The organism is Erysipelatoclostridium sp. MSK.7.34 (assembly GCF_019041935.1).
GTDB lineage: Bacteria > Bacillota_I > Bacilli_A > Erysipelotrichales > Coprobacillaceae > Thomasclavelia > Thomasclavelia ramosa.
Genome location: NZ_JAHPYJ010000008.1, coordinates 1 through 57,671 on the forward strand (window position 1 = coordinate 1; position 57,671 = coordinate 57,671).

A 57,671-nucleotide genomic window follows, 5' to 3' on the forward strand; every position below is an offset into this window, starting at 1 on the left:
CAAAAGCATGAGCCTTATCATCACGCAGTTGCATTTCTGTCCGTTTCCAACTGCCGACTTCATCAAGCGTCTTATTATGTTTTAAACAGACTTCCTTATCCTTATCATAAAAGCGGTAGGATAATCCAGATTTTCCAGCACCGATATAAACAGTCTTTGCGGTGTCGAAATCGTCAAACTTGCTTTCATCAAAGTGGTAGCCCTCACTATTGGAGATAAATTCCTCTTTTTCGCATTTCTTCTTTATCTGCTCTATGGTAAAAAATGGCTTTTCGTTCCTATCATCAATGGCAATATCAAGTCTTGTGAAATGGAAGTTATCCAGTCCGTATCTTCGCTCGCAACGTCGGAACATATCCCCAAAGGTATAATTCCTACTGTCGAGAATACGGAAAATATCATCACAACCTCTGCCGGTCATAACAAGATAACAGCCTAACCCTTGTGGGTTGTCCTCTGTTTTTCTTGCGTCCCCCGATACATAAATATCTCCAATCTGCCAGCGTGCTTGATAGGTCTTGAATTTAACGCTTGCCGAATAGACATTGAAAATGTCAGTCGGTAAACCTAAAATGTGCATGATAACATCTTCTGCGGTTGCAGTATCAAATACAATGCTGATGTAATCAATCTTAACGGATAAATTTTTGTGTGTAGTTATAGTGCATTACTCCTTTCGTATGCCCCGTTTTTTTGCGGGGTAAAAATAGCGTTTTGTCCTTTATTTATCACAGTTTCTAGGTACTATGACATGTATGCGCAGGGCGGTGTTACATATACGCCCTCTGCGAACGCCGAAAGGCGTTCCTTTCTTCCTGTGCCTGTCCCGTTCTTAACGCTCACGAGCCTTGTAAGGCTCGTGGCTAAACGGAACAGCCCCAGTCAGAAACCTTATTTTCGGTCTGATAGTCCATGCCTATTCATGCTATCAAAGTGAAAATATATCTTTTCTATGCTTACTCAAGCGTGTGATTGACCCTAGCGTGCTTAATCACTCTATCTGATACGATAATAACGCCATTAGAATTACTTGTCAAGAAGTTTTTGTTGACTTTTAGATATATATTAAGTATGATATGCTTATAAATACCAAGAAAAGCAACGAAAGGAGTGATTATACTAAGTCATGGAGCATTACGAAAAGAAAATCAGTTTCTTAGGAGAGAACATACAGACCATAAGAAAGCATAGAGGAATGAAACAACAGGAACTTGCGGACAAAATCGGTATCAATATGCAGAGCCTTTCCAAGATTGAACGTGGCGTGAATTATCCTACCTTTGATACGCTGGAAAAGATAATGGACGTGCTGGGAGTAACACCCAATGAATTATTGTCGGGAGAATGGAAGTATATTGACCACACCGAGCCCTATATCATGGATATTATCAAACGGGAACAAGACTTCAATGTTTCCTTAGATTACCTGTCTGAAAATGAATTTTTCGATGATGAAAAAGAATGCACATTTTACAAGGCATATAAACTCATACAGTATATCCATAACTACATTACCAATGAGGTTACGGAGTTGGAAGAACTTATGGAAATCAAGCAGTTGATACAGCGTCAAAAACTGGAACGCATGATAAAAGTACATAAGGAAATGCGAGGGTTAGACCGATACAGAGAACAGCCCAAAGAGTATAAATACCATGACCCTTATGATGATTGGATATTTCGTCAGCTTGCGGATATAGACAACAGAAACAACATTCCCGACACTTCTCCACAAGTAGACTTCAATGAAGCAGACTATGAAGATTATCTAAAGGCGAAATGGAACAGAGGTCTTTAATTTCCTCTTGCATGGAAGATACAGCAAACAAAAAGCCCAGTAAAGAGTGCAAAGCACCACCAATGGTGGCAAGGCTCTTGACAGGGCTTTTTCTTTTCTGTTGTGGGGTAATCAAGAGGAAGAAAGAAAAAGTGTGCATTTTTGTTCCATAAATGCTAAGGGTATGCTGATTTTTATTGTGGCGGATATATGGAACTGTTATAATATGGATATGAAGAAAGCGACAAATTTGAAAGTGTTAATAATTTTCAAACAGCCTCATTGCATGGAAATAAGAAACAGACTATCCTTAAAGTAGGAGGTGGCACAAATGGCAAATGAAGATAAAAAAGATTTTAATGCTATGTTGCATGATAGTAAGGATATGCCAAAATTTCAAATTATCATAGACCAGAAAAGTATTGAGAAATATGGTGGAAACAAAATGTATTTTGCTCCCCCGATTGACTATGACAAAGTAATGAAAAAAGTTCCGTATGGTAAAGTGATTACGGTTGGAAAAATACGAGAACACTTTGCAAAATTGAGTGGTGCAGATTTTACAGAGCCGATTACAGCGGGTATATTTGTTTCTATTGTAGCGTGGGCGAGTTATCAGCGTTCCGAAGATGAAACACCCTATTGGAGAACATTAAAAGCAAACGGAGAATTAAATGCTAAATATCCAAATGGTATTGAAGCACAGAAAGAAAAATTAGAAGCAGAGGGACATACCATTATTCAAAAGGGGCGTAAAAATATACGATACTATGTAAAGGACTATGAAAATTCTCTTTTTGATTTGAAATAGGCAAATTCTATTTCACAATTTCATATCTCTATACACAAAGCAGTTAGTCTTAGGATTGACTGCTTTTTTCATACCTAAATTTCAGATTGGAGTGATGAAATGGTGTTTGTTAGAGCTGTTCAGTAAGATTATCGGTGCATAAAATTTTATTGTGGTGCAGATATGAAAATGATATAATGTGGATATGAAGAAAGCGACAAACTTGAATTTGTCGAGCTGGTTAGTTCGAGATAATTTTGAGTTTGTTAAGATGTGGTGCACTTGATGGAATCACAGGTACGACATCATATTATGGAGGATGAAATAGATGATAGGTTTGATTGTTGCGAGGTCAAAGAATAATGTTATAGGCAAGAATGGTAATATACCATGGAAAATAAAGGGAGAACAAAAGCAATTTAGAGAGTTAACAACGGGTAATGTGGTTATTATGGGGCGAAAGTCTTATGAAGAAATCGGTCATCCGTTGCCTAATAGAATGAATATTGTTGTTTCCACCACAACAGAGTATCAAGGAGATAATTTAGTTTCAGTTAAATCATTAGAAGATGCATTATTATTGGCTAAAGGACGAGATGTATACATATCTGGTGGATATGGACTATTTAAGGAAGCTTTGCAAATAGTAGATAAAATGTATATCACAGAAGTAGATTTAAATATTGAAGATGGAGATACATTCTTTCCAGAATTTGATATCAATGATTTTGAAGTTTTGATAGGGGAAACACTTGGTGAGGAAGTGAAATATACGAGAACATTTTATGTAAGGAAAAATGAATTGAGTAGATTTTGGATTTAGGGTGTTTTCATAAATATATTGCTTTTTATGCATATATAAATTGTTGTAAGACAAATTCCAGTTTGAAAAGGGGAAATGAAAAAGTGGCAATTTCAAATATAAATACAATTATTAGTAATGATATTCAAAAAGTTTGGAACATTGTTTTAGCTGTTGATAAATATAACTCATGGCGAAGTGATTTGAGCAAAACAGAAATAATAAATGACAAACAATTTATTGAATACACAAAAAATGGATATGCTACTACATTTACCGTTACCGTTGCAGAACCATATAAACGCTGGGAATTTGATATGGAGAATAGCAACATGAAAGGTCATTGGATTGGTGTTTTTATAGACAAAGGGAATGAAACACAAATAGACTTTACAGAAAATGTGATACCTAAAAAGTGGTTTATGAAACCTTTTGTAAAAACCTATTTGAAAAAACAACAAAAGCAATTTGTTCTGGACTTAAAGAAAGCATTGGAATAATAAAATTCAAGATTGGAGGGTTGGAAATGGCTTCAAGTAAAGATTATTTACAATTTGTTTTAGAACAATTATCAGAATTACAAGAAATAACATATCGTGCAATGATGGGAGAATTTATTATTTATTATCGTGGAAAAATCGTTGGCGGTATATATGATGATAGGTTACTTGTAAAACCAACAAAGTCTGCAATTTCTTATATGCCGACAGTTACTTATGAAATTCCATACGAAAACGCCAAAGAAATGTTATTGGTGGAAGAAGTTGATAATAAAGATTTTCTGACGGGGTTATTTGATGTGATGTATGATGAACTACCAACGCCAAAACCTAAAAAGAAAAAATAAACAGCTTCTAGTTTACAATTTCATATCCATATACACAAAGCAGTTAGTTTTAGGATTGACTGCTTTTTAAAAAGACACCATTTAGGTGTAATGATGTCTTTTGGGTGTTATTTTATAGGTCATATCAAGGCTCATTCAATCGTGGTAAATTCGTGGTAAAATGAGTTTTTTCTATACTTCAAAATACTTGAAAGTATAGTGTTTATGCGGATAATCGAAAATTAGATATAAAATTTATATTAAAGTCTTTAATAAATAGTAGTTTTCCTAAACGTACGTTAGCTATTTTGATTTTAGTTTTTAATTGCTCCGCTATCTCTTTTTATCATAGGAGTGATTATATTTGCCTTTAAATAGATAATTTCATGATTTTTAATAAGTAAAACGGGTAATTGATTTAATAAATTTAATTCATTGACAATAAAATTTTATTGATTTATGCTTGGATTATGAGTTACCGGTGGCTCTTATAAAAAGGAGCGAAAAATTATGTATCATTCAAGATTTAAAGGAGAACATTATCAGATTGGATTTAAGTGGGGGAGAAATTTATTAAAACATAAGCAACTGTTTTTAACTAATGTACCCTTTGAAATTACTTTAGAGCACTATGATTTTGCTTTACAATGTTTACCGATTTATCAAAAATTTTTCCCAGAGATTATTGAAGAAATAAGGGGAATTGCTGATGGACAAAAATGTTCATTTAAAAGTATTTGTGCTGTTTTGTTGAGTATGTACTGCATTGTTTCAGAAGTACATTGTTCTTGTTTTGCTTTTAGAAATGAAAATGAAATCTTATTTGGAAGAAATAGTGATTTTTTAACAAAAATTGAAAAACTGTATACTAATTGTATATATCAATTTACTAATGATTCATATGCGTTTAATGGCAACACTACAGCGTGCGTTGAGATGGAAGATGGTATCAACGAGTATGGTTTAGCAATTGGATTAACTGCTGTTTATCCGACTGTAAAACAACTGGGGCTAAATGCCGGAATGATGCTGCGGCTATTTTTGGAGAAGTGTAAAACAGTTGATGAAGTAATTCAATTGTTGAATACATTACCGATTGCTTCAAGTCAAACTTTTACACTGGTTGATACTGGTGGTGATATTGCATTGATTGAGTGCAATAGTAAACAAATTAAAATCAATAGAAATAATCAGAATGCTTTTGCAACTAACTGGTTCTTCAGTGAAGCAATGCGGGAATATAATAATCATCTTATTGATAATTGGCAAGCTCAAAAGCGCTATCAAACTATCAAAGAAGCGATTTTAACTGATAAAATCAACGATTTTAATGATGCGGCTGCTTTATTATCAGGTAGGTATGGTTATATTTGTCAGTACGATCGAAAAACAGGAAAGGATACAGTTTGGTCGGTCATATATGATGTGAAAAATAAAAGGATTTTTCGAGTTGAAGGAAATCCTTCACGAAAATCCTTTATGGAAGATAAAAGATTTAAGTTCAAGTGATTAGATGAATGCTATAACTGATTGAAAATAAACAGGTTTTTATTTTGATTTAAACAGAAAGATAAAAAAGTAGATGAAAACATGATATGATGATTCCACTAAAGTAGACACACGAAATAACCAAATGGGTATCTATGGAGGTGGGAGCATATCACTAAGTTAGCCGGGTTAAAAATTTTATTTGTTTTGTGTATCTACCTGACAGCCCTTGGATTAATTTCTATCTTACTTTTTTATTTTTGACAATTAGGACAATAATAGATACTACCACCTAGATATTGTTCTTTTTTTATTTCACAGTGACAGATTGGGCAACCACTTTTATAAGATTTAGCGCATAAGATAGTTTTGTAACCACCAGAATTTCCGTATATATCTTTTTCACTGTCTCGACCGTGGTTTTCGACCATCTTTGTTAGAGTTCTAATAATCGCATCATATAAATTTTTTATATCTTGTTCATTTAATGTCTTAATCCTTCGTTTGGGAAAGAGTTTGGCATTAAACATAATATCTTGAGCAACACCATTACCAATCCCTAAAATTCTTTGCTTAGTTGCTAAAAAGGCTTTGATACTGAGTTTTTCAGTTTCATCAGTAATTAATGTTTTAAAGTAATTAAGAGTAAATTCTTGATCTAAAGGACCAATACTGGTTAATTCTGTTTGATAATATTCATTATTTGATCCTGTTATTTGATCAAAAAGTCCAATAAAACAATACATTGATGTTGTTACATTGATGAAACTTTGATCAGCAAAAGTAATTAGTAATTTGCTTTTTTTTAATTTAGTTGGTTTTTGGTAGTAGCGAATATTAGCGCCGTCACGAAAGGTTAAACGGTAATTCTCAATTACTATTTCAACATAGTAATTTCGCTTAATAATACCTGTTACTTTTTTACCAACTAATAATTCCTTGTATGAATTAGGATTTCCTTCATAAAAAGTAAATTTATGATCAGTGTAGTTACCCCCGAGATCAATTATAGTCTTACCAAGTATTTCTTTTTCCAAGTCATCAGCAATTGCATATGCTTCAGGAAGTTCAATCATCTTTCTCACCAGCCTTATATTAATATTCTAACATAGATACTGATTTAAAAACATCATAATAAATAAAAAAGCAAAGTGTTTAGATGATATGATTCCCTCTTAAATAGATTTTGGTTATTTGCCTTGGCTATTTAAAGATAATTATATCAAATATGTCTTTGCTCTTAATTTAAGCCTTGTCGACTTTTTTTAAAATACATTAAATCGGTTGCCTGCATTCCGTTTTCAATTATCTTATTAGGATAATAGTCAATAAAGAAATTTTCAATCCGATGACTATAAACATATCCTAAACGTGTATAAAAAGTGATATTTTCAAGACTGGAATTTGCAGTACCAACTAGAAAAGTATCATATGAATTGTACGTTTCTTCAATAAATTTGATTAATGCTTTGGCATAGCCGTGACCACGATGTTCACTTAATGTAAGGAGATTTTTGATTTCAACTTCGCCATCAATTATTTCTACTGCAATGAATGAAACTGGTTCGTCTTTTAAATAAAAGCCATACAGAGCGCCATTTTCTAGGTAATCTCTAACTAAATTAATATTAGGATCACTTTCAGTTAAAAGGTGATCATAATCCATTTTATTGTTTATTTCTTTTATCATTGTTTTCACTTCCCAAGATGTATTATAACAAAGTTTTATCTAATGTAAAAGAATCTAATTATATGATATACTAATGGACAAAGGAGTGCAGCAAAGATGAAGAAAATATTAATTTGTTTGATGATGTTACTTTTAGTGGTTGGCTGCTCATCATCGAATCAAAAGAATAAAAAAGAAGAAACAGTCAAGAAAGAAGAAAAAACAGAAGAAAAAGAGCCTGTCAATACTAGTATTAAATTAAATTTTGCAGGGGATTGTACATTGGGAAATTATGCAGGACAAGCTTATGATGGATCGTTTAATCAAGAGTATGCCAAACAGGGAAATGATGCTACATATTTTTTTAAGAATGTCAAAAATGTTTTCGAAAATGATGACCTTACAATTGTTAATCTTGAAGGCCCATTGACAAGTGCGACTTCACATGTAGAAAAACAGTTTCCTTTTAGCGGACCAAAAGAATATGTTAATATTTTAACTAGCGGTAGTGTTGAGCTGGTCTCTATTGCCAATAATCATTCAGAAGATTATTATGAACAAGGGATGACGGATACTAAGCAAGTACTTGATGAAAAGGGAATTGGCTATTTTGGCTATGAAACGTCATGTGTCAAGGAAATTAAAGGAATTAAAATTGGCTTTTTGGGGTATCGTTCAATGTCTTTATCAATGAATAACGAAAAAGGGCGTGCAACAATTAAAGCAGCAATCAATGACTTGAAAAATAACCAGGGAGCTAATGCCGTAGTCGTTTTTTATCACTGGGGAATTGAGCGGGAATACTATGCGAATAGTGATCAGCGTGAGTTAGCAAAATTTTCAATAGATAGTGGTGCGGATTTAGTTATGGGTTCACATCCGCATGTTGTTCAAGGAACAGAAGAATATAATGGAAAACAAATCGTTTATTCATTAGGAAACTTTTGTTTTGGTGGAAATCGCAATCCTAGTGATACAGATTCAATGATTTACTCAATTACAATGAATTTCACTGATGGTGTTTATACTGGAGATAGTCACGAAATTATTCCTTGTTCAGTTACCTCGGTTAAAGGACGAAATAATTATCAGCCAATAATTTTAGAAGGTAATGAAAAAGAGAGAGTACTAACTAAAATACAAAAATATAGTTACTAGAAGATGGGATAAAACCATCTTTTATTATAAAATAATATATATAATATTTGTAATCTCATTATATTATCTTTATAATTAACATAGAAGGTGATAATTATGAAGCGCAAATTAGTATATTTTCTTTATAGTGGTTATATTGTTTTCTTGGTTGGCTTATTGGGAAGCCGTTTTGCTAATAGTATCAGTAAAGGTACTTTAAATATTATCTGTTTATTTATTTTTATTGGTGTTTTAGCTTTTTGTTGTGGTGGTTTTGTTGGTTATCCAACTCGTCAAATTGATACAGAACAGACCATCAAAGATAAGTTAGAAAGCCGTGATGATGCTATTTTAATCAAAGAGTTGTTTATAATGATAATTCCGTTAGTAATTATTTTTATTATCAATTATTTTTGTTGAGTTTAAAATGCGACAATTTTTTTGTAAATGCTTGAATCTTGAATCAATAAATGATATTATGCAAATAGTTATACGACTGACGGAAGTGGAATTAACCACAGGGAGTATAATCATGTAAGAGCCGACCGTCTGGGCAAGAGTCTGGACGAGTGTAGGCTCTTTTTTAATTCTTTGGTCAAATTGCTTGTTTTGAGGGCGAAAAGAGTGGTTTTAAAACAACTGTACTGGTTGAGAAAAAAGCCGAAATATGATATAAATTAGGTGTATTTTTGTTTTGATTATTGGTGACCTTAGAATGTTTATTTAAAAATTATATTTGAAAGGGTGGCGTTATGTTAACTGATGTTGAAATTGCACAAAGTGCAAAGATGAAACCAATTAGTGAGATTGCTAAAAAGGTTGGTTTAGAAGATGATGATTTAGAATTATATGGTAAGTATAAAGCCAAGATTGCACTTGAGGCGATTAATCGGCTGGAAAACAATCCTGATGGAAAATTGATCTTGGTTACTGCAATTAATCCTACTCCAGCTGGGGAAGGTAAGACGACAACGATGATCGGATTGTCTCAAGCCTTAAATAAGTTAGGAAAAAAATCAGTTGTGGCAATGAGAGAACCATCTTTAGGGCCATGTTTTGGGATCAAAGGTGGAGCTGCCGGTGGAGGATATGCACAAGTAGTTCCAATGGAAGATATTAATTTACATTTTACTGGTGATATCCATGCAATCACTGCTGCTAATAATCTTATTGCGGCAATGCTTGATAACTCTATTCATCAGGGAAATCCTCTAAATATCGATGTACGTAATATTGTTTGGAGAAGAGTTGTTGATTTAAATGATCGCGCTTTACGTAATACTATCTGTGGTCTTGGCGGAAAAGTCAATGGAATGCCTCGAGAAGACGGTTTTGATATTACTGTCGCTAGTGAAGTAATGGCAATTTTATGTTTGGCAACGAGCCTTGAAGATTTAAAAGAACGAGCAGGTAAAATGATCGTTGCTTATGACTATGCTGGAAATCCAGTCACAGTAAATGATATTGAAGCAACTGGTGCAGTTACTTTATTATTAAAAGACGCAATTAAACCAAACTTAGTACAAACATTAGATCATACGCCGGTCTTTGTTCATGGGGGACCGTTTGCTAATATTGCTCATGGATGTAACTCAGTGATGGCAACTAAATTAGCTATTAAATTAGGTGATTATGCAATTACAGAAGCAGGATTTGGTGCTGATTTAGGAGCAGAAAAATTCTTAGATATAAAATGTCGTCAAGCTAATCTTGATCCTCAAGCAGTTGTGATCGTTGCAACTGTTAGAGCGCTAAAAATGCATGGTGGTGTTGATAAAAAAGAGTTAGGCACAGAAAATCTTGAAGCTTTAGCAAAAGGAATTAAAAATTTAGAAAAACATATTGAAAATATTGCGAAATATAACCTGCCTTCGGTGGTAGCAATCAATGCTTTTCCAACTGATAGTGAAGCAGAGTTGCAATTATTAAAAGATACATGTAATAAAATGGGTGTTGATGTAGCTATTTCTAAAGTATGGGAAAAAGGTGCTGATGGGGGAATCGAGCTTGCTGAAAAACTATTAGAAATCTTAGATACTAAAGAAGCTAATTATCAACCATTATATGATTTAAATTTATCAATCAAAGAAAAAATTGAAACTATCGCGAAAGAAATCTATGGTGCTGACGGAGTAGCGTTTGATAAAAAAGTATTAACAAAGATGAAAAAGTACGAAGCACAAGGATTAGCTGATTTACCAATTTGTGTAGCTAAGACCCAATACTCTTTATCTGATCAACCGACGCTGCTTGGTCGCCCTAGGGGATTTACGATTAAGATTAATGATCTTATCCCATCTGCTGGAGCAGGATTTTTAGTAGCTATCTCTGGAAGTATTATGAGAATGCCAGGATTACCAAAACGTCCGGCAGCGGTTAATATGGACATTGATAAAGATGGTAAGATAGTAGGCTTATTCTAAAAGTGACTCATTGTCACTTTTAGTGGTTTAAAAAGAAAGGAAGAAATTATGAAAGTAGCAATTATTATGGGTTCTACAAGCGATTTAAGTAAGGTTGAACCAGCAATTGGAATTTTGAAAGACTATGGTGTTGAAGTAAATGTAAGATGTCTTTCAGCTCATCGGGCACATTTAGGATTAAGTACATTTATTAAAGAAACAGAAACTGATGGAACCGAAGTAATTATTACAGCGGCTGGAATGGCAGCAGCTTTACCTGGAGTTGTCGCTTCTCAAACAGTATTGCCAGTTATCGGGGTACCAATTAGCGGGGCTACATTAGATGGTATGGATGCGTTACTATCAATCGTTCAAATGCCTTCAGGAATTCCTGTGGCTACTGTGGCAATTAACGGGAGCAAGAACGCTGCATATTTGGCGTTACAAATCATGGCAATCAAACATGATAAGATTAAAGAAAAGTTATTAGCATATCGTAAAGATATGGAAAAGCAAGCAATGAGTGCTAATGAAGAAGTTATTGCAAAATATAAATAAAAGATAAGAGGAGAAATCAAAATGGCAGAATTATTATATGAAGGAAAAGCAAAACAAGTTTACAAAACAGATAAAGAAGATGAATATTTGATTCATTATAAAGATGACGCAACTGCTGGAAATGGTGTAAAACATGATCAGTTTGAAGGTAAGGGAGTTTTAAACAATACAATTTCTTGCATTATCTTTGATATGTTAGAAGAAGCAGGAATTAAAACTCATATGATCAAGAAATTAAATGAACGAGATATTTTAGTAAAAAAAGTTGATATCTTCCCATTAGAAGTAATTATTAGAAATATTACAACAGGGTCTTTTTGTAAAAGATTAGGAGCTCCTGAAGGAATCGTTTTAGACGAACCAATTTTTGAATTAAGTTATAAAAATGATGATTATGGTGATCCATTGATTAATGAAGATCACGCAGTTGCCTTAAAACTATGTACAAGAGAAGAATATAATTTTATTAAACAAGAAACATTAAAAATAAATGAATTATTAAAGGAATTTTTCTTAAGCTTAAATTTAAAATTAGTTGATTTTAAAATTGAATTTGGGAAAACACCTGATGGTCAAATCTTGTTAGCTGATGAAATTTCTCCAGATTCTTGTCGTTTATGGGATGTTGAAACTAATCAAAAATACGATAAAGATGTATTTAGACAAGATATTGGTGATTTAATCGAAACTTATAAAGCAGTATTAGCAAGAATGCAAAAATAATAAAGGAGATTAAAAAATGGATTACAAAAAGGCTGGAGTAGATATTGAAGCAGGATACAAATCAGTTGAATTAATGAAAAAACACGTTAAGGAAACAATGCGTCCGGAGGTTTTAGGTGGTCTTGGTGGTTTTGCAGGAGCATTTGATTTAAGTGCAATCAAAGATATGGATGAACCTGTTCTTTTATCAGGAACTGATGGATGCGGAACAAAAGTAAAACTTGCTTTTGTAATGGATAAACATGATACAATTGGTATTGATGCAGTTGCAATGTGTGTTAATGATATTGCCTGTTCAGGTGGAGAACCATTGTTCTTCCTTGATTATATTGCGTGTGGAAAAAACTATCCGGAAAAAATTGCGACGATCGTAAGTGGGGTTGCTGAAGGCTGTAAACAATCTGGTTGTGCTTTAGTTGGTGGTGAAACAGCGGAACATCCTGGATTAATGCCTGAAGACGACTATGATCTAGCTGGTTTTGCAGTCGGGGTGGTTGATAAAAAAGATATTATTAATGGTGAAAACATTAAACCAGGTGATGTTTTAGTGGGAATTGCTTCAAGTGGAGTTCATAGTAATGGATTCTCATTAGTTCGAAACGTATTTGAGATGAATAAAGAAACCTTAGATACATATTATGATGAACTTGGAAAAACATTAGGCGAAGCCCTAATTGCACCAACTAGAATTTATGTAAAAGCATTAAAAAATGTTAAAGATGCTGGGGTAAGAATAAAAGGCTGCTCTCATATAACTGGTGGTGGTTTTGATGAAAATATCCCAAGAATGTTACCCGATGGAGTAAAAGCAGTTATTAAAAAAGATAGCTATAAAGTACCCGCAATTTTTGATCTGATTGCTAAAAAAGGTGATATTGCAGAGGAAATGATGTATAACACATTTAACATGGGATTAGGTATGGTCATTGCGTTAGATCCAGCTGATATTGAAACTAGTATGGCGGCAATTAAAGCAGCAGGTGATGAATGTTATATTATTGGAAGTATTGAAGCAGGTGACAAAGGAGTGCAATTATGCTAAAAATTGCTGTCTTTGTTTCTGGGGGAGGAACAGACTTGCAATCGGTCATTGATGCTGTTAAAAATAACAGCATCAATGGTGAAATTGCAATCGTTATTTCTAATCGTAAGAATGCATATGGACTTGAACGTGCAAGACAGGCAGGAATTGAAACTGCTGTAGTGCGTAAAGATGATGAATTAATTGTTAAAATGTTAAAAGAACGCAATGTTGGTCTAGTTGTTTTAGCGGGATATTTAGCGATCCTTACGGATGTATTGATTGATGCTTATCCTAATAAAATTATTAATATTCATCCTTCATTGATTCCATCATTTTGTGGACCAGGGCATTATGGAATGCATGTTCATGAAAAAGTTTTAGCGCGAGGGGTAAAAGTGACTGGTGCAACAGTTCATTTTGTTAGTAGTGAGGTTGACGGAGGACCGATTATTCTTCAAGAGGCGTGCAATATTGATGATTTAGATAATGCTGAAGATATCCAAGCACGGGTATTAGAAATTGAACATCGCATTTTACCTAAAGCAGTTGCTTTATTTTGTGATGGTAAAATTATTGTTGAAAATGAAAGGGCTAAGGTGATTTAAAATGAAAAGAGCATTAGTTAGTGTTACTAATAAAGATGGTATCGTTGATTTTTGTAAAGGCCTAGTAGATTTAGGTTTTGAAATTGTTTCCACTGGGGGAACGATGGCTAAATTACAAGCAGAAAATGTACCATGTATTGCAATTGATGATGTAACCGGATTTCCTGAAATCTTAGATGGTCGAGTTAAAACTTTACATCCAAAAGTTCATGGTGGATTATTATTCCGTCGTGATCTTCAAGAACACGTTGACACAGTTAAAAAAATGGACATCCAACCAATTGATGTGGTTTGTGTTAATTTATATGAATTTGAAAAAGCGTTAAAAGCTGGTAAACCGATGGAAGATATGATTGAAAATATCGATATTGGGGGACCATCGATGATTCGTTCAGCAGCAAAGAATTTTAAAGATGTTTTAATCGTTACCGATCCTGCTGATTATGATAACGTCTTAACTGCAATCAAAGATAAAACTGATGATTTTGATTTTAGATTAAATCTTGCATATAAAGCATTTTCAACTACTGGCGCTTATGATGCGATGATTTCTCGTTATTTTGCAGGTGTTGTAGGGGATGATTTCCCAGATACTTTAAACATTTCCTTAAAGAAAACGGAACATTTGCGTTATGGTGAAAATTCTCAACAAAGAGCTAACGGCTATGTTGATCCATTTGTGCAAGAAACTTTATTGGATTATGAACAATTACACGGTAAAGAAATTTCTTTCAACAATGTTAATGATTTATATGGTGCTATTGCCGTAGTACGTGAATTTAAAGATCAAATTGTTACAGCTGCGATTAAACATTCAACTCCTTGTGGGGTAGCGATTGGCAAAGATGGTTATGATTCTTATATGAAAGCTTATGAGGCTGATCCTCAAAGTATTTTTGGCGGAATTGTAGCAGTAAATTATAAAATCGATAAAAAAACGGCTGAAGAAATGCATAAGATCTTCTTAGAAATCGTAGCTGCACCTGACTTTGATGATGATGCTTTAGAAGTATTGAAGAAAAAGAAAAATTTACGAATCTTAAAACTTAAAAATCTATATGCGCGTGAAGCTAAATATGATATTAAATATTTAGAGGGTAAAGTTTTAGTTCAAGATATCAATACTGAAATGATTAAAGAAATGAATTGTGTAACAACTGCCAAACCTACAGAAGCTCAACTTAAAGATATGGAATTTGGTATGCGGGTCGTTAAATTTGTAAAGTCAAATGCTATTTGTATCGTTAAAGATGGTGTTACATTGGCTGTTGGTGGTGGACAAACATCAAGAATCTGGGCTTTAGAAAATGCGATTATCAATAATAAAGATAAAGATTTTAAAGGTGCAGTTCTTGCTAGTGATGCCTTTTTCCCATTTAGCGATTGTGCTGAGGTAGCATATAAAGCTGGAATTGGAGCAATCGTCCAACCAGGGGGATCGGTTCGAGATCAAGATTCAATTGATTTCTGTAATGAGAAAGGTATCCCAATGGTATTTACTGGATACAGACATTTTAGACATTAATAGAAAGGCCTAGAATATATGAAAGTACTTGTAATTGGTAGTGGTGGTCGTGAACACGCCATTGCGTATAAATTGAATCAAAGCAGTAAGGTAGATAAAATCTATGCGATTCCAGGGAATCCGGGAATTGCTAAAATTGGTGAGTGTATTGATGGTAAGGTTGAAGATAATGAAATGATCGTTAATTTTGCTAAAGAACATCAAATTGATTTAACTGTTATAGGACCAGAGGTACCACTTTGTAATGGTCTAGCAAATGATTTAGAGGCAGCCGGGTTAATGGCTTTTGGGCCAACTAAACATGCAGCTACATTGGAAGGTAGTAAAGCTTTTTCAAAAGACTTTATGATTAGACACAGTATTCCAACTGCTAAATATAAAGAAGTTAATAGTTATGATGAAGCCGTTAAAGCAATTAGCGAATTTGATTATCCGTTAGTTATTAAGGCTGATGGTTTAGCAGCAGGAAAAGGAGTCGTTATTGTTGACAACCATGAAGATGCTACTGTAACTTTAAAAGAAATGATGATTGACGGAAGTCTTGATGGAGCAGGAAGTAAAGTTGTTTTAGAAGAATTTTTAACCGGATTTGAATGTTCACTTCTTTGTTTTACAGATGGAGAAACAATTGTTCCAATGGTAAGTGCTAAAGATCATAAACAAATTTTTGATGGGAATAAGGGTCCTAATACTGGTGGTATGGGAACTGTTTCACCAAATCCATTTATGCCAGAAGGTATGGATGAGGTAATTAAAAGAGATATTCTTGATCCTTTTATGCAAGGATTAAAAGATGATAATATGGACTATCGCGGTGTTGTATTTATTGGTTTAATGATTGAAGATGGTAAAGCGAAAGTATTAGAATTTAATGTTCGTTTTGGTGATCCTGAAACACAATCAATTATGCTTCGCTTAGATAGTGATCTATATGATATCATGGTTGGTTGTGCTACAAAAACTTTAAAAGATGTTGAAGTTAAATGGAATGATCAACACGTTGCTTGTTTAGTTCTTTCAAGTGGAGGATATCCAGGTAATTATCAAAAAGGAATTGAAATAGAGAATATTGATGACTGTGATGACTGTGTTGTTTTCCATGCGGGGACAGCAATCAAAGATGGAAAATTAGTTACTAATGGTGGTCGGGTCTTAAATATTTGTGCTACAGGAGTTTCATTAGATGAGGTTCGTGAAAAAGTTTATGCGGTAGCAAAAAAGATTGATTTTGAAGGCAAATATTACCGAAGTGATATCGGACTTAGATAGGGGGATGAAAATGAGTGATGTAAAGCGTATTTACGTTGAAAAAAGAACAGCGTATGCAACAGAAGCAAACGAAATTAAACATAATTTAATTGAACAATTAGGGTTAGAAATTGATACCTTAAGAATTATCAACCGTTATGATGTTCAAGGAGTTAGTGATGGCATTTTAAAACAAGGAATCAACACTATCTTGGCTGAACCAATGGTCGACGATGTTTATCAAGAAGAATTTCCTACTAATAATCAAGAAGTAGTTTTTGCAATCGAATTTTTACCTGGTCAATATGATCAAAGAGCAGATTCATGTGAACAATGCTTTGCTATTTTAACAGGGAATAGTAGTGCTAAAGTTAAATGTGCACGGGTATTTGCCATTACTTTTAAAGGCGATAAAGATGAAATTTTGACGAAGATTCAAAGCTTCTTGATTAATCCTGTTGATCAGCGTCTTGCTAGTTTAGAAAAACCAGCTGATTTAAATGATGTTGCTCCAGAAATTAAACCGGTGCCTACAATTAATGGGTTTAATGAATTAGATAAAACCGATCTTGAAAAGTTCTTAACTGACAATGGTATGGCTATGAACTATGAAGATTTAAAAGTAACTCAAGATTATTTTAAAAATGAAGAAAAAAGAGATCCTACTGAAGCTGAATTAAAAGTATTAGATACTTATTGGTCTGATCACTGCCGGCATACAACATTTGCAACAGTTATTACAGATTTAGATATTGAAAATGGAGCTTTTAAAGAGATCTTAGAAAAGGATATTGAGGATTATAAAACTAGTCGTCATTTAGTTTATGGTATTGATACAAAACGACCTTTAACATTGATGGATTTAGCCACAATCTCAATGAAAGAGTTACGTAAAACTGGTTATTTAGATGATTTGGAAGTATCTGAAGAAATTAATGCCTGCTCAGTTGAGATTACGGTACATACAACTGATGGTGATGAGCAATGGTTATTAATGTTTAAAAATGAAACACATAACCATCCAACTGAAATTGAGCCATTTGGTGGAGCTGCTACTTGTTTAGGTGGAGCAATCCGGGATCCGTTATCTGGTCGCGCTTATGTATATCAAAGTATGCGGATTACAGGGGCTGGAGATCCTCGTAAATCATTAGCAGAAACAATGGCTGGTAAGTTACCTCAACGTAAATTGTGTCAAGAATCTGCCCATGGTTTTTCTTCTTATGGTAACCAAATTGGGTTAACTACAGGTTATGTTCATGAAATTTATGATGACGGATATGTAGCTAAAAGAATGGAATTAGGAGCAGTTGTTGCAGCGGCACCAAAAGAACAAGTAAAACGTCTAGAACCTTTAAAAGATCATATAGTTTTATTGATTGGTGGTCGTACTGGACGTGATGGTATTGGAGGAGCGACAGGTTCTTCTAAATCTCACGATGTTAAATCAATTGAAACAGCTGGGGCTGAAGTTCAAAAAGGAAACCCGGTTGAAGAAAGAAAAATTCAACGTTTATTTAGAAATAAAGAAGTTAGTGAAAAAGTGGTTCGTTGTAATGACTTTGGAGCTGGTGGTGTTTGTGTTGCCGTTGGTGAATTAGCTCCAGGATTAGTAATCGATTTAGATGCAGTCTTGAAAAAATATGAAGGGTTAACAGGAACAGAGTTAGCTATTTCTGAATCACAAGAACGAATGGCTATTGTAATTGATGAAAAAGATGCGGATTTCATTAAAGCTGAGTGTGCTAAAGAAAACCTAGAAGTAGTTCAAGTTGCAGTGGTTACTGATCAAAACAGATTAGTAATGAAACATATGGGTGAAGATATTGTTAATATTTCTCGTGATTTTCTTGATGCTGCAGGCGCTAAACGTTATCAAAATGTTAAGATCACTTTACCAGATTTTGAAAAGACACCTTTTGATAAACAGTCACAAACTAGTTTTGTTGAAACTGTGAAAGAAACTTTATCAAAATTAAGTGTTGCTTCACAAAAAGGGTTAATTGAAAGATTTGACTCTTCAATTGGTAATGGAACAGTATTATCACCATTTGGTGGAATTAAATATCATACTGAAACTGAAGGAATGGCAGCATTGATTCCAGTGTTAGGAAAAGAGACAACAACAGCTTCAGTTATGACTTATGGTTATAATCCATTGATTTCAAAATGGTCACCATATCACGGAGCAATGTATGCAATTGTTGAATCGGTAGCGAAGATTGTGGCTATGGGTGGAAATTATCATACAATTAGATTTTCATTCCAGGAATACTTTGAGAAACTTCTAGACAACCCAATTACTTGGGGAAAACCAACGGCTGCTTTATTAGGGGCATACCGTGTTCAAAGTGCGTTAAAATTAGCTTCAATTGGTGGAAAAGACAGTATGTCAGGATCTTTTGAAGATTTACATGTACCACCAACTCTAGTTTCTTTTGCTATTACAAGTGGAGATGTTAATGATATCATGACACCTGAAATTAAAGAAACTGGTCATGTTTTAGCTGAAATTATTATTAATAAAGATCAATATCATATATTTGATTTTAATCATCTTCAAAAACAATACGATGCGATTATGGAATTAATGAAAGATAAGAAAATCTATAGTGCTTATACTGTTAAAGATGGTGGTGTTATTGAAGCCGTTAGTAAAATGGCTTTTGGTAATGGTGTTGGAGTAGCTTTTAATAATGAAAATAGTCTTGAAAGCTACATAGTGCGTGATTATGGTAATATTATTATTGAGGTTAAATCTGAAAAAGATTTAAGTATCTTTGATAATTATCGTATTGTTGGAACTACTAATGATAGTGAATTATTATCTTATGGTGGTGAAACAATTTCATTAGATGAAGCTTATGCAATTAATAAAGCGCCTCTAGAAAAAGTATATCCAACAAGAGAAAAAGCACCTACTAGTAAAATCAAAGTGGCAGCTTGTAAAACAAGATCAGATCTTAAACCAAAAGTAACAGTAGAAACACCTCTAGTTGTTATTCCAGTATTCCCAGGAACTAACTGCGAATATGATTCAAAACGTGCTTTTGAAAAAGCGGGAGCTAAAGTTCAATTAGTTTTAATTAGAAATAAGACTGAACAAATGCTTAAAGATTCAATTGATGAATTAGAAGTTGCCATTAAACAAGCTAATATTGTAATGTTACCAGGTGGTTTTAGTGCTGGCGATGAACCTGAAGGTTCTGGTAAATTTATTGCCACAGTATTGAAGAATCCACGTTTAAAAGCAGCAATTACGGATTTATTAGATAATCGTGATGGTTTAATGATCGGAATTTGTAATGGATTCCAAGCATTAGTTAAATTAGGATTATTACCATATGGTAAAATTCAAGAAATGTCTAAAGATGATCCAACATTAACATTCAATACAATTGGTCGCCATGTTTCTCAGATGGTTGATACGCGTATTGGAAGTGTTAAATCACCATGGTTAAAATATGTCAATGTTGATGATATTCATACAATTCCAGTAAGTCATGGAGAAGGGCGTTTTGTAGCTCCTGAGGAAGTGATTGAAGAATTGTTTGAAAATGGACAAGTGTTCTCACAATATGTTGATCCTAATCGTAAGGTAACAATGCAAACACCATACAACCCTAATGGTTCAATGTATGCGATTGAAGGAATTGTTTCTCTAGATGGACGTGTTATTGGTAAGATGGGACATAGTGAGCGTCAAGGTGAAAACCGCTTTAAAAATGTTTATGGTGAAATGGACCAAAAATTATTCGAAGCTGGTGTAGATTATTTTAAAGGTGGAAAATAGAATGGAAAAACAAGAATTTGAATGTCTAACCCTGTGTCCATTAGATGGTCGCTATTCAGGTGTTAAAGATGCTTTAGGAGAATATTTCTCTGAATATGCATTAGTTAAATATAGAGTTTTCGTTGAGATTCAATGGCTAAAGTTCTTAATTGAAAATGTTGAAAGTGACGTTTTAGCTAAATTTGATTTACAAGATATGGATAAACTTACTACTATTTCAAGTGAGTTTAATTACGACTCTTTTGCTCGAATTAAAGAAATTGAAAATACAACACGCCATGATGTTAAAGCAGTGGAGTATTTTATTGATGAAAAAGTTGATGCTTTAGGATTTGGATATTTACAAAGCTTTGTTCACATTGGTTGTACATCTGAAGATATTAATAATACTTCATATGCTTGCATGCTAAAATATGGATTAAAAGATGTATGGTTACCAAAAGCTAAAGAATTTGCAGCTATCATTGATAAATGGGCTGAAGAACATAGTAATGATGCTATGTTGGCGCATACTCATGGACAACCTGCAACACCAACAACAATTGGTAAAGAATTTAAAGTTTATGCTTATCGTTTTTTGTCTAGTATTGAAAATGTTGAAGCAGTTAAAATCAAAGCTAAGTTCAATGGTGCAACAGGTAACTATAGTGCTATTTTAACGGCTTTCCCTAATGAAGATTGGCAAGTTTTAGCAAAAAAATTTGTTGAAGAGTACTTAGGTTTAACATTTAACCCATTGACTACTCAAATTGAAAGTCATGATTATACTTGTCATATTTTGGATGGTATTCGTCATTTCAATAATGTATTAGTCGATTTTGATGTTGATATGTGGCTGTATATTTCAATGGAATACTTTAAACAAATTCCAGTTAAAGGTGAAGTTGGAAGCAGTACTATGCCACATAAAGTAAATCCTATTCGCTTTGAAAACAGTGAAGCTAATATTGATATGTCTAATAATATCTGTATTGCTTTATCTAATAAACTTCCTAAGTCAAGAATGCAAAGAGACTTATCAGACTCTTCAAGTCAAAGAAATTTAGGTTTAGCATTTGGGTATTCTTTACAAGCCATCAATGAAACGATGAATGGGTTGGCTAAGTGTGTAGTTAATAAAGACAAACTAGCTAGTGACTTAAATGAAAAATGGGAAGTATTAGCAGAACCAATTCAAACAATGTTAAGAAAGTATGGAGTACCTGATGCTTATGATACTTTAAAAGCTTTAACAAGAGGTAAAAGTATTTCTAAAGAGGATATTCTAAAATTTGCTGAAAGTCTGGATATCTTATCAGATCAAGATCGTCAAACTTTAGTTGATATGACACCGGCTTCTTATATTGGTTTAGCTAAAGAACTTGCTAAAATCGAATTAAATAAATAGTAGAAAATGACTGGTTTCCAGTCATTTTTTCATTTTATGAAATAATCTACAATCTTTTTATAAACAATATATACTAAGTTATATAAAGATACGTCACATTATAACGAAAGATGGAAAGGATGTAAATATGAATGTAAAATTAATAGCAGTAGATATGGATGGAACTTTTTTAACAAATAATAATGAATATGATCAAGAACGATTTACGAGGCAATACGAATTTATGAAGGAAAAGGGAATTCATTTTGTAGTTGCTAGTGGGAATCAATATTATCAACTAAGATCTTTTTTTCCAGATATTCATAACGAGTTGGCTTTCATTGCTGAAAACGGAGCTTATATCGTTGATCAAGGAAAAGATGTTTTTGTTGCAAAACTTGCAAAAGAGGATATTCAGACAGTTTTAAAGGTAGTTAATCAATATCCTGAAGTAGAAAAAATTGTCTGTGGTCGAAAAAGTGCTTATATTAGTAAATACATAGATGAAGATTTTTATAATACAATGAACTTTTACTATCATCGTCTTGCTAAAGTAGATAACTTTGATGATTTTGATGATACTATTTTTAAGATATATCTGCATTGTTCAAAAGATAATTTTGAAACGATTTTAACAGAATTGAAAGAGAAGATCGGACATATTATGACACCAGTTGATTGTGGACATTTTGGAATTGATTTGATTATCCCTGGGATTAATAAAGCACATGGAATTAACCTGTTAATGGAACGTTGGAAAATTAGTGATGCCGAAACAATGGCATTTGGGGATAGTGGTAATGATTTAGAGATGCTTGAGCAGGCTACATATGGTTTTGCCATGGCAAATGCAAAAGAAGCAATTAAGAAAATTGCGGATTACACAATTTCCTCTAATGAGGAACATGGTGTATTAGAGGTAGTTGACTGGTATATAAGTAAAAAAAAGATGTTTGAATAAAGAAGATGTAAAGATAAATTACTTCTTCTTTTTGTTTGTTTATTTTTCGTAAAAAATCCAATAATATATATGATTTATTTAATAATATGAGATGTATATGTTATTATTTTATATTAGATTATTGAGATTAAGGAGATTATTATAGATGAATAAAAGAGAAATAAATCAAAAATTAATCGTTAATTACAAAAATCATCTAATTGATGAAGAAAAAAGTTTAGCAACAATAACTAAATATATACGGGATATTGAAAAATTTTATCAATATGCGGATAAAAAGGAAGTTACTAAGGAATTAGTTAAATTATATAAAGAAGAATTAATGAAATCATATAAGCCTACTAGCATAAATAGTATGCTTGCAGCATTAAATCAGTTTTTTGAATATAATGGTTGGCTAGAATGTAAAATCAAAGAACTAAAAATTCAAAAAAGAGTTTTTTTAGAAGAAAGCAAAGAACTATCAAAAGATGAATATAAACGATTAGTTAATGCTGCTCGAAAGCAAAAAAACGAGCGTCTATATGTTTTACTGCAAGCAATTTGCTCAACTGGAATACGTGTTAGCGAACATCGATACATTACAGTCCAAGCACTTAAGGATGGGTATGCGCAAATATATAATAAAGGAAAAGTAAGAGAAATTTTTTTTAGTGATGATCTAAAAAGAATCTTATTAAAATATTGTCATAAAAATAAAATTGAAAATGGGGCAATATTTGTAACCAGAAGCGGAAGACCGTTAGATCGCAGTAATATTTGGAAAGCGATGAAAGATTTGTGTGATGATGCTAAGGTTGAGCGCAGTAAAGTTTATCCTCATAATTTACGTCATCTTTTTGCGGTTACTTACTATAATTTAAAAAAAGATATTGCACGTTTAGCAGATTTATTAGGACATTCAAGTATGGACACTACTCGTATTTATACAATGTCAAGTGGTCGTGAATTTAAAAGATATTTTGATCAGATGGATCTAGTATTTTCTAACCGAAAAAATAATTAAAATAAAAATCAAATACCACATAACACGTATTATGTGGTATTTGATTAACAAGAACTATTCTTCTGAATATCATTTTACATCATTAAGTTAATTTTAACAAGGAATTTGAAATATTATTAACAGCATTTTTATGGGAATCTCGGACAATTATTTTCTTTTTTTCTAAAATATATATTTTTTAATATTTTTAAAAATTTATTCACACTTAAAAGAACCTCAAATTTTTAATTTTTTAAGGTTGTTTTTGCAGTGTTTATTTTTTATAGTAGTTTACCACATAATACGTGTTATGTGGTAAATAATATATATTTAATAAGATATTGAGGGGTACAGAAGTGGAAAAAGAAGAGTTATTAGGTCAATTAAGAAATATTACAAATTGTATGATTATTTCTGATTTAAGGTATGTTGGTAAAGATGTATTGTATTCTGCAATTCTGTCTTTAAATGTTGATGATTATAGTATGAAAGAATGGCATGATGCAATTATATATTTAACTGGAAATGATGTAGATAAATCAATTGGTAAAGCTGCTGCAAAAGAATACCTATGTGACTATTATCGTCATAATTAAAAAACATTGGAGTATCTTCCAATGTTTTTTATAGTAAATTAATATTGTGTTTAGTACATTCATCAATCATTTCTTGTGGCCAAATACTTGCCTGAACTTCTCCAACATGAACTTTTTTCAATAATAACATACATAGTCTTGATTGCCCGATTCCACCACCAATTGTGTATGGTAATTCTTTGTTAACGATTTGACTATGATAAGGGAGTTTAAGACGATCTAAACAATTTTCAGCTTTTAATTGTTTTACAAGTGTATCTTCATCGACTCTAATTCCCATTGAAGAAATTTCTAATGCACATTGTAATGGTTCAAACCAGAATAAAATATCCCCATTTAAATTCCAATCATCATAGTCAGGAGCCCGACCATCATGTTTAATTCCACTTTTTAATTTACAGCCTACGCCCATTACAAAAACACATCCTAATTCTTTACAAATCGCTGTTTCTCTTTCGTTAGGAGTTAAATCGGGGTAACGATCTTCTAATTCTTGAGATGTAAAGAAATGAATTTTATCATGAAGGCGGTTTACAGCATGTGGATATTTATACCATACCTCATGTTCCATATGTTTGATTACTTTAAAAATCTTTTTAACATGACGTTTTAAAGTTTCTTCAGTACGTTCTTCTTTAGCGATCACTTTTTCCCAATCCCATTGATCTACGTAATAAGAATGTAAATTATCAACTTCTTCATCTTTTCTAATGGCGTTCATATTTGTATATAAACCTTCATGCATTTTAAAACCGTATTTTTTAAGTGCCATTCTTTTCCATTTAGCTAGTGAATGAACTACTTCAATTTGTTCTCCAGGTATTTCATTAATAGTAAATGAGACAGGTGATTCGAAACCATTTAAGTTATCATTTAAACCACTACTTTTTTGAACGAATAGCGGAGCAGATATTCTTGATAAATGTAGAGCGCGTCCAATCTCTTTTTGGAAAGTATCACGAATATATTTAATTGCTTCCTGGGTTTGACGAAGATCCAAAACTGGATCGTAGTTTTCAGGTATAATTAAGTTCATTGTAATTATTAATCTCCTTTTAATTATTTTCTACATTGTAACATGTATAAATACATGTATACAACTATAAAATCGAGTAATTTTTATAAACGTTTATTGTAAAAAGTAAAAAAAGACGATAAGATTATAATTACAATAGAAGGAGGCATAAAAATGGCACTTGATGAAATAAAATATCAGACATATGTACAAATCTTAAAAGAGGAATTAGTACCGGCGATGGGGTGTACAGAGCCAATTGCTCTTTCTTATTGTGCTAGTAAGGCCCGTGATATTTTAGGAACTACTCCAACACGCTGTCTAGTTGAAATAAGTGGTAATATTATAAAAAATGTTAAGAGTGTAATTGTACCTAATACAAACGGATTAAAAGGGATTGAAGCAGCAGTAGCAGCAGGGATAATTGCTGGCAATGCGAACAAGGTATTGGAAGTAATTGCTGATGTAAAAAAAGATCAAATCAAGGAAATAAAAGATTATTTAGAGCATAATTGTATTATAGTAAGACCATTAGAAACGGAGCATATCTTAGATATTAAAATTACTTTATTTGATGATGATAATTATGCCATGGTCAGAATTGTTGATCAACACACTAATATTATATCAATTGAAAAAAATCATAGAGTTTTATTCTCTAAAGAAAATAAAATTTGTAATAATGAAATGGTAATTGATCGTTGTAGCCTAAACGTTAAGGATATTTTGGAATTTGCCAATATTGTTGATCTAAATGATGTCAAAGAGATTATTTCAAGACAAATTGCTTATAATAGTGCCATTGCAAAAGAAGGATTAACTAATAATTATGGCGCCAATATTGGTAGTGTTTTATTAAATTCAGGACAGGATATTATTACTCGTGCAAAGGCATTTGCCGCTGCAGGAAGTGATGCACGAATGTCAGGGTGTGAATTGCCAGTTGTTATTAACTCTGGAAGCGGCAATCAAGGAATGACCGTTTCTTTACCAATCATTGAATATGCAAAAGAGCTAAATGTTAATGATGAGAAGTTATACCGTGCTTTAGTACTAGGAAATTTGATTGCGATTCATCAAAAAAATGGAATTGGTCGTTTATCTGCTTATTGTGGGGCTGTTAGTGCCGGATGTGCAGCTGGATGTGGAATTGCTTATTTATATGGTGCTGATTATGAATGCATTGCTCACACAATTGTAAATTCACTAGCAATAACTTCAGGAATTATTTGTGATGGTGCAAAATCTTCTTGTGCGGCAAAAATTGCAGCTAGTGTGGATGCTGGTATTCTTGGATATAAGATGTATTTAGATGGTCAAGAATTCAAAGACGGTGATGGAATCGTTGTTAAAGGTGTAGAGAATACGATTCGTAATGTTGCTCGTCTTGGTAAAGAAGGAATGAAAGAAACAGATAAAGAAATAATTAAGATCATGACAAACTGCTAACTTTTTATTTTATTAGTATGCTATGAAGTGTTTATTATTTTATAGAATGAGTTAAAATTATAATCATGTGGTATAAAATGAAAATATTGGAGAAATAGTATATTTATGATGACAGAGAAAAATCATCTCAAAACAACTGACTGATTAATTGAGGATTAGTGATAAAATAATTTCAAAATGGGAATGTGGAGTTTCCTAAACAAAAGGATATTAAGGAATAACCTGTATTTACCTGCTTGCAAATGAATATAGGTATAAGAGAAATGTTGTAAATGTATTTCTATTATTCTATAATGAAACAAAAAGCAGGTGGGGAAATGGATATTAGAGTTTTAAATTATTTTTTAATGGTTGCAAGAGAAGAAAATATAACAAGAGCTTCACAACTTCTTCATATCACACAGCCTACGCTTTCAAGGCAGCTTATGCAGCTAGAGGAAGAATTGGGTGTCAAATTGTTTCAAAGGAGTAATCATAGTATATACTTAACAAATGACGGCTTATTATTTCGCCGTAGAGCACAGGAAATCGTGAATTTGGCAGATAAGGCACAGGCGGAATTAAAACAAGATACTGATGTATTATCAGGAAACATTGCAATTGGCTGTGGAGAAATGAGAAGTGCACAAGAAATCGCAAAACTTATCACTGATTTTCAAAACATATACCCTTTCGTACAATTTGAGTTATATAGCGGAAACAACGAAAATATTAAGGAACGTATGGAACAAGGTACTTTAGACTTGGGCTTGTTATTAGAACCAGTGAATGTCGTAAAGTATGATTTTATCCGTATGAGGACAAAAGAACAATGGGGCGTTCTCATTCATAAAGATAATCCCCTTTCTAAGAAACAGGTAATCTACCCTGGTGAATTAGTAGGCACAAAGGTTATAACAATACACCTTGATACGCCAGTTCATCATGAGTTGGCAAGTTGGTCAGGGGATTTTGCGAAAGAAATGGAATCATGTGCAAATTATAATCTATTGTATAATGCTGTAATTGTTGCCAAAGAGAAAAAAGGAGCAGTTATCTGTGTGAAGTTAGATAATTATTATGATGACATGAAGTTTATTCCTTTTGAACCTAAACTTGAATTAACTTCTGTACTTGCATGGAAAGACCGTCAATCATATTCTAAGGCAACAAATACCTTTATCAGTTTTATAAAAGACCGCTATAAACATAATTAAAATAGAAATTCAATATTTGTATTTCTGTTAATCCAACATAAGCATTAGACATATCAATGAATGAACTTTAAAATATAGGTGTAACAAGATAACCCGCTATCTTGGTGCACCTATTTTCTTTGAAAGGGGTGGAAAATTGAACCTTTACATGAGGGGTGAAAAATACAATACAATCCTTAATGATTTGGGGTTCACAAATGCAAAAATTGAATTATATATTAGACTTTCACATTTAGGCACTTCAACAAAAGAAAAACGAATACAGATAGTAAGCGAAAAACGTAGAAAAATTCTTGAAGAAATTCATGTAAAAGAAAATCAATTACAGGAAATAGATTTTTTACGGCATGAATTACAGAATGCGTAAATGAAAAGGAGTTGAAAAAAATGGAGTTTATCACTTTAAGCAATGGCGTAAAAATGCCTGCACTTGGATATGGAACATTCACAATGAGCAATGAGGAAACAGAGCGTTGCGTTTTGGAAGCAATTAAAACTGGATATAGACTGATTGATACAGCACAAGCATATTACAATGAAGAAGGTGTTGGTAATGCAATCATAAAATGTGGTGTACCTAGAGAAGAATTATTTATTACAACAAAGATTTGGATTGAAAATGCTGGATATGAAAAGGCAAAGGCTTCGCTTCATGAGTCTTTGAAAAAATTACAGATAGAATACATTGATTTAGTTCTTATTCATCAGGCGTTCAATGACTATTACGGAACATGGAAAGCCTTAGAGGAAGCATATAAATTAGGAAAAGTAAGGGCAATAGGAGTGTCTAATTTTTACCTCGACAGATTTATGGATTTAGCAACTTTCAGTGAAATTAAGCCTATGGTAAATCAATTAGAAACTCATGTTTTCCAACAGCATAAAAATGATAAAAAGTTTTTAGAGAGATATGGAACAAAATTGGAAGCATGGGCACCATTTGCCAGAGGTAGTCAAGGTATTTTTGAGAATGAAGTTTTAATGAAAATTGCAAAACAGCATAATAAAACAATCGGGCAAGTAGCATTACGTTTTCTAATTCAGAATGGAATAATCGCTATTCCTAAGTCGACTCATAAAAATAGAATGGAAGAAAACTTTAATATATTTGATTTTTCACTATCAGATGAAGAAATGAAAAAAATTGAAGAATTGGACTTGGGTGAAAATGTATTTATGAACCACGAAAATGCAGAGGATATTGATAAATTTTTCAAAATGTTTCATGTCGGGCAGAAATAAAAAGGAGAGATGAAAAATGATAAGACATATTTTTATTGCAACAATCAAAGAGGGAGTAACTGACAGTGAAATCCAAAAAGAAATGGAATTGATGAGAAGCATGAAAAATGAACTTCCGGAAATCAAAGAAATTATCGTAGAAAAAAGTAAAGGGTGGATTGGTCTAAGTGATGTTGTTACTATGACGATTGATGTAGAAAGTAAACAAGATTTTGACAAAGTTATTCAAAGTGTTGCTCATCAAAAGGTAAGTGCAACAGCACCAGACTTTTTCAGAACAGATAATTTTATATTAACACAAATAGAATATGAAAAGGAGTAGTGTAAAAATGAGTAAATCTTTAGTAGCGTATTTTAGTGCAAGTGGTGTAACCAAAAAAGTAGCAGAAAGATTAAATGAAGTTGTGCAGGGGAATTTGTTTGAAATCGTACCAGAACAACCTTACACAAGTGCTGATTTGAATTGGACAAATCCTAAAAGCCGTTCATCAGTAGAAATGAACGATAAATCGTTCAGACCAGCCGTTAAAGAAAAAATAAGTGATATGGGAGAATATGACATAATCTATTTAGGATTTCCTATCTGGTGGTATATTGCTCCTACAATCATCAATACTTTTCTTGAACAATACGATTTAAGGGATAAAACAATTATTCCATTTGCGACATCTGGAATGAGCGGAATGGGAAAAACAAACGATTATTTAGAAAATTCATGCAAGGGTGCTCGTTTGATGAAAGGGCAAAGATTTGACGAAAATGTTAGTGCAGATGAATTATCTGACTGGGTTAAAAAAATGAAATAAAAGGAGTAATGACTTATGCAAAATATATTAGTAGTATCTGGACACACAGACTTAAATAATTCTGTTGCAAATAAGGCAATATTAGAAAGGCTTGAAAATAAATTACCACAGGCTGAATTTGTCTATTTAGACAAACTTTATTCAGATTTTCAAATTGATGTTGAAGCAGAGCAAGAAAAACTTTTAAATGCAGATATAATTGTTTTGCAATTTCCTATTTTCTGGTATGCTATGCCTTCATTACTAAGTCGCTGGCTTGAAGAAACATTTCAGCATGGCTTTTCCCACGGTTCAACCGGTGATAAATTGAAAGGAAAGAAATTGATTGCTTCTTTTACGACTGGTGCTCCAGAATTTATGTATAGTTATGAAGGGGCACAGAAATATCCTATTGAAGATTTCCTCCCGCCGATAAAGGCAATGTGTAATTTGTGTGGATTGGATTACTTTGGATATGTCTATACAGGCGGAGTATCTTATCAAAATAGAAATGATATTGAAAAAATGGCTGAAATGAAAGAAAAAGCAGTTATGCATGCTGATAAATTATTGGAATTGTTAGAAACACTGTAACAAAAAAAGATCATATTTTTGAAAATTGGAAATTAATCAGAAAATAAAAGCTAAATATTCTGATTAGTTTTATATATAAGTAATTTTGTCATAAATATAAACTCTACCGATGGTTGATTGAATAATTAGAATTTTAATAGTAGTATAGGCTCAAGGAGTGAAAGATATGAGCAATATAGATAATGAAAAATGCGGATCCTTCATGATGGAGTTATGAAAAGAGAAAGGTTTGACACAAAAAGAATTTGGAGAAAAATTATGTGTATCAGACAAGATAATCAGCAAATGGGAGCTATCACGATATCCAATACTTGCAAAAGCTTTAGAATTGAGTTATAAGGAGTTATTAGATGGTTGAATTTGGTTTCAACACAAGAAAAGAAAAATATTACTTATGATAGTTGTCAATGGCTGGCAATTCTACATTTTAATTATCGAGATCTGGTAATTTTAAAAGTACATGTATAAATTTGTGAAAATAAAACATATATATTATTTAATCAAAGCACAAATTATCTTCAATATACAACGATGATATGTATTATTATGATTTTTTGATTGAAATGGGGTTAGAAATCTTTGCTGCTAATTTGGATAATTATAATTTTGATTATGATTTAGAGGTTAAGAGTGATAATCTATTAAAAGTGGCTAAAGAATCACAATAACAATACTAAAAAAGTTTTAGTATATACTGATTTTTATTTTTGAGAAAATGCACATATTGATAATGATTGAATAAATAATAAAAAATAGTATTATTTTTTTAGCGGTGCAACAAACAAAACGCCCCGAACCCGCATAAATGCTTGATTTTCCGGTATATACAACCGCGGTTTCAAATGCTCAAAAAAACACTTTGACGCTTTTTTGCCGCTCTAACTCAATAAGGCAATATGAAACGATACGGGCAGATATAAGAAAAATCATACTGTTCGAGAGCGAAAGCACTTGTTGCTTTTGCTCTCTTGGATGCCACGCAAGCAAGGGCGGCTGGTTTTGCTATTTGTTTTCTGAAAGGCATTGACAGGAGTATGAAATCATACTATAATATTGAGTATGATTTCATACTTAAAGGAGAGCAAATATGAAGTTTGAAAAACATCCCGTTCTACAAGAATTTGACCGTTTGAATAATGCGATTGATGAGCTTTATCACGATATTTGCCTAATGCAAGGACTTTCCGATAGTGCTTATGCGATTTTGCAGGCAATTCTTGTGTTAGGAAACGGCTGTACGCAGACAGAAATTTACAAGTACACACTCTTGAATAAGCAAACCGTCAATTCATCGGCAAAAAAACTAAATCAAGACGGAGTGATTGAATTTCAAGCAGGTGTCGGACGAGAATTAAAAATCTATTTGACAGCAAAAGGCGAGGCACTTGTAAGGGAAAAAATATTGCCTATTGAACAAGCGGAAAACAAAGTCTTTGAGGAAATGACAGAAAAGGAACATCAAGAGATATTGCGTTTGGTGGAAAAATATCTAACATCTTTCCGCAGTAAAATTGAAAATCTATAAGAGGAATAATGATGATACACAAATTAATCAGTACAATCGGGTTGGGCATTTTAGGTGTTGACCCATTTACAGCAGTTTACCTTTTGTCTATGGGACTGCGGCAAGAAAAGAAGTCGAATATTACGCTGTTCTTCCTCTCCTATGCGGGATTTAGCGTTTTTATCGGCGCTATACTTTCCGCTATTTTCGGTGCTACGGCAGTAGATATTCTTAAAAGTATAGTGCCTGGGGACAATAGCCCGTTTTGGGCAGTTCTGGAGTTTATGGTATCCGTTTTTATTCTGATATGGGTGCTACGAAGATTTTTGGATATTAGCAAAAAAAATGAGAAAAAGGAGAAGAAAACTGTTAATGGGGCTTGGATTAAGTACCTAAGTACCGGCTTTGTATTTGCAATCTCTTGTTTTACTGACCCCACTTATTATGCCGTTATTCTTATGGGCGGTGAAGTGGGAAACTTTCTGACCGCAACTCTGCTCATGACGATTTGGTTTGTAGTCAGTCAGTTTATGGCACTAATTGTCTATGTCGCCAACAGCCTAAATCTATTGGACAAGTTGGTTGCATTGGTTGATAAACTGAAAGCGAAAAATATAAAGCCTATCACCTATACCATCTATGCCGTATTATTAATCATTGCTATCGTATTGCTGATTGATACAGGATTTTATTTATTTGACGGCAGATACCTGTTTTAATTAATTTTTAGTGTTTTCAATGTCCTTGTCCGTGATATGAAACAGAGAAAAGTTGTTGCGGTTTTCCCCTTAAAATTGCCAAAGACCTCATACTGATTTGTTATAAAGGTAGAAAATAAGGCAAATGAGGTTAACTTATCAACGACAAAAAATGCTTGCATTTCACGGAAAGGGTACCCCTTTCCTATGCTTGCTACGGAACTTTTCATAAAGGAATGGAAAGGAAAAGGATAATCAGAACAGATAGCAGCTTGCTTTGGAATGTTACGCAGTCAAATGATATTTTTCAGGGAAAAGATATAAACACCTTACCCTATCAGTTTTCGTGTCTGCAATGCCGTTCGTGCAAGGCTTAATGAGCCTCTAATGCGTAACATAGAGAGTAGGAAAAAATCATCTTCTGCATTTGATTTTTGCTTTTGTATTTGACGCTTTTTTGACGCCCGCGCTTACAAAACGAAGCTGTGCGGAGATATGACAGAATATATAGAGATATGGGAAAACCATTGAAAACACAGGAATTTTCGGTAGGTCTATAAACACTTGCAAGAAGTTATAAGACGATTTCCGTCTATAAAATCAATAAAAAAATATCTAATTTTAGTTGGTCAAAATATTGATTATGAAAAAATTGTTATATAGAATAAAAATGGAACTTTAAAAATTGCTCTAACTGGTGAAACAGCTATATTAGCAAACAAGTGCATTCACGTTTTTGAAATCGAGTATACTTGTAATAAATTTATGCTAAAGGTCAATGGTGAATTTAAATATATTTATGAAGTTGAAATCGATAGATAAAGTGTTTGAGTAATTTATGCTTAAACACTTTTTTGTTGAGAAGATGAGATAAACCTTGTATAATTAAGAAAATAATTACAGGGGGAAGTTAGAATGCGAGATTTAAGCAATATTAAAAATCTAATTATTAAAATAGGTTCATCATCATTATGTGATGATGAAGGGAATATTAATAAAGAGAAAATTTTAAATTTAATTCAACAAATAGCATATATTAAGCGTAAAGGGATAAGTATTACATTAGTCAGCAGTGGTGCTATTAATGCTGGAGTTCATGTAATGAATCTTGAATGTCGCCCGCAAACTATTCCTCAAAAGCAAGCTCTGGCAGCTATTGGACAGGCTTCATTAATGCAAATATATGAAGATTTATTTAGCTTATTTAATTTAAAATGTGCACAAATTTTATTAAATCATGATGATTTTGATGATCGTAAGCGGTTGATGAATTTTAACAATGCAATGCAGGCATTGATTGAATATGACGTAGTTCCAATTATTAATGAAAATGATACTTTAGCGGTCGAAGAAATTAAAGTTGGTGATAATGATACATTAGCATCACTGGTAGTACCGGCTGTTAATGCAGATATGGTTGTACTAGTCAGTGATATTGATGGATTATATGATGATAATCCACATACGAATAAGAATGCAAGATTGATTCGTAATGTCGATGGGATTACTAAAGAAATTGAAAGCATGGCAAAAGATGCTTCAAGCAAGGTTGGAACTGGAGGAATGATTACTAAGATTAGAGCAGCTAAAGTTTGTAATGACTTTGGCTGTGATATGGCTATTGTTAATGGTAACCAACCAAACGTTTTGATTGATCTGATTGAAGGAAAAGATGTGGGTACTTATTTTGATGGTAAACCTGGAAGACTCCTTAATTCTAGACAACATTGGATTATGTATCGAAGTATGCCAAAAGGAACAATCGTTGTTGATGAAGGTGCTAAAAAAGCATTAGTTACATGCCACTCAAGTTTGTTGCCTAAGGGAATTATTGAGGTAAGAGGAAATTTTTTAATTTCGCAGATTATTGATATTGTTGATGGTAATGATAGTCTGTTAGCACGTGGAATGGTAAATTACTCAAGTGATGAGATAAGATTGATTAAAGGATTGAACACTAGTGAAATCGAGGATGTTTTACATTATAAAGATTATGATGAAGTAGTTCACGCAAATAACCTGGTATTAGTAGAAGGAGTGAAAAATTAATGATAGAAGAACAATTAAAACAGGCTAAACTAGCTTGTCGAAAGATGCAAAATATTGATAAAGATACCAAAATAAAAGCTTTAGAAGCTATTAGTAAAAATTTGATTTCTAATATTGATTATATCGTGGCCGAAAATAAGAAGGATGTTGCTTGCGCCAAGGAAAACGGAATCAGTGAGGCAATGGTTGATCGACTTTTATTAACTAGGTCACGTATTGAAAGTATTGCTAATGATGTTTTAAAAGTAGCTGGATTACATGATTGCATTGGTGAAGTTGTTCGTGAGATAAAACGTCCAAATGGCTTAATCATTAAACAAGTTCGTATTCCCATTGGAACAGTAGCTACTATTTATGAATCTCGCCCTAATGTTACAGTTGACATAGCTGCTATTTGTATAAAGACAAATAATGTTTGTATTCTAAAAGGCGGAAAAGAAGCGATTAATTCTAATATTGCTCTAGTAAGGGTAATCAAAGAGGCAATCACAAATATTTTACCTGAAAATGTTGTTAATTTGATTGAGAAAACAGATCGTAGTGTTGTTACTGAAGTTATCACAGCCAATAATTATATAGATGTTGTCGTTCCTCGGGGAGGAGCAGGGTTGATTCAACATGTTGTAAATAATGCAACTGTCCCAGTAATTGAAACTGGTGCAGGAATTTGTCATCTATACATTGATCAAGAAGCTGATTTAGAAATGGCTGTTGAAGTTGCAGTTAATGCTAAAATTTCTCGTCCTTCAGTTTGTAATGCGATTGAAACTATTTTAGTTCATCAAGGTGTTGCAAATGAATTTTTAACGTTATTAAAACCAAGGTTTGATAAAATTAAGATATTTGGTGATGAAATAGTTTTAAAATATCTAGAAGGCAATAAGGCAACAACCAAGAATTATGCTACTGAATATGATGATTATATTTGTAATATTAAAGTTGTGAATGATATCAATGAAGCGATTGAGCATATCTATGATTATTCAACCAAACATTCTGAAAGTATTATTACTGATAATGAAGATACAGCTAGATATTTTATGGATTCTTTAGATTCTGCCTGTGTTTATCATAATGCTTCAACTCGTTTTACTGATGGTGGAGAATTTGGATTTGGCGCTGAAGTTGGAATTAGTACTCAAAAATTACATGCACGTGGCCCAATTGGACTGCAGGAAATGACATCAACAAAATATAAAATATTTGGGAATGGGCAAATAAGATAGATATAGGCAAATTAACTGTCTATATCTTTTTTATTTTTAGTTGAATCAGATTAGAATTTTGAAAGTTAGATAAATATTTTGATTGTATTAAAATTACTAATTTATCCAATAATAAATTAGTAAATAATTGAGGTAAATAAATGAATAAACAGTTTAAATTAATAATTAAGATATTATTGATGATAATATCAGGTCGTTATTATTATAGCATCTTAACTAATGAGTATTGTTATAAATTTGTTGATCAAAAAAAGATTCAAAATTTAAAGACTAATACCTTGGGGATAGGAACATATAATATAAAATCCTTAAATTATGGGAAAAATGATTTAAAAAGTTTTAATAAGGATATTATTGATTTAAAACTTGATATTATTTGTTTGCAAGAGGTAGATAAGAATTCTTTACGTTCAGGCAATTTTGACATGCTAAAAATCATGGCAAATTCTAGTGGATATTGTTATTATTATTTTTATCCTACCATGTGGATTTTAAGTGGTTACTATGGTTTGGGAATCTTAAGTAAATATTCTATAATAGAAGTTATGGCTCAACGATTACCAAATAGCATAATAAGGGAACCGCGTATCCTTACAAGAACAAAGCTCTATTTTAATGAGCAGATAATTAATATTTATAATACCCATTTAACTTATGCGGATAATCAATATCGTATTAAACAAATGGATTATGTAAAAAAGCATGTTGATTTTAACAGTTACAGCATCTTAGCTGGTGATTTTAATTCATTTAAAATGAACAATAAATTTAAAATGGAAGGGGTAAAGTGTATCAACGAGAATAAAAAATACAAGACTTTCTGCGAATTTGCAGCACCTGATAATATTTTTTATGCAGATTTTTTTGAATTAAAGAATTGTGGTTTGAAAAAATCATCATTTTCTGATCATGATTTATTGTATGGTGAGTTTTTTCTAAAGGGTTAGATTCAAGACGAATACATAATTGTTAATGTCTTGACATCGATTATAATTATCACTAAACTATAATTAAATTATATAAAAGTGAGGCTAAATTATGAATATTGATGAAAGAGTGAAAAAAGCATATGCTTTACATCATTCAGGTTATAACTGCGCTCAGGCAGTACTTGGGGCATATGTGGATTTATTTGATTTAGATATGGATAGGGCAATGACTATTGCTTATGGTTTTGGTGGCGGTGTCGGGATGACAAGAGAAATTTGCGGAACTTTAACTGGTGGGGCTATGGCTTTAGGACTTAAATATGGTAAAGGTGAAGCAGATGTTAAACAAAAAAAATTTGTTAATGAAAAAGTAGCAGCTTTGTGTAAAGAATTTGAAGATTCTCATGGATCAGTGGTTTGTGGAGAACTACTAGGATTACGGGAAACAAATAAAAAAGTTAATCGTGCTACTTGTGATGATTTAATTGCTGAAGTAGTAAGATTACTAGAAAAATATTTAGTTGATTAAGATGTCAAATTTGACATCTTTTTAAGTATGACGACTTGTCATACATTTAGGGTGAAAGTCCTTCGTGAACGTAGTTGTCGACGAATCGCATAGTGCATCGGAAATGTATTTGAGCCAAAGGACATATACACTAGGATCTAGGCATTAGAAAGTGAAAAGGAGAAGAGCATGCAAATTATGTCTAAATTATTAGAGGAAGTCTTATCTAAGAAAAATATGATACTTGTCTATAAAAGTACAAGTCGTGTGGATAATGTATGTAGCCAATGATGAAATAAAAGATTATGTTAATTAAAACTAGAAAGACATCAAAAGACAAATCGAAACAAGGTTTTACAAACCACAACCTGTTAAAAGGGTTGAAATACCAAAGCCTAGTCATGGTGTTAGAAAACTTGGGTCAATCATGGTAGAGCAAGACAAATATCATACGCTATTAATTCGTGATAACTAAAACATGTGTTGTGCGTGCTGTAGCAAAAGAAAGGCTAGCACATAAAGACTAGTTAGTTGTTTGGATTATTATTTATTGAGATATAAATTGAAATTTAATTAAACTGCCGTATATGGAACCGTATGGACAGTGGTGTAAGAGAGGAAAATTATTTAAAATTTTTCGCTACTTGATTATAAAATAGTTGACAATGGTTAGTAGACTAACTATAATAGTTAGTGTACTAACGGAATAGTTAGTCATCTAACTAATGAAAGGAGGTACATCATGGAAGAGATAAGTTTTGATGATGTTGAAGAAGTAATTAATAATTTTCAAGGGTTAAATAAAACAATGCATTATATGATGATGGAAAAAACAGAAAAGTTTGATATATCACCGGATCAAACAAGGTTATTATTTATGTTGCAGAATCATCAAAACATTAATCAAAATGCTTTAGCAAAGAAGTTAAATATTACTAAAGCGACTTTATCAGTGAGATTGCAGCGCCTTGAAAAACTGGGTTATTTAACTAGAACACAAGATAAAAATGATAAACGTAATTATATTTTAAATATTACAAAAACTGGAGAGGTATTTATTGAGGCGGCAATCAAAATTATGAAAGAAAAAACAATGATTATGTTTGAAGGGGTTTCTAAGGAACAGATAACTGTTATTAATGATGTTATTAATATCATGAAAAAGAATATTGAAAAATGTAAAGGAGAAGAATAATGCTAAAATTAAAACATTATTTTAAAAAGTTTTGGGCACCAATTCTACTTTGTGTAGGATTATTATTCTTACAATCACAATCAGAATTAGCATTACCTGATTATATGTCGGATATCGTTTCGGTAGGAATTCAGGCTGGTGGCTTTGATAGTGCAGTAAGTGATGTTTTGAGTGAAGAAACATATAATCATTTATTAGTACTGATGGATGAAGAGGATCAGCAACAATTTATGGATGCATATAAATTAGTTGAACCCAGTAATCTTGATAAAGATACTTTAGATAAGTTTCCTAAAGCAAAAGGTCAAAATATCTATAAATTAAAAGATCTAAGTGAAAAAAAATTAGACCGTTTAGAGAGTATTTTAGTTAAACCAATGTTGATGGTAACATCAATTGATGGAATGGATAAAAATAGTAAAGAATATCAAGAACAGTTTGGGCAATTACCGCCAAATATGACACCTTACGATGCTTTAGCAATGATGGATAATACAACTAAAGCTAAAATGTTTAGTAAAATTGATAGTCAGATGGAAACGATGGGTGAATCAACTTTAAAAATTGCTGCCGGTAACGGTGTAAAAGCAGAATATTCTAGACTAGGTTGTGATACTGATAAGATTCAAAATGACTATATTTTATGGTCTGGGTTAAAAATGTTAGCAATTGCATTAGCTGGTACTGTATGTGCTGTTGCTTGTGGGTTCTTGGCTAGTAAGGTTGGGGCTGGTGTTTCGAGATTATTACGTCGTGATGTTTTTGAGAAAGTTGAAAGTTTTTCAAATGAAGAATTCAATAAGTTTTCAACTGCATCACTGATTACAAGAACAACGAATGATATTACCCAAGTACAAATGGTCGTAATTATGTTCATTCGAATAGTATGTTTTGCTCCAATGATGGGAATTGGGGCCTTGATCAAAGCTTTTAATAATACACCATCAATGACTTGGATTATTGGTTTAGTTTTATTGGTGATTTTTTGTTTGATTGGTGTTACTTTTGCAATTGTGATGCCAAAGTTTAAGATCGTACAATCATTAATTGACCGTTTAAATTTAACAATGCGGGAAAATCTTTCAGGTATGCTAGTAATTAGGGCATTTGGTAATGAAAAGCATAGTGAAGAAAGATTTGAAAAGGCTAATGGTGATCTAACAAATGTCAATTTGTTTGTCAATCGAACAATGGCTTCATTAATGCCGATTATGATGTTCATTTTTAATGTAGTAACATTATTGATTGTATATTATGGAGCAAAACAAATTGATTTAGGTAATATTGCAATCGGACAAATGATGGCTTTTATGCAGTATGCAATGCAAATTATTATGTCATTTTTGATGATTGCAATGATTTCAATTATGTTGCCACGGGCTAGTGTAGCAGCAGATCGTATTTATGAAGTTATTTCAATGGAACCTAAAATTGTTGATCCTAAGGAACCTAAAGCTTTTATTGAAAGTAAAAAAGGTTTAGTTGAATTCAATAATGTTACATTTAAATATCCTGGTGCTAATGAAGCAGTATTAGAAAATATTAGTTTTACTGCAAAGCCTGGTGAAACTACAGCATTTATCGGTTCAACGGGATCCGGTAAAAGTACGTTAATCAATTTAATTCCTCGCTTTTATGAAGTAACTGAAGGTAATATTAAGATTGATGGTGTTGATATTCGTGATGTTAATCAACATGATTTAAGAGATAAAATTGGTTTAGTACCTCAAAAAGGATTATTATTCTCAGGAACCATTAGATCAAATTTAACTTATGGTGCACCTGAGGCTACAGACGATGAACTTGAAGAAGTAATTCGGGTAGCTCAGGCAAAAGAATTTATTGATAATAAAGAAGAAAGATTAGATAGTGAAATTTCACAAGGTGGAACAAATGTATCTGGCGGTCAAAAACAACGTTTAGCAATTGCTCGAGCTATTGCTAAAAATCCAGAAATCTTTATTTTTGATGATAGTTTTTCAGCTCTAGATTTCAAGACAGATGCTAAATTACGTCAAGAATTAGATAAGATGGTTAAGAAGACTAAAAATACAGTATTGATTGTCGGACAACGTATTGCTTCAATTATGGGAGCTGAACAAATCATTGTTTTAGATGAAGGTAAGATTGTTGGAAAAGGAACCCATGAAGAGTTAATGAAAAATTGCGATGTCTATCAAGAAATCGCATATTCACAATTATCAAAGGAGGAATTAGGACATGAGTAATCAACCAAAAAGAAATGGTCCTAAATTCGGACCTGGTGGTATGCACGGAATGCGTGGCGGTGAAAAAGCTAAAGATTTTAAAGGTACTTTAGGTAAATTATTTAAATATTTAAGACCGTATTATTTTCGTTTAGTTATAGTTGTGATTTTTGCTTCAGCATCAACGGTTTTTGCAATCGTAGGACCAAAGATTTTAGCTAAAGCAACAGATAAATTAAGTGAAGGTATCATGGCTAAAGTAGCTGGTACTGGTGGAATTGATTTTGATTATATTGGTCAAATTATTTTGATTTTAGTTGGATTGTATTTGATTAGTGCTTTATTTAGTTATATACAAGGTTTTATTACTTCAACTATTTCACAACGAGTTGCTTATGATTTAAGAACATCAATTTCTCAAAAGATGGATCGGATGCCATTAAGTTATTTTGATAAACATACTAGTGGTGATATTTTAAGCCGAGTAACAAATGATATCGATACAATCGCACAATCACTAAATCAAAGTATGTCACAGGTAATTACGTCGACAGTAACGGTAATTGGAATCTTTATCATGATGTTGACTATTTCACCAGTTATGACTTTGATCGCAGTTTGCGTATTACCAGTATCAATGGTTTTGATTGGTTTAGTAATGAAACGTTCACAAAAATATTTTGCGCGTCAACAAGCTGCTTTAGGTGATGTCAATGGTCATATTGAAGAAATGTATGGTGGTCATAATGTGGTTAAAGCATTTAATGGTGAAGCTGCCTCAGTAGAACAATTTAATGAGTATAATGATAATTTATATGAAAGTGCATGGAAGTCACAATTCTTTTCAGGTTTGATGCAGCCAATCACAGGATTTGTTGGAAATGTTGGATACGTTGCGGTATGTTTATTAGGTGGTGTTCTTGCTGGTGGTGGTAGTATCACAATTGGTGATATTCAGGCCTTTATTCAATATGTAAGACAATTTAATCAACCAATAACACAATTAGCACAGACAATGAATATGTTACAAAGTACAGCAGCAGCGGCTGAACGTGTTTTTGAATTTTTAGGTGAAGAAGAATTAGAACCAGAAACACCAAAAGTTACTGCTGATGAGGTGGCTAAAGTTGAAGGTTCTGTTACCTTTGCTGATGTTAATTTTGGGTATTTAAAAGATCAAACGATTATTAATGATTTTAGTTTACATGTTCATGCGGGGCAAACTGTTGCAATTGTAGGACCGACTGGTGCTGGAAAAACAACGATCGTAAAATTATTAATGCGATTCTATGAATTAAATAGTGGTTCGATTCTTATTGATGGTAAAGATATTCGTGATTTTGGACGTCAGGATTTACGATCATTATTTGGAATGGTTTTACAAGATACTTGGTTGTTTAATGGAACAATTAAGGAAAACCTAATGTATGGAAAATTAGATGCAAGTGATGAAGAAGTCAAGGAGGCTTGTAAAGTCGCTTATGTTGATCATTTTGTACAAACATTAGAGAATGGATATGAAACAATGATCAATGAGGAATCATCTAACATTTCTCAAGGGCAAAAACAACTTTTAACAATTGCACGTGCTTTCTTAAAAGATCCAAAAATTTTGATTCTTGATGAAGCAACTTCTTCAGTAGATACAAGAACAGAAGTATTAATTCAAAAAGGAATGGAAAAGCTAATGGAGGGAAGAACAAGTTTTGTCATTGCCCATCGTTTATCAACAATTCGTGATGCTGACACAATTATTGTAATGAAAGATGGTGACATTGTAGAACTTGGAAATCATGATTCATTATTGGCTAAAGATGGCTTCTATGCCTCATTGTATCGTTCTCAATTCGAGGGATCAGATGAATAGAAACAGTTTAAACAACTGTTTCTTTTTTTGCTTTTAAAGCGGGAATTAGTTATAATTATAAGGAAATGGAAGTGATGATGATGAAGCAGCAAGCAATGTTTAAAAACATGTCAAATGAACCACTGGCAAATCGCCTAAGACCAACAACTTTGACTGAATATGTAGGACAGAGGCACTTAATTGGACCGGGAAAGATTTTGTACCAGCTAATCAATAGTGATGTTGTTCCCTCAATGGTTTTTTGGGGACCACCGGGAGTTGGGAAAACAACTTTAGCACGCATTATTGCAAATCAAACAAAAGCTAAGTTTATTAATTTTAGTGCGGTGACTAGCGGCATTAAAGATATACGGGCAGTTATGAAACAAGCACAGGAAGTTCAGGATCTAGGCGAAAAAACAATCGTCTTTGTAGATGAAATTCATCGCTTTAATAAAGCTCAACAAGATGCTTTTTTACCATATGTTGAACAGGGGAGTATTATATTAATTGGGGCTACTACTGAAAATCCTTCATTTGAGATTAATTCTGCCTTATTATCAAGATGTAAAGTTTTTGTTTTAAAAGCACTAACAACCGATGATTTATTTGGTTTATTGCATTATGCGCTGATAAGTCCGAAAGGGTTTAAAGATCAAAATGTTATGATTGATGATGATTTATTATACATGATTGCTGGTTTTTCTAACGGTGACGCTCGAGTTGCTTTAAATACTTTAGAGATGGCAGTCTTAAATGGAGCAATTACTCATGATCGAATCGTAGTGGATAAAGAAACGATTGAACAATGTATCAATCAAAAATCTTTATTATATGATAAAAAAGGTGAAGAACATTATAATATTATTAGTGCTTTGCATAAATCAATGCGTAATAGTGATATTGATGCTTCAATTTATTGGATGTCACGAATGATTGAAGCTGGTGAAGATCCTCTATATGTAGCAAGGAGGCTGATTCGATTTGCTTCAGAGGATATTGGAATGGCTGATAGTCGTGCTTTGGAAATTGCAGTAGCAACATATCAAGCATGCCATTATAATGGCATGCCAGAATGTAATGTTAATTTAGCTCATTGTGTAACTTATATGGCCTTGGCACCTAAATCTAATGCGTTATATAAAGCATATGAACGAGCAAAACATGACGCTTTGAATACAATTGCTGATCCCGTTCCTTTACAAATTCGCAATGCGCCAACTAAATTAATGAAAGAATTAAATTATGGTAAAGGTTATCAGTATGCGCATGATTATGATGATAAAATTACAAATATGCAGTGTTTACCAGATAATATTAAGGATCATCGTTATTATTTTCCTACTAATCAAGGAACAGAGGCAAAGGTGATTAAACGGATGGAACAAATTGAATATTTACGAAAGTATCATAAGGATTAGGGATTAAATATGAAGGATGAATTAGGATTAGGATATTGTGGTCTTGTTTGTGGGCTGTGTAGTGAAAATGAAAGCTGTGTTGGTTGTAAAAAAGGTGGGTGTCCAGAAAAGGATTTTTGTAAAAATTATCAGTGCTGCACAAAGTCAGGATATGATAGTTGTTGCCAATGTCCTGATTTTCCTTGTCAGGATAGTATTTTACACAAGTTACGGATTAGAACATTTTGTAAATTTATTGGACAATATGGGGAAGAAAAATTAATTGCTTGTTTAAGGAAAAATGAGTCTAATGGAGTAATTTACCATTATCCTAACAGCCATTTAGGAGATTATGATTTAGAGAGTGAAGAAGCAATTTATCACTTGATTTTAAAAGGGAAATAAAATACTACTTGTGATAATGGTGATATTTTATTATAATGATGAGGTATTTAAAGGAGAAGTTTCAATGATAAAAAACATAATTGGCGGAATCGCTGTTGGTATTGCTAACGTTATTCCAGGCGTTAGTGGTGGAACCATGATGGTAATTCTAGGTATCTTTAATCGCATGATGGATGCTATTAGTGGAATCTTTAAAAAAGAAAATCCTAATCGCAAAGAAGATATTATCTTTATTTTTCAGGTTTTGGTTGGCGCTGGAGTTGGAATAATTGGATTTGCGAAAATATTGGAAGTGTTATTTGAATATTATCCAACGCAGACGATTTATTGGTTTATTGGTTTGATTGCTTTTAGTATTCCTTTATTTTTAAAAGGGGAAATGAAAGGTGAAAAACTTGTAATTATCCCTTTTATTTGTGGTTTAGCAATTATCTTTGGGTTAGAATTTTTAAATCCTGGAGAAGGGAAAGTAGTTGTTAATCCTGATTTTCCTGCTCTAAGTGCTGGTTTGTTTGTTAAAATGATAATTATTGGTGCCGTATCAGGAGCAACTATGATTATGCCCGGTGTTAGCGGTAGTATGGTTTTATTAATTTTAGGAGAATATTATCTATTTAAGTCTTATCTAGCAAATGTTACTAGTTTTAGTCTGGATGTTATTATGCCGCTAGGATTTATGGCAATTGGTATTGCTGTAGGAATAGTTGTTAGTGCAAAATTATGTTCATATTTCACTAAAACTCATAAAGCTGGATTCTTGAGTTTGATTTTAGGATTGATCGTTGCTTCATCATTAGTATTGATTCCTTTTGATGTAAGTTATAATTTAAGTTTAGTTGTGACATCAATTATTGCAGTTATTTTAGGAGGAATCATTGTTCTTGGATTATCTAAGATTCAATAGTTAAAATATAAAAAAGAAGTTATTGATTGTAAAACCAATGACTTCTTTTTCTGTGTGTCGAGCATGGCATACATCTAGCTGGTGAAAGTCCAACCACGGGTATTTACCGCCAAGAGTAGTGAACCACAAGCCGTTAGTAGTGATGCTATGGGCGGAGGAAGTGGTGTGGAAAAATCTTCGAGGTTACGAAAAGAAATTTGATGAGGCTGAATGGTGGACAAGGTTGCAGAACAAACCAAGTCCAAAAGGTAAACGTAAAACCAAGACAGTAAATCAAAAACCTGTGAAGATAAAAAGGATGTATGCCTTACCTCGGGAGGCCTTGTGGACGATGAAGTCCAGTAAACTTTAAAAACAGTAATGATACCATCGATAGAAAAAGATTTATCACAAGAAATCAGATGAAGTCATAGCAGTCAGAAATGATGAAGGACTGAAACGTTTATAGAGTGTAAATCGCTATAAGTAATATTTGGATAGTCCGAAAGTGAGGATAGCAACTATTATTGATAAGGGGTTATTAGAATTCAAAAGTACTATTATCAAAGATTTTATTTTAGCATTTTGTGATAGTCAGTTTATTGCCAAATACGATTATTTAGAGATGCTAAGTCAGCTGATAGAAATTTTTTATTACTATTGAAGTGAAGTTGACGAGGGAGTGAGTGATATGTATATTGAATTCGATTTAGGAATAATTCAGCTAATAATTAACTTTTATTGCTTGTTTAGTCATTTTTGTTAGTTTATTTTGGTATTCAACTAGACCTTTGGTCTTAGGTGCTAGAAGGAAAATATGCAAGAAATAATTTTAATGATTAAAAGACTAGCAAAATGATTAAAATTAACTATAATATAGTTAATCATTAAGGAGGATAATTTCATGAATGTTGAAATAATTAATGTTGGGACAGAATTGTTATTAGGAGAAATTGTTAATACTAATGCAACTTATATTCAAAAAATGTGTAAAGACTTGGGGTTTAATGTTTACTATCAAACGACAGTTGGTGATAATCATGATCGTTTTAAAGAATGTCTAGATGTAGCTTTTAAACGTGGTGCTAATTGTGTAATTACGACTGGGGGATTAGGACCTACCCAAGATGATTTAACAAAAGAATTATCGGCAGAATATTTGGGTTTAGAATTATTATATAATGAAGAAGAAGCTAAAAAGGTAGAAGAAAAATGTCGATTTGTAACGGGATGGGGTGATATTCCGGAAAATAATTTTAAACAAGCTTTTTTTCCTAAAGATTGTTATATTTTAGAAAATGAAGTAGGGACAGCAAATGGCTGTGTAATGTCGAAAGATGAAAAGATGATTGTTAATTTGCCTGGTCCGCCTAAAGAAATGACTTATGTTGTTGATCATGTTTTAAAAGATTATTTAAGTCAATTTAAGCAGGATATTATTTACACATATGATTTTCTAACCATGGGAATAGGGGAAAGTCGGGTTGATGAGGTCTTAGCAGATTTAATTGATCACCAAGAAGAAGTTAGTATTGCTCTTTATGCTTCAGAAGAAACAGTGCGGGTTCGATTAGGTTGTAAAGCAAGCGATAAAGAAACTGCTGATAAAAAAATTGCTCCAATTAAGACAGAAATTGAAAAGATTTTAAAAGATTATATTATCAAAGAGAAGAATTTAAAAGAGGCCTTAGCAAATATAATGCCATCTTATTGGACAATTTATGAATGTGATAATTTTACGCTTAGAGATGATTTTAATCTTGGTCACAACCATACTGAAGATACAATGAATTTATTAATCGATTGCCGTGAACATCCTTTAGGATCAATTATTAAAGTAACGATTGATTATCAAGGACGAAAAGATGTTTTCGAAATACCTTTATTAAAAGATCCAACTTTATCATATAATAAGTTAGAATCAAAAATTATTGAGCGAGTTTATAAATTTTTAACTCAACCAGGTTATAATTAGGAGAATAAGATGCTAGAATTTAGATATGATACTCAACTATTGATTGAAGGTAAAAATCTCGATGAAGATGTTATCAATGATTACATTACTGAACATTTTAAAGGAGATTGTTTGTTAGCGGTTGGTGATGATGAGTTGATCAAGATTCATTTCCATACTAACGAACCGTGGCAAGTGTTGGAATATTGTGCATCACTTGGTGAAATCTATGATATCGTTGTTGAGGATATGGAACGTCAGTCAAGAGGGTTAAAAGGATAAATAAAAAACGTCACTAAATTAATCAGTGACGTTTTTAGATATGTAAAGTTGGATCATTAGCAATTAGTTCAATAAATTTGTTTGTAGCAACAGATTGAGTTCGTCGTTTTGGATAAGCATAACCGATACTGCGTTTAGGCAATGGTTGTGATGTTTTTATTTCATGAAGAATCCCTTGATCAAGTAATTCTTGGGAGAATTCTTTAATGACACAAGAAATTCCTAGTCCTGCTCTGGCAAAGTCCAACAATAAATTATGAGCTCCAAGTTCAATTGTTGGCTTTAATAATAGTCCCTTATTAGCAAAGTAATTATCGATACGATTACGGGTATTTGATGACTTTTCTAAAAGAATTAGGGGCTGATCAGCTAATTGATTGAAGGTGTAAATATGATTATCAGGCTTTTTAGAAACAAAAATATCATGAACTTGGAAGCATTCTTTAATTACTAAAGAATCATCTTTGATGGGAAGATTTAAAAAACCGAGATCTATTTGATCAGATTTCAACAATTCACGGGTTTCTAGACTGGTTCGGTTGATTACTTTGATTTTAACCCCAGGATATAGTTGTTTGAATTTAACGATATAATTAGTTAAAAAATACTCACTAAAAGTATCACCGGCTCCAATAATTAATTGACCATCTTTTAATTCATGATAATTTGATAACTGGTTTTCTACTCCGGTAATCAATGCTAAAGCTTTGTCAATTTGCTGATGTAATAATTTACCCTCTTTAGTTAAACTAACACCTTTAGAATTGCGAATAAATAATTGAGTCTGTAGTTCTTTTTCAATACTGCTGATTGTTTGGGAAACTGCAGATTGAGAAATAAAAAGATTTCTAGCTGCGATTGAAAAAGATAGGGTCGTAGCAGCTTCATTGAATATTTTGTATTGTTCTAGTTTGATATACATATAAGTTCTCCTTATATCATAATTATAATATATTAATTTTACTAATAGCTAAGACTATAATATAATTATTCTGTAAACTAGTCAAACTATTATATTAATGTATATTTATTGATGCATTTTGTTAGTTTATTGTATATAATGTAATAGTAAATAAGAAAGGTGTGAATTTAATGGCTGGAGTTGTTGTAGTAGGAAGTCAATGGGGCGATGAGGGTAAAGGTAAAATTACTGATTACCTGGCTCAAAAAGCAGATATCGTTGCTAGATATCAAGGTGGTAATAATGCCGGGCATACAATTGAATTTAATGGTCAAAAGTTTGCTTTACGTTTGATTCCTTCAGGAATTTTTAGTGGTAATGATGTTATTTTAGGTAACGGAATGGTAATTAATCCTAAAGCTTTACTTGAAGAAATGAAATATTTAAATGATGCTAATATTAGCACTGATAAGATCATGATTAGTGATCGGGCTCATGTTATCTTACCTTATCATTTAGAAATCGATGAAATTCAAGAAACTAGGCGTGGAGCTAATAATATCGGAACGACTAAAAAAGGAATTGGACCTACATATGTCGACAAATATGAACGGGTGGGAATCCGTATGGGTGAATTCATTGATGAGGAATTATTTAAAGAAAGATTAGAAGAAGCTTTGGCTTCTAAAAAAGCGCAATATCCTGAACTTACATGTAGTGCCGAGGAAATCTTTGAAGAATATAAAGAATATGCTAAAATCATTGCACCAATGGTTTGTGATACTGGTGTTGTTTTAGATGAATGTTTTCAAACTGGTAAAAATGTATTATTTGAAGGGGCTCAAGGGACAATGTTAGATATTGACTATGGTACATACCCATTTGTTACTAGTTCACATCCCGGTGCTAATGGAGTAGCTGAAGGCTCTGGAATTGGCCCATTATATATTAATGAAGCAGTGGGAATTGTTAAGGCTTATACAACAAGAGTAGGTAGTGGGGCTTTCCCAACAGAAATTGAAGGTGAATTGGCTGATCAAATCCGTGAACGTGGCCATGAATATGGTACAGTAACAAAAAGAGCAAGAAGAATTGGATGGTTTGATGCTGTTGTTGTTAATCAATCAAGAAGAATGTCTTCATTGACGGGAATTAGTTTAATGTTATTAGATGTATTATCAGGGTTAAAGACATTAAAAATCTGTACAGCTTATGAATTAGATGGTAAAATCATCAAAGCATTACCTTCAACGATTAAACAGTTGAATAGGGTTAAACCTGTTTATGAAGAAATGCCAGGATGGGATGAAGATATTACTAAGGTTACTTCTTTTGAGGAATTACCTGAAAATTGTCAAAAGTATTTAAGAAGAATTGAAGAATTGATTAATTGTCCAATTGTAATTTTCTCTGTTGGTCCTGATAGAGAGCAAACAATTGTGTTAAGAGAAATTTTTAAATAGGAGGATAGCTAGTGAAAAATGAATTAGTAATTGTAATTGATTTTGGTGGTCAGTATAACCAATTAGTAGCACGTCGAGTACGTGAGTGTAATGTTTACTGTGAGATTTATTCTTATAAAGTAGATATTGAAAAGATTAAAGAGATGAATCCGAAAGGGATTATATTAACGGGTGGCCCTAATAGTTGTTATTTAGAAGATTCACCTACTTATCAAAAAGAATTATTTGAATTAGGGATACCGGTATTAGGTTTATGCTACGGGGCTCAGTTAATGCAGCATGTGTTAGGTGGTAAAGTAGAAAAAGCTGATGTTAGAGAATATGGTAAATCTCATTTAATTGTTAGTAAACAAGAATCTAAATTAATGAAAGATGTGGCGGTAGAGTCGATTTGCTGGATGAGTCATTTTGATTATATCTCAAAAATTGCTCCAGGCTTTGAAATTACATCATACACTAAAGACTGTCCAGTTGCTTCATGTGAAGATGAAAGTAAAAAATTGTATGCAATTCAATTTCATCCCGAAGTTTTACATACTGAATATGGAACAAAAATGTTATCTAACTTTGTTTTAGATGTATGTAATTGTAGTGGTGATTGGCGTATGGATTCATTTGTTGAAGAACAAATTAAAGCGATTAGAGAAAAAGTTGGTAATGGTAAAGTGTTATGCGCTTTGTCTGGTGGAGTTGATTCATCAGTGGCAGCGGTATTATTATCTAAAGCAATAGGAAACCAATTAACTTGTGTTTTTGTTGATCATGGATTACTTCGTAAAAATGAAGGTGATGAAGTAGAAGCGGTATTTGGACCTGATGGTCAATATGACTTAAACTTTATTCGAGTTAATGCTCAAGAAAGATATTATGAAAAGTTAAAGGGTGTTGAGGAACCTGAGGCTAAACGTAAAATTATCGGTGAAGAATTTATTCGTGTTTTTGAAGAAGAAGCTAAAAAGATTGGGACTGTTGATTTCTTAGTTCAGGGAACTATTTATCCTGATGTTGTTGAAAGTGGATTAGGTGGTGAATCAGCAGTAATCAAATCTCATCATAATGTTGGGGGCTTACCTGATGCAGTGGATTTCAAAGAAATCATTGAACCATTACGTGATCTTTTCAAAGATGAAGTTCGTAAAGTAGGTCTTGAATTAGGAATCCCTGAATACTTAGTATTTAGACAACCGTTCCCAGGGCCTGGACTTGGTATTCGGATCATTGGTGAAGTAACAGCAGAAAAAGTTAGAATCGTTCAAGATGCTGATGCAATTTACAGAGAAGAGATTGCAAAAGCAGGATTAGATCGTTCAATCGGTCAATACTTCGCTGCTCTTACAAATATGCGTTCAGTGGGGGTTATGGGTGATGAAAGAACTTATGATCATGCTATCGCGCTTAGAGCTGTTAACACAATTGATTTCATGACAGCAGAAGCTGCTCAAATTCCTTATGAAGTATTAAATAAGGTTATGTCTAGAATTATTAATGAAGTTCGTGGGGTAAATAGAGTAATGTATGATATTACTTCAAAACCACCAGGAACGATTGAATTTGAATAACATTGATAGGTTTGTAGGTATCCTTAATTGGATGCCTTTTTAATTTGATTAATAAATGTTAAAATAGAAATTTATTAAAGTTAACTTATTAATAAGAAAAGTAAGAGAAGAACAATTTAAATACTATATAAGCTGATAGGATACTAATTATTACTAGTTTGTAGTTTTATTGGATACTCGACTCGTCTGTTTCATCATCAATTTGTTAGATTAGCAATTACAACTTTATTATATGTAAAAGAAATAGAGAATATTTTCAACAGTTACAAAAGGAAATGGAAGAAAAATATACGAATTTAAGGGTAAAATAAATTGATTAGGGAATGCTGATATCAATATAAAATCATATATATTTACTCAGCCTTTCAAAATAGGGAAATCAGATAATTTGTTTAAGTAATATAAGTTTTAATGTTAGTTGTTAGATGGATAAATTATTATCTCCATAAAAATGATGAATGTTCTAAAAATATCCACGATTAAAACTAGTACCTTTTTGTACTACAGTTGTGTTAGAAATACAAATGGGAAAACAATTTATAGTGTGGTATAATTTATAATGTGAAAAACTATTAAAGGAGATTAATAGCCAAGATGAGTAAAAAGAGTGATGTATTGGAATCCTGGATTATGGTAGAGCATTTATCTGAAGGAGATATAAACCTAAATGATAAATCGATTATAACCTTGAGTAATCTTGGAGATGAAAACTATTATGATTTGTTTATAAGAGAAATACAGAAGAAAAAAATGAAGAAATATCAGCAAGGCGGTATAGTTGTATTTTTTGATATATTTTCATTTAAAGAAATCATCGATTTTTTAAGGAAAGAATATAATTTATTGGAAACAGAAGAGGATATAAAGGTTGGAAATAAATTTTCGTTTGCCTTATATTTTGATAAGGAACTCAAAATTCATTCAGAAATGACTTTTTTAACAGAAAGTTTTTATATCAGAAAATATAGAAAAATACCACGAGAATCAGAATTTTTATCGTTTGAACAAGAATATAGAAAGATATTTGATGAGATATTTGAATGTCCTGATGAAGTGGATTATGTGGATCATTTCAACAATGCAATAAAATTTATTATTAAAAATAATGGTATCGATATCATTAATTGTAGGATGAAAGCAATAGAAAATTTAGAAACTGATGCTACTAACCTTCATTCATTCTTTGTGGGAGATTTAGAAAAGGCAAAGACCATAGAGTCTAGTATTCTTGATGACTATATTTTGAAAAGAAGAAAAGAACGTGTCAATTTAGACAGTAGAGTCAAATCAAGTGAATTTGATTCTGAAGTATTTAGTAAAATACTACAGCCTGAAAATTATCCGACTGCTAGATTCCCAAGTAACCCAGAATATTCCCTAACATTTATGCAACAGGTGGCTGTCAATTTAGCTATTGGATATGATAATGAACGGATTCGAAGTGTAAATGGACCTCCTGGAACTGGTAAAACTACTTTATTGAAGGACATCTTTGCTGAATTTGTTGTAGAGCAATCATATGATATAGCTAGATTATCTACGAAGTATGTAAAAGGTTCAGAAGAGACTAAGTATTGGAATAATGCATCTATCGGTATTATGCCAAAGAAAATAGCTGAAAAAGGAATTGTGGTTGCAAGCTCAAATAATGGAGCAGTACAAAATATTGTTAATGAATTACCACTTTTAACAGGAATAGACAAAGAGTTTTCAAGAGCACTTATCGAAGTTGACTATTTTAAAATTATTGCAAATTCAAATGTTTCATCAAAATGGGTTGAAGATGAAAACGGTACTAAGCATGAGGAATTAGTAAGTGAAGAAAATAAAGAAAATAATAAATTCTGGGGACTATTTTCACTTGAAGGTGGAAGAAAAGAGAACATGGATTACATTGTAAAAGTATTAAAACATGTTGTATCTTATTTGGAAAAAGAGTATGAACCGGATGAAGAGATTTATCAAAAGTTTATGAATCAATATAAGGATGTATGTCTGTATAGAGAAGAACGACAAAAGATATCAGAAACAATAAACAAACTAAATAAGTTACTGGTTGAAATTGGTACACAACACGACTTATATGTTAGAGAATCAGCTAATAGAAAGAAGGAAATTGAAGAAGAAAAAGCTAGTACATTAAAAATCACGATAGATATTCAAGATAAAATAGAAACTTTAAAAGATTCATTGCAAGAACTTTCCAATCTGCAGTTTAAGCAATATGAAGAGCGGGAGTGTATTAATCAGTGTATTGATGCCTTAAAATTGCAAAAACCGGGTATTTTTTCTTCGCTAAAGCGTAAAAGAGAATATAAAGAGAAATGTAAGTTATACTCTAATCAACTTCAAAAAATAATTTTGGGTGAACATTCGTATAAAGCACAAATAATGGAACATGAAAATAAAATCAAGTCTTTACTAGATACAAAAAGTAAGAAAGAAACAGAACTTAAATGCAAGATAGAATTGTTTGATAAATTGACTCAAAAAGCAAAAGACGATATAACATATATGGAAAAACAAGCAGAAGAACTCAAAAAGAGTATTGATGAGAAGAATATTAATAAACTCGATTTTACGATTGATTATGAAACTTTGCAATTAAGCAATCCTTGGTTTGACACTGAATATCGAAACCTTCAGTCAGAGTTATTTATATCTGCTTTGAAGGTAAGAAAACAATTTTTATATGATAATGTTAAAAATATAAAAGCAGCATATATAATATGGAATAAGCAAAGAGATTATTTATGTCATAAAATGGTGATTTCAGAGGCTTGGAATTGGATCAATATGGTTATTCCAGTTATTAGTTCTACATTTGCTAGTTTTTCAAGAATGTGTTTTCATATGGGCGAAAAAACAATAGGTCACTTGTTTATTGATGAAGCCGGGCAAGCCCTTCCACAAGCAGGTGTGGGTGCAATTTTTAGAAGTAGAAATGTTATGGTGGTAGGAGATCCTTCTCAAATAGAACCAGTACTCACTTTGGATTCTAGTTTGCTTGATATGTTGGGAGAGTATTATGGGGTATCTAAGTTTTTTTTATCAAGTAATGCTTCTGTTCAAACATTAGTAGATGAAATTAGTAAGTATGGATTTTATAAAGATAATACTAGAGAAGAATGGATAGGAATACCATTATGGGTACATAGACGATGTAAATATCCTATGTTTGATATTGCAAACAAAATTTCTTATGGCGGAAATATGGTCCAAGCAGAAAAGAAAAATGGAAAATCTGAATGGTTTGATATTTGTGGTAGTGCAGTTGATAAATATGTTGAAGAACAAGGAAAATTTTTAAGAGAGAAGATTCAAAAAATGATTTTTCAAAATGCAGATATTATTGATAAAGAAAAAAAAGACATAATTTATGTTATTACACCATTTAAAAATGTTGCATATCATTTATCACAGGAACTTAGAAAGATAGGATTTACACGTTATGATGAAAAAGGAAAACCTACAAATGTGGGTACTGTACATACTTTCCAAGGAAAAGAGGCACCTATCGTCTTTTTAGTATTAGGAGCAGATGAAACAAGTAAAGGTGCAGCTAATTGGGCAATGGGGACTGAAAATCCAAATATTATGAATGTTGCTGCAACACGTGCAAAAGAGGAATTCTATATTATTGGTAATAAGAAATTATATTTAGGATTAAAAAGTGATGTTATTAATGATACAAATGAGGTCATTAATAAGTTTAATAAATAGTACAATAGGGCTTCTAGAGTTTAGCCAATAAGATTTAACTAGAATGCATTATATGGTAATTGTAGGCTTAGGAGATTAAAGGCAAAAGAACAAAGGATAGAAATGTATCATTACTATAATTTAATTGATTTATCTAAATTATGAGAGGGAAAAATATGTTTTAAATATATCTAATAATATTACTTTGATAAATTCCAATTTGTGGAGATAATATTTATTACTATTGACCTTAAAATAACCTTATTTTATTAAAAACAATATGAATACAGAGAAAATGGTGTAATACATGAAATAAGTAATAAATACTAATTTAAGTAGATTAGTAAAATAATATCAATTCATGGAATTCAAATAAAGAATAGTAGTAAATGGCTTATTGGTGTTCTAGAAATAGAGCACTTTTTTATAGTTCAAAGTAGTTAACTTAATAAAAAGGATAACTTACTCATTGCATTGCAATAATAGTTCATATTATGTGAAAAAAATCACGTTTTCAAAAGCTTTTTACTCAAAGTTGATTTTTATTTTAAAAGTTTTACATTTTCAAACATTCACATTAAAAAGACTTGATTTTATAGTTTGATTTTTGTTAAAAAAGTAGTAGTTTAAGCTACTTACTTTAATTTGGAAATATCGAGTAAAAGAAAATTTGGAATTGCTTTAGCTTTTGCATAACTATACTTTTCAGCCAACAATTTCATGGGCTTGACATTATCCGTATCATTTGTCCCAATAACTGCATTTGACGATAATTTTGCAACATCATTTAATTCTTTATTATCTAAAATATCATGAGGTAAATAAGGACTTAAGAAGAAATTTTCAGAGTATGCGATAATTAGGAAGTTTATGATTTCTAGCTTTTCTTCTTCATTCATTTTTCTGAATTCCTTATAAAATTTTCTATATCTACTTGCATCTTTATTGTGAACAAACATTATGATTGCAGTAGATGATTCTAATGGAAAAACGCATATATGCAAGTCCTTAGTATGATAATTAGGTTCAAAATTGTAAATATTATTAATGATTTCATTATCAAAACTATTAATTAAAGCAATTTTGTCTTGAAAAGCGATTGGCACAGTATAGTCAAGTTTTTTATAATATATTAAAAAATAATCACTCCAATCTTTTTCCAAATTTCTCTTTGCTTTTTTATACCCATCATAATATTCCTCATAATCTAAATATTCAGCTTCCATTAATTGCATTATATAATCAACATTTAGACCAGTTTTTTTAAACATTTCCATTTCAACAAATTTTTTATTAATTGCTAAAAGATAACTTTTTAGTGCGATTTGAGATAGCATCTTTTGACTCGGACTTTGAGAAGTATCATAATTTTCAGGATTTTCATAGTCTGCAAAAATAGTATTATCACAATTTTTACAAATAATTTGAAAAGTGCCTGTTTTTTGTAAACCACTTTGCTTATCTTGAAAAGGTATTTCTATGAAATTATTTAGATTAACTAAATTTCCATTTTTAGCAATATTTCTTAATGTAAATGCAGGAACGGAATGGGAGTTGCAAAAGCTACTTACTTCTTTTTTGCAATGAAAACATTTATTTCTTTTAGCAGCACTCCTGCTTTCTTTCATAAATTTACTAATCTTTTTGCGATTTTCAACTGTTACCTTTTTTTCATCTATCGAAGAAAACTCAAACAAACTTCTCATTTCATCTTCTATATCATTCATTTTAGTACCTCCATTAAATAAATACCATTTCAAATAAATTATAAACTCATTACTTTTTAGTTTGTAAGTGGTTACATCTAATAATTTATATTACCTGTATCTCCAATTCTCAAGCCACTGAACCATTGTTTTTCCAAGTTTATAGACAATAACTGTATTAACATTTTTTGCATAGTCTGGGAACATTTCATCTATATTTTGATTTACTACATCTTCTTTAAACTCATTAATATGTGTTTTAGTATAGCCTATAAAGTCAACGTGCTCTTGTTTAGATTTAAATACGGGAATAACCGCTAGAGCTTTATCGTAACTTAGGTCCTTATCTTGATAACATTGTTTATCAAAAAAAAGATTAAAAGCAAGATATTCAATACTGTCTTGTATATAGGCATAATATTTAATAGAATCACCAATGTCATTAAGAGATATACCAAATTCATTATCCCAATATGTATTAGGCTCTATTTGATAATAAGATTGTCTTGTGGATTGAACACCATAAAGAGAAATATCTAAAACTCTACCATTTAAAAAAATATCCCACTTCGCTCTTCTGCCTATTTCTCCCTCGCCAATATTCCAATTAAACACATTAGCAAATAAATATGGAAAATCCATCACCCATATTTGTGTTTCTGATTTATCTTTTCCTATATTTACTTCCAAGTTATAAT

54 protein-coding genes and 1 riboswitch (1 of these 55 running past the window's edge) are annotated in these 57,671 nt (G+C 32.1%); of the genes, 47 read left to right on the forward strand and 7 right to left on the reverse strand.

Annotated features, from left to right (window positions below; genetic code table 11):
* Positions 1–580 (reverse strand): replication initiation factor domain-containing protein (locus KTF99_RS07155; protein WP_254210105.1); only part of this gene is annotated, 580 nt, incomplete at its 3' end.
* A gap of 546 nt (positions 581–1,126) precedes the next feature.
* Between KTF99_RS07155 and KTF99_RS07160 the strand changes: the two genes are divergently transcribed.
* The 6 genes from KTF99_RS07160 (at position 1,127) to KTF99_RS07185 (ending at position 5,704) form a co-directional block, all read left to right on the forward strand.
* Positions 1,127–1,798 (forward strand): helix-turn-helix domain-containing protein, encoded by a 672-nt coding sequence (locus KTF99_RS07160; protein WP_002322214.1) that lies wholly within the window; start codon positions 1,127–1,129, stop codon positions 1,796–1,798.
* 310 nt (positions 1,799–2,108) lie between these two features.
* A complete protein-coding gene (locus tag KTF99_RS07165; protein WP_002322212.1) occupies positions 2,109–2,588 on the forward strand; it encodes an MGMT family protein in 480 nt (159 codons plus the stop codon).
* A gap of 307 nt (positions 2,589–2,895) precedes the next feature.
* Positions 2,896–3,390 carry a trimethoprim-resistant dihydrofolate reductase DfrF gene (gene dfrF / locus KTF99_RS07170; RefSeq protein ID WP_002322211.1) on the forward strand — a complete coding sequence of 165 codons (495 nt, stop codon included), beginning with the start codon at positions 2,896–2,898 and terminating at the stop codon, positions 3,388–3,390.
* Positions 3,391–3,473: 83 nt separating this feature from the next.
* Positions 3,474–3,869 (forward strand): SRPBCC family protein, encoded by a 396-nt coding sequence (locus tag KTF99_RS07175; protein WP_010775277.1) that lies wholly within the window; start codon positions 3,474–3,476, stop codon positions 3,867–3,869.
* Between the two features lie 26 nt (positions 3,870–3,895).
* Positions 3,896–4,216: a TfoX/Sxy family protein gene (locus tag KTF99_RS07180; RefSeq protein WP_004612621.1), complete on the forward strand. Its 321-nt coding sequence runs from the start codon at positions 3,896–3,898 to the stop codon at positions 4,214–4,216.
* Positions 4,217–4,705: 489 nt separating this feature from the next.
* Positions 4,706–5,704: a C45 family autoproteolytic acyltransferase/hydolase gene (locus KTF99_RS07185; RefSeq protein ID WP_029480146.1), complete on the forward strand. Its 999-nt coding sequence runs from the start codon at positions 4,706–4,708 to the stop codon at positions 5,702–5,704.
* A 233-nt stretch (positions 5,705–5,937) separates the two neighbouring features.
* Here the strand turns inward: KTF99_RS07185 and KTF99_RS07190 are convergent, their stop codons facing one another.
* Positions 5,938–6,759: a formamidopyrimidine-DNA glycosylase gene (locus KTF99_RS07190; protein ID WP_029480145.1), complete on the reverse strand. Its 822-nt coding sequence runs from the start codon at positions 6,757–6,759 to the stop codon at positions 5,938–5,940.
* 164 nt (positions 6,760–6,923) lie between these two features.
* A complete protein-coding gene (locus tag KTF99_RS07195; protein WP_003537594.1) occupies positions 6,924–7,373 on the reverse strand; it encodes a GNAT family N-acetyltransferase in 450 nt (149 codons plus the stop codon).
* A 96-nt stretch (positions 7,374–7,469) separates the two neighbouring features.
* Here KTF99_RS07195 and KTF99_RS07200 point away from each other — a divergent pair, with 96 nt between their 5' ends.
* From KTF99_RS07200 to KTF99_RS07265, 14 genes are all read left to right on the forward strand, one after another.
* Positions 7,470–8,510, forward strand: a complete 1,041-nt coding sequence (locus tag KTF99_RS07200; RefSeq protein WP_029480141.1) for a CapA family protein — start codon at positions 7,470–7,472, stop codon at positions 8,508–8,510.
* 96 nt (positions 8,511–8,606) lie between these two features.
* The gene (locus tag KTF99_RS07205; RefSeq protein ID WP_003537596.1) at positions 8,607–8,909 is read left to right on the forward strand and encodes a hypothetical protein; all 303 of its coding nucleotides are present in this window, start codon (positions 8,607–8,609) and stop codon (positions 8,907–8,909) included.
* A gap of 62 nt (positions 8,910–8,971) precedes the next feature.
* Positions 8,972–9,051: riboswitch (ZMP/ZTP riboswitch) on the forward strand.
* A gap of 190 nt (positions 9,052–9,241) precedes the next feature.
* Positions 9,242–10,912 carry a formate--tetrahydrofolate ligase gene (locus tag KTF99_RS07210; protein WP_008791638.1) on the forward strand — a complete coding sequence of 557 codons (1,671 nt, stop codon included), beginning with the start codon at positions 9,242–9,244 and terminating at the stop codon, positions 10,910–10,912.
* 48 nt (positions 10,913–10,960) lie between these two features.
* Positions 10,961–11,449 (forward strand): 5-(carboxyamino)imidazole ribonucleotide mutase, encoded by a 489-nt coding sequence (gene purE, locus KTF99_RS07215; RefSeq protein WP_003537598.1) that lies wholly within the window; start codon positions 10,961–10,963, stop codon positions 11,447–11,449.
* A 21-nt stretch (positions 11,450–11,470) separates the two neighbouring features.
* Positions 11,471–12,172, forward strand: coding sequence for a phosphoribosylaminoimidazolesuccinocarboxamide synthase (purC, locus tag KTF99_RS07220; RefSeq protein WP_003537599.1), 702 nt, complete (start codon positions 11,471–11,473; stop codon positions 12,170–12,172).
* Positions 12,173–12,188: 16 nt separating this feature from the next.
* Entirely contained in the window at positions 12,189–13,214 is a 1,026-nt protein-coding gene (purM, locus tag KTF99_RS07225; RefSeq protein ID WP_003537600.1) for a phosphoribosylformylglycinamidine cyclo-ligase, read from the forward strand.
* Positions 13,208–13,801 carry a phosphoribosylglycinamide formyltransferase gene (gene purN, locus KTF99_RS07230; RefSeq protein WP_003537601.1) on the forward strand — a complete coding sequence of 198 codons (594 nt, stop codon included), beginning with the start codon at positions 13,208–13,210 and terminating at the stop codon, positions 13,799–13,801. Before purM ends, purN begins: the two co-directional genes overlap by 7 nt.
* A gap of 1 nt (position 13,802) precedes the next feature.
* On the forward strand, positions 13,803–15,326 hold the full coding sequence (gene purH, locus KTF99_RS07235) for a bifunctional phosphoribosylaminoimidazolecarboxamide formyltransferase/IMP cyclohydrolase (protein ID WP_003537602.1): 1,524 nt from the start codon (positions 13,803–13,805) through the stop codon (positions 15,324–15,326).
* Between the two features lie 18 nt (positions 15,327–15,344).
* Positions 15,345–16,595 (forward strand): phosphoribosylamine--glycine ligase, encoded by a 1,251-nt coding sequence (gene purD / locus KTF99_RS07240; protein WP_009300242.1) that lies wholly within the window; start codon positions 15,345–15,347, stop codon positions 16,593–16,595.
* 10 nt (positions 16,596–16,605) lie between these two features.
* Positions 16,606–20,367 (forward strand): phosphoribosylformylglycinamidine synthase, encoded by a 3,762-nt coding sequence (locus KTF99_RS07245; protein ID WP_029480127.1) that lies wholly within the window; start codon positions 16,606–16,608, stop codon positions 20,365–20,367.
* Position 20,368: 1 nt separating this feature from the next.
* Complete coding sequence (purB, locus tag KTF99_RS07250; RefSeq protein ID WP_008791642.1) at positions 20,369–21,754, forward strand: adenylosuccinate lyase; 1,386 nt, start codon at positions 20,369–20,371, stop codon at positions 21,752–21,754.
* Between the two features lie 127 nt (positions 21,755–21,881).
* Entirely contained in the window at positions 21,882–22,694 is an 813-nt protein-coding gene (locus KTF99_RS07255; protein ID WP_003537606.1) for a Cof-type HAD-IIB family hydrolase, read from the forward strand.
* A gap of 145 nt (positions 22,695–22,839) precedes the next feature.
* The gene (locus KTF99_RS07260; protein WP_003537607.1) at positions 22,840–23,700 is read left to right on the forward strand and encodes a tyrosine-type recombinase/integrase; all 861 of its coding nucleotides are present in this window, start codon (positions 22,840–22,842) and stop codon (positions 23,698–23,700) included.
* A gap of 335 nt (positions 23,701–24,035) precedes the next feature.
* A complete protein-coding gene (locus tag KTF99_RS07265; protein WP_008791643.1) occupies positions 24,036–24,275 on the forward strand; it encodes a hypothetical protein in 240 nt (79 codons plus the stop codon).
* A gap of 28 nt (positions 24,276–24,303) precedes the next feature.
* Here the strand turns inward: KTF99_RS07265 and asnA are convergent, their stop codons facing one another.
* Positions 24,304–25,311, reverse strand: coding sequence for an aspartate--ammonia ligase (gene asnA / locus KTF99_RS07270; RefSeq protein WP_217215503.1), 1,008 nt, complete (start codon positions 25,309–25,311; stop codon positions 24,304–24,306).
* A 153-nt stretch (positions 25,312–25,464) separates the two neighbouring features.
* Here asnA and KTF99_RS07275 point away from each other — a divergent pair, with 153 nt between their 5' ends.
* From KTF99_RS07275 to KTF99_RS07385, 24 genes are all read left to right on the forward strand, one after another.
* On the forward strand, positions 25,465–26,739 hold the full coding sequence (locus KTF99_RS07275; protein ID WP_003537612.1) for an L-cysteine desulfidase family protein: 1,275 nt from the start codon (positions 25,465–25,467) through the stop codon (positions 26,737–26,739).
* A gap of 293 nt (positions 26,740–27,032) precedes the next feature.
* Complete coding sequence (locus tag KTF99_RS07280; RefSeq protein WP_083824715.1) at positions 27,033–27,935, forward strand: LysR family transcriptional regulator; 903 nt, start codon at positions 27,033–27,035, stop codon at positions 27,933–27,935.
* 148 nt (positions 27,936–28,083) lie between these two features.
* The gene (locus KTF99_RS07285) at positions 28,084–28,302 is read left to right on the forward strand and encodes a hypothetical protein (RefSeq protein ID WP_003537615.1); all 219 of its coding nucleotides are present in this window, start codon (positions 28,084–28,086) and stop codon (positions 28,300–28,302) included.
* A 20-nt stretch (positions 28,303–28,322) separates the two neighbouring features.
* Positions 28,323–29,177, forward strand: a complete 855-nt coding sequence (locus KTF99_RS07290; RefSeq protein WP_003537616.1) for an aldo/keto reductase — start codon at positions 28,323–28,325, stop codon at positions 29,175–29,177.
* Between the two features lie 16 nt (positions 29,178–29,193).
* Positions 29,194–29,499 (forward strand): Dabb family protein, encoded by a 306-nt coding sequence (locus KTF99_RS07295; RefSeq protein WP_009300249.1) that lies wholly within the window; start codon positions 29,194–29,196, stop codon positions 29,497–29,499.
* A gap of 7 nt (positions 29,500–29,506) precedes the next feature.
* Positions 29,507–29,983, forward strand: a complete 477-nt coding sequence (locus KTF99_RS07300; protein WP_008791649.1) for a flavodoxin — start codon at positions 29,507–29,509, stop codon at positions 29,981–29,983.
* A 15-nt stretch (positions 29,984–29,998) separates the two neighbouring features.
* Positions 29,999–30,556, forward strand: coding sequence for an NAD(P)H-dependent oxidoreductase (locus KTF99_RS07305; protein WP_003537619.1), 558 nt, complete (start codon positions 29,999–30,001; stop codon positions 30,554–30,556).
* 229 nt (positions 30,557–30,785) lie between these two features.
* Positions 30,786–30,914 (forward strand): hypothetical protein, encoded by a 129-nt coding sequence (locus KTF99_RS07310; RefSeq protein WP_003537620.1) that lies wholly within the window; start codon positions 30,786–30,788, stop codon positions 30,912–30,914.
* A gap of 178 nt (positions 30,915–31,092) precedes the next feature.
* The gene (locus KTF99_RS17385) at positions 31,093–31,224 is read left to right on the forward strand and encodes a hypothetical protein (protein ID WP_003537621.1); all 132 of its coding nucleotides are present in this window, start codon (positions 31,093–31,095) and stop codon (positions 31,222–31,224) included.
* A gap of 419 nt (positions 31,225–31,643) precedes the next feature.
* A complete protein-coding gene (locus KTF99_RS07315) occupies positions 31,644–32,081 on the forward strand; it encodes a MarR family winged helix-turn-helix transcriptional regulator (protein WP_029480117.1) in 438 nt (145 codons plus the stop codon).
* Positions 32,082–32,092: 11 nt separating this feature from the next.
* Entirely contained in the window at positions 32,093–32,779 is a 687-nt protein-coding gene (locus KTF99_RS07320) for a hypothetical protein (protein WP_254210106.1), read from the forward strand.
* An 894-nt stretch (positions 32,780–33,673) separates the two neighbouring features.
* Positions 33,674–34,807 carry a glutamate 5-kinase gene (gene proB, locus KTF99_RS07325; protein ID WP_008791651.1) on the forward strand — a complete coding sequence of 378 codons (1,134 nt, stop codon included), beginning with the start codon at positions 33,674–33,676 and terminating at the stop codon, positions 34,805–34,807.
* Complete coding sequence (locus tag KTF99_RS07330) at positions 34,807–36,033, forward strand: glutamate-5-semialdehyde dehydrogenase (RefSeq protein ID WP_003537629.1); 1,227 nt, start codon at positions 34,807–34,809, stop codon at positions 36,031–36,033. The genes proB and KTF99_RS07330 overlap by 1 nt, the downstream gene beginning before the upstream one ends.
* Before the next feature lie 140 nt (positions 36,034–36,173).
* On the forward strand, positions 36,174–36,980 hold the full coding sequence (locus KTF99_RS07335) for an endonuclease/exonuclease/phosphatase family protein (RefSeq protein WP_003537630.1): 807 nt from the start codon (positions 36,174–36,176) through the stop codon (positions 36,978–36,980).
* 91 nt (positions 36,981–37,071) lie between these two features.
* Positions 37,072–37,491 (forward strand): C-GCAxxG-C-C family protein, encoded by a 420-nt coding sequence (locus KTF99_RS07340; RefSeq protein WP_003537631.1) that lies wholly within the window; start codon positions 37,072–37,074, stop codon positions 37,489–37,491.
* Between the two features lie 721 nt (positions 37,492–38,212).
* Complete coding sequence (locus tag KTF99_RS07345) at positions 38,213–38,665, forward strand: MarR family winged helix-turn-helix transcriptional regulator (protein WP_003537632.1); 453 nt, start codon at positions 38,213–38,215, stop codon at positions 38,663–38,665.
* Positions 38,665–40,893 (forward strand): ABC transporter ATP-binding protein, encoded by a 2,229-nt coding sequence (locus KTF99_RS07350; protein WP_008791655.1) that lies wholly within the window; start codon positions 38,665–38,667, stop codon positions 40,891–40,893. The genes KTF99_RS07345 and KTF99_RS07350 overlap by 1 nt, the downstream gene beginning before the upstream one ends.
* Positions 40,886–42,739 carry an ABC transporter ATP-binding protein gene (locus tag KTF99_RS07355; RefSeq protein WP_003537635.1) on the forward strand — a complete coding sequence of 618 codons (1,854 nt, stop codon included), beginning with the start codon at positions 40,886–40,888 and terminating at the stop codon, positions 42,737–42,739. Before KTF99_RS07350 ends, KTF99_RS07355 begins: the two co-directional genes overlap by 8 nt.
* A gap of 77 nt (positions 42,740–42,816) precedes the next feature.
* Positions 42,817–44,139, forward strand: a complete 1,323-nt coding sequence (locus KTF99_RS07360; RefSeq protein WP_418896175.1) for a replication-associated recombination protein A — start codon at positions 42,817–42,819, stop codon at positions 44,137–44,139.
* A gap of 9 nt (positions 44,140–44,148) precedes the next feature.
* Positions 44,149–44,523 (forward strand): DUF3795 domain-containing protein, encoded by a 375-nt coding sequence (locus KTF99_RS07365; RefSeq protein WP_003537644.1) that lies wholly within the window; start codon positions 44,149–44,151, stop codon positions 44,521–44,523.
* Positions 44,524–44,587: 64 nt separating this feature from the next.
* Positions 44,588–45,427 carry a DUF368 domain-containing protein gene (locus KTF99_RS07370; RefSeq protein WP_029480110.1) on the forward strand — a complete coding sequence of 280 codons (840 nt, stop codon included), beginning with the start codon at positions 44,588–44,590 and terminating at the stop codon, positions 45,425–45,427.
* A 487-nt stretch (positions 45,428–45,914) separates the two neighbouring features.
* A complete protein-coding gene (locus tag KTF99_RS07375; RefSeq protein ID WP_003537648.1) occupies positions 45,915–46,070 on the forward strand; it encodes a DUF6323 family protein in 156 nt (51 codons plus the stop codon).
* Between the two features lie 240 nt (positions 46,071–46,310).
* Positions 46,311–47,381, forward strand: a complete 1,071-nt coding sequence (locus KTF99_RS07380; RefSeq protein WP_003537650.1) for a competence/damage-inducible protein A — start codon at positions 46,311–46,313, stop codon at positions 47,379–47,381.
* A gap of 9 nt (positions 47,382–47,390) precedes the next feature.
* Positions 47,391–47,642 carry a hypothetical protein gene (locus KTF99_RS07385; protein WP_003537653.1) on the forward strand — a complete coding sequence of 84 codons (252 nt, stop codon included), beginning with the start codon at positions 47,391–47,393 and terminating at the stop codon, positions 47,640–47,642.
* 34 nt (positions 47,643–47,676) lie between these two features.
* Here the strand turns inward: KTF99_RS07385 and KTF99_RS07390 are convergent, their stop codons facing one another.
* Entirely contained in the window at positions 47,677–48,564 is an 888-nt protein-coding gene (locus KTF99_RS07390; protein WP_003537655.1) for a LysR family transcriptional regulator, read from the reverse strand.
* A gap of 170 nt (positions 48,565–48,734) precedes the next feature.
* Here KTF99_RS07390 and KTF99_RS07395 point away from each other — a divergent pair, with 170 nt between their 5' ends.
* From KTF99_RS07395 to KTF99_RS07405, 3 genes are all read left to right on the forward strand, one after another.
* Positions 48,735–50,006 carry an adenylosuccinate synthase gene (locus KTF99_RS07395; protein ID WP_008791661.1) on the forward strand — a complete coding sequence of 424 codons (1,272 nt, stop codon included), beginning with the start codon at positions 48,735–48,737 and terminating at the stop codon, positions 50,004–50,006.
* Positions 50,007–50,017: 11 nt separating this feature from the next.
* Positions 50,018–51,565: a glutamine-hydrolyzing GMP synthase gene (gene guaA, locus KTF99_RS07400; RefSeq protein WP_008791662.1), complete on the forward strand. Its 1,548-nt coding sequence runs from the start codon at positions 50,018–50,020 to the stop codon at positions 51,563–51,565.
* Between the two features lie 594 nt (positions 51,566–52,159).
* Positions 52,160–55,288, forward strand: a complete 3,129-nt coding sequence (locus KTF99_RS07405) for an AAA domain-containing protein (protein ID WP_029480105.1) — start codon at positions 52,160–52,162, stop codon at positions 55,286–55,288.
* 614 nt (positions 55,289–55,902) lie between these two features.
* On the opposite strand, the gene KTF99_RS07410 is transcribed toward KTF99_RS07405, so the two are convergent.
* Together KTF99_RS07410 and KTF99_RS07415 are read right to left on the reverse strand one after the other, a co-directional pair.
* Positions 55,903–56,994 carry a hypothetical protein gene (locus tag KTF99_RS07410; RefSeq protein WP_029480103.1) on the reverse strand — a complete coding sequence of 364 codons (1,092 nt, stop codon included), beginning with the start codon at positions 56,992–56,994 and terminating at the stop codon, positions 55,903–55,905.
* A gap of 90 nt (positions 56,995–57,084) precedes the next feature.
* Positions 57,085–57,671, reverse strand: the 3' end of a protein-coding gene (locus KTF99_RS07415) for an ATP-binding protein (protein ID WP_029480101.1). The gene runs 646 nt beyond the window's last position; 587 of the gene's 1,233 nt are visible here — the last part of the coding sequence; its start codon lies beyond the right edge, outside the window; the stop codon is at positions 57,085–57,087.

What these genes read in the sequence shown, in the direction of transcription:
- KTF99_RS07160 (WP_002322214.1), top strand. Translation starts at nt 1,127, where the DNA reads ATGGAGCATTACGAAAAGAAAATCAGTTTCTTAGGAGAGAACATACAG.
- KTF99_RS07165 (WP_002322212.1), top strand. Translation starts at nt 2,109, where the DNA reads ATGGCAAATGAAGATAAAAAAGATTTTAATGCTATGTTGCATGATAGT.
- dfrF (WP_002322211.1), top strand. Translation starts at nt 2,896, where the DNA reads ATGATAGGTTTGATTGTTGCGAGGTCAAAGAATAATGTTATAGGCAAG.
- KTF99_RS07180 (WP_004612621.1), top strand. Translation starts at nt 3,896, where the DNA reads ATGGCTTCAAGTAAAGATTATTTACAATTTGTTTTAGAACAATTATCA.
- KTF99_RS07185 (WP_029480146.1), top strand. Translation starts at nt 4,706, where the DNA reads ATGTATCATTCAAGATTTAAAGGAGAACATTATCAGATTGGATTTAAG.
- KTF99_RS07190 (WP_029480145.1), bottom strand. Translation starts at nt 6,759, where the DNA reads ATGATTGAACTTCCTGAAGCATATGCAATTGCTGATGACTTGGAAAAA.
- KTF99_RS07195 (WP_003537594.1), bottom strand. Translation starts at nt 7,373, where the DNA reads ATGATAAAAGAAATAAACAATAAAATGGATTATGATCACCTTTTAACT.
- KTF99_RS07200 (WP_029480141.1), top strand. Translation starts at nt 7,470, where the DNA reads ATGAAGAAAATATTAATTTGTTTGATGATGTTACTTTTAGTGGTTGGC.
- KTF99_RS07205 (WP_003537596.1), top strand. Translation starts at nt 8,607, where the DNA reads ATGAAGCGCAAATTAGTATATTTTCTTTATAGTGGTTATATTGTTTTC.
- KTF99_RS07210 (WP_008791638.1), top strand. Translation starts at nt 9,242, where the DNA reads ATGTTAACTGATGTTGAAATTGCACAAAGTGCAAAGATGAAACCAATT.
- purE (WP_003537598.1), top strand. Translation starts at nt 10,961, where the DNA reads ATGAAAGTAGCAATTATTATGGGTTCTACAAGCGATTTAAGTAAGGTT.
- purC (WP_003537599.1), top strand. Translation starts at nt 11,471, where the DNA reads ATGGCAGAATTATTATATGAAGGAAAAGCAAAACAAGTTTACAAAACA.
- purM (WP_003537600.1), top strand. Translation starts at nt 12,189, where the DNA reads ATGGATTACAAAAAGGCTGGAGTAGATATTGAAGCAGGATACAAATCA.
- purN (WP_003537601.1), top strand. Translation starts at nt 13,208, where the DNA reads ATGCTAAAAATTGCTGTCTTTGTTTCTGGGGGAGGAACAGACTTGCAA.
- purH (WP_003537602.1), top strand. Translation starts at nt 13,803, where the DNA reads ATGAAAAGAGCATTAGTTAGTGTTACTAATAAAGATGGTATCGTTGAT.
- purD (WP_009300242.1), top strand. Translation starts at nt 15,345, where the DNA reads ATGAAAGTACTTGTAATTGGTAGTGGTGGTCGTGAACACGCCATTGCG.
- KTF99_RS07245 (WP_029480127.1), top strand. Translation starts at nt 16,606, where the DNA reads ATGAGTGATGTAAAGCGTATTTACGTTGAAAAAAGAACAGCGTATGCA.
- purB (WP_008791642.1), top strand. Translation starts at nt 20,369, where the DNA reads ATGGAAAAACAAGAATTTGAATGTCTAACCCTGTGTCCATTAGATGGT.
- KTF99_RS07255 (WP_003537606.1), top strand. Translation starts at nt 21,882, where the DNA reads ATGAATGTAAAATTAATAGCAGTAGATATGGATGGAACTTTTTTAACA.
- KTF99_RS07260 (WP_003537607.1), top strand. Translation starts at nt 22,840, where the DNA reads ATGAATAAAAGAGAAATAAATCAAAAATTAATCGTTAATTACAAAAAT.
- asnA (WP_217215503.1), bottom strand. Translation starts at nt 25,311, where the DNA reads ATGAACTTAATTATACCTGAAAACTACGATCCAGTTTTGGATCTTCGT.
- KTF99_RS07275 (WP_003537612.1), top strand. Translation starts at nt 25,465, where the DNA reads ATGGCACTTGATGAAATAAAATATCAGACATATGTACAAATCTTAAAA.
- KTF99_RS07280 (WP_083824715.1), top strand. Translation starts at nt 27,033, where the DNA reads ATGAAACAAAAAGCAGGTGGGGAAATGGATATTAGAGTTTTAAATTAT.
- KTF99_RS07285 (WP_003537615.1), top strand. Translation starts at nt 28,084, where the DNA reads ATGAGGGGTGAAAAATACAATACAATCCTTAATGATTTGGGGTTCACA.
- KTF99_RS07290 (WP_003537616.1), top strand. Translation starts at nt 28,323, where the DNA reads ATGGAGTTTATCACTTTAAGCAATGGCGTAAAAATGCCTGCACTTGGA.
- KTF99_RS07295 (WP_009300249.1), top strand. Translation starts at nt 29,194, where the DNA reads ATGATAAGACATATTTTTATTGCAACAATCAAAGAGGGAGTAACTGAC.
- KTF99_RS07300 (WP_008791649.1), top strand. Translation starts at nt 29,507, where the DNA reads ATGAGTAAATCTTTAGTAGCGTATTTTAGTGCAAGTGGTGTAACCAAA.
- KTF99_RS07305 (WP_003537619.1), top strand. Translation starts at nt 29,999, where the DNA reads ATGCAAAATATATTAGTAGTATCTGGACACACAGACTTAAATAATTCT.
- KTF99_RS17385 (WP_003537621.1), top strand. Translation starts at nt 31,093, where the DNA reads ATGTATTATTATGATTTTTTGATTGAAATGGGGTTAGAAATCTTTGCT.
- KTF99_RS07315 (WP_029480117.1), top strand. Translation starts at nt 31,644, where the DNA reads ATGAAGTTTGAAAAACATCCCGTTCTACAAGAATTTGACCGTTTGAAT.
- KTF99_RS07320 (WP_254210106.1), top strand. Translation starts at nt 32,093, where the DNA reads ATGATACACAAATTAATCAGTACAATCGGGTTGGGCATTTTAGGTGTT.
- proB (WP_008791651.1), top strand. Translation starts at nt 33,674, where the DNA reads ATGCGAGATTTAAGCAATATTAAAAATCTAATTATTAAAATAGGTTCA.
- KTF99_RS07330 (WP_003537629.1), top strand. Translation starts at nt 34,807, where the DNA reads ATGATAGAAGAACAATTAAAACAGGCTAAACTAGCTTGTCGAAAGATG.
- KTF99_RS07335 (WP_003537630.1), top strand. Translation starts at nt 36,174, where the DNA reads ATGAATAAACAGTTTAAATTAATAATTAAGATATTATTGATGATAATA.
- KTF99_RS07340 (WP_003537631.1), top strand. Translation starts at nt 37,072, where the DNA reads ATGAATATTGATGAAAGAGTGAAAAAAGCATATGCTTTACATCATTCA.
- KTF99_RS07345 (WP_003537632.1), top strand. Translation starts at nt 38,213, where the DNA reads ATGGAAGAGATAAGTTTTGATGATGTTGAAGAAGTAATTAATAATTTT.
- KTF99_RS07350 (WP_008791655.1), top strand. Translation starts at nt 38,665, where the DNA reads ATGCTAAAATTAAAACATTATTTTAAAAAGTTTTGGGCACCAATTCTA.
- KTF99_RS07355 (WP_003537635.1), top strand. Translation starts at nt 40,886, where the DNA reads ATGAGTAATCAACCAAAAAGAAATGGTCCTAAATTCGGACCTGGTGGT.
- KTF99_RS07360 (WP_418896175.1), top strand. Translation starts at nt 42,817, where the DNA reads ATGATGAAGCAGCAAGCAATGTTTAAAAACATGTCAAATGAACCACTG.
- KTF99_RS07365 (WP_003537644.1), top strand. Translation starts at nt 44,149, where the DNA reads ATGAAGGATGAATTAGGATTAGGATATTGTGGTCTTGTTTGTGGGCTG.
- KTF99_RS07370 (WP_029480110.1), top strand. Translation starts at nt 44,588, where the DNA reads ATGATAAAAAACATAATTGGCGGAATCGCTGTTGGTATTGCTAACGTT.
- KTF99_RS07380 (WP_003537650.1), top strand. Translation starts at nt 46,311, where the DNA reads ATGAATGTTGAAATAATTAATGTTGGGACAGAATTGTTATTAGGAGAA.
- KTF99_RS07385 (WP_003537653.1), top strand. Translation starts at nt 47,391, where the DNA reads ATGCTAGAATTTAGATATGATACTCAACTATTGATTGAAGGTAAAAAT.
- KTF99_RS07390 (WP_003537655.1), bottom strand. Translation starts at nt 48,564, where the DNA reads ATGTATATCAAACTAGAACAATACAAAATATTCAATGAAGCTGCTACG.
- KTF99_RS07395 (WP_008791661.1), top strand. Translation starts at nt 48,735, where the DNA reads ATGGCTGGAGTTGTTGTAGTAGGAAGTCAATGGGGCGATGAGGGTAAA.
- KTF99_RS07405 (WP_029480105.1), top strand. Translation starts at nt 52,160, where the DNA reads ATGAGTAAAAAGAGTGATGTATTGGAATCCTGGATTATGGTAGAGCAT.
- KTF99_RS07410 (WP_029480103.1), bottom strand. Translation starts at nt 56,994, where the DNA reads ATGAATGATATAGAAGATGAAATGAGAAGTTTGTTTGAGTTTTCTTCG.